We start from the raw sequence: 50,319 nt of genomic DNA, 5'->3' as shown, positions 1-50,319 counted from the left end.
AGGGAATATCTGGACTGCATGCCCCTTGCGCTTGTAGCGCTCGACAATCAGCTCGGCCATGGTCGGCGTGTCGCGACCATCAGTGATCTCATCCACGGCCACGGGCAGTTGGTTTCGCAACACATAGACGACCGCGCTCATCTTGAGCCGGTTAAAGTCCATGCCTATCAGCACCGGCTCACCCTCTTCGAGCATGGCATCGGTGTGGTTTAGTTTGCGGTCGAAATCGGGGTAAACGCTGCCTGCATTGAGGTTTGTGAATCGACCTTCGATGTAGGCATCGATCAGCGCCGCCGGGTAACTGTCTCGCAGCGAATCGACGTAATCCTCAGGGAGAAACGGATTCGTGTAGGTCGCCGCCTGGACCATCACATAGCCGGGCTTTGGATTCTTGCCCCAGGTGTCATAGACGAACTGGAAGCCTTCCGGGGTTGTGTAGGCCGAAACCCGGTTAAAAGGCTTGTCGATATCAGCCGGCTGCTGCCTGTTCCGCGCGATGATCTTGCGCCAGGCCAATTGGGCCTGTGCCTTCTTCAGCGTGTCGATCTCGTCGACGTGCGCTCGATACGACTCGTAGCCGATGATCCTGGCCGGGTTCTCCAGCGTCCGCAGTACGAAGTCGCCGCATTGGGTCGAGCTGGAGTAGATGATGTTCTCTTGCTTGTTGTACTTGTACCGAATGCCCAGCTCTTGCAGCTTCTCTTCCATGCGAGGGGCAAGGATCAGACGCACAAGGTCGTAGGTCGGCTCGTACAGGGCAATCAGGGCGCTCGACGACGACAGCGCATCACGGATAGCGCAGTTTGCCAGCGTCTCCGTCTTACCTGTGCCGAACCCACCCACGAATGCCGGATACTTGTCAGGTAGTTGGAAGAACCGCGCTTGAGGCTCCGTCATCTGGAGCTTTAGCGTTCTGCCTTCCACCGACCACCTCAATTTCGATTTTCGTTACGGGCTGCTGCGGTGCCAGTCCAGCCTTAAGGGCAACCAGTTCAATGCGGCGTTTTTCGATCTCGATGCGCTTCAGTTCGGCATCGAGGTCAACATGTCCCGGCGGGCTGAGCATCCCCAGGTGGCGCATCACCAGTTCGAGCGCGCCCTTCTTGTCGCTCAGCTTGATCTTCTTGACGAACCCTATCGCGTCATCACCTGTACCAATCTCGGTGACGTCCATGCCTGCGACAGCTGCGGCTGTGTCATCGTCAAGCTCATGCAGTGGCTTCAGAGAGCCGTCAGCGTTGTAAGCTCGGCGAATGTCCACAAAGGCAAGGCGGCCAAGCTCCTGAAGGACGCGATCTGCCGTAATACCCGTTCGGGAAGACCGCTTCTGCATGCCTTCAGCGATGGCGGCTTGAACGTTAGGTTTTGTAAGGTTCTCTGCGGCGATGACTGCTGCTGTCTTTTGGCTGTATCCCGCACGGATCGCGGCTTGCGTGCCATTTAGGTCCTTCAGGTACTCCTCGACGAAGCGCTGCTGTTTTGCTGTCAGCGCCATAGGGAATCCTTTGTGACTTGGTGCCTCATTCTAGGAGGGCTTGAATTTATGGATCGCTGCCGATATTGGTAGGCATCAATCCCCGCGCGAGGAGAGCAGCATGGCAACCAGTAATGTCGATCGCTTTGACCGTTTGACCGGCGAAATCTTCGCTAAGCTTTTCCAGTCATTCCCTATGCCCATCGATTTGGATTACTACGATTACACGGAAATTATCGCGCCAGACCCAATTCATACTCCAGAAGGAGAGGTTCAAGTGGTTGAGGGGCAAGAGTTCTTCCAGGCATCTGTGAAGTGGCTCGTCGACAGCGGCTACTTATCTCTGGGTCGTCAGGTTCTCAGCTCAACCAAGATTCAACAATGCGTTCTGACCGCGCAGGCTCTTGCGGCATTGAAGGCAGTCCCTGACAGCCTTACTGGCAAAAGTATTGGCTCTCAGCTCCAAGAGGCAGCCCGAGGTGGCATGATTGACTCTGTCAAATCTCTTACCGGCAAGGCTTTAGGCATTGGTGTGGGCATGGGCTATACAGCGTTCACCAACTGGGCAAGCTCCTAGAATTTATCCGCGCCACGAGACGGAAGCACCCGGATTTGTGGCGCTATGGATAGGGCTGAAGCGGCTCACGATCGCCGCCCCACTGTTCCGGGAGCGTGCAGCGGGTCACCTGTAACGCGTACAGACGTTCGGGCAACCCTTGGTCGACTTCATATCCAGGCGCGGCAACGTAGATCCGTACCCGGTCTGTGCGGCACTCATAGGTGCGAAACACATAGCCGAGACCATTACCCATGATGAACACGGCCAGGGCGGCGCATATCCAGCGGGTGAGTCCTTTGACTGTCTTCATTGGTCAGGCCTCCGATCTCGGCGCCTGCCTTCATGATCCTCGGTTCTCCGCTCTCTCCTGCGCCGCTCACGGCCAATCGTCATTGCTTCAATGCGACGGTAAAAGTAGGCGGCGTTGAAGATGGTGAACCCCATGAACATCGTGCTCCATGGGCTGTTGCTCATCAGCTTCCAGGGCTCGAATACCCACAAGCAGATGTACGCAATCACATAGCAGAATGAGCCGGTGAGCATGAAGCCCACTTCGGCATTGTCAGCCTGCCTGCGAGCACCGGGCTTGAGGGCGAAGATGACCCCGCGCGCGAACACGGCACCAAAGGCGATGAAGGCCAGTAACGAGATGATTAGCATTACAGCGCTCCGGGAGGCTTGTACGATTCCACCCAGGTTTTGACCTTTGCTTCAATGACTGCGAGAACCGGGTAGGCGAAGAAGCCGAGCACCATGATGTAGCCCGACTTGAAGGTGTTTTCGTTGGGTATGAACTCGCCGGCGACTTTGCCGATGAAGAACGAGATCACAAGCTTTCCGATGAAGTTGCGCCAGGTGAAACGCACATCGGTTGATGGTGGGTAGAAGTAACTCGCTAGCCCGCCAAGCGTTCCGAGCAAGCCGAACTGGCTCCACGCCAAGATGAATTCAAGCATGGTCCGTACTCACTGTTCGGGTTGCTACCTCTTGTGGGTCGCGCGCACTGGTTAGGCCCTCAGTGATGGGCATTGAATAAAAAAGGCCGATTGGAGACGGCCAAGTGTGCTGGAGGAGCAGCGATGACATCTGTTGCTAATGAGTCCCTCGCTGAACTTGGCGATCAGAGGTTCCGAGGGATTAGAAAACGCGGGTAATAAAAAACCCGCTCAGCGTGAACTGGCGGGCTTTAAGAAATTTGGTGAGCCGGACAAGCGACTCGATGTTGCTATTTGAGCATCCCCGAATTGAATCGTGGCGCTCGAACGGTCAGGGCAGGCAGGCTGTTGACGTAGTAGGCGGTTGATGCGTTTGCCATAAGGTTAACTATGGTTTTTTGCAGAACTTTCTTCATACGACTACCTCCTTCATGTCCAGGTTGTTGCGTTTCGATTGGTGTATCAGTTTGGGCTTGCAGGAACCACATTAAAGCGACCCATATTAACCCGCCAATCATCAACAACCCGCCTCCCCCGATGCCACTAATGCCGCAGCATATCGTTGGGTCGTCACTCCTACACACGCAGGAATGACAGGATGGGGATAGATTCTCTCACCCTCTCACCGATGTCAATAGGCAATCACGCAGCATTTTGAATCAACAACCCCTCCTGCTCCAGTATCGCCCGCACCTCGGTCAGAGCGTCGTTGATCATGCCGTTCAACTTCTCTTTGATGCCGTCACGCCACCGGTAGCGTGTGGACTCGGGCGTCCCATCCAAATCCCACGTGTTCATGTCATAGAAGCTGTCAGGGAGGATGATCAGCTCTGTTTGCTGCGCCTCTGCTTTTGCCCTAGCCGAACGACCAGCCGCCAAGGCTGCGTTGACCATCGCCTCACGACGTCCTGGCGGGGTGTCCAAGGGGATTTCGACGGATACAGACGCAGGCCCCTTCCGCCGCTCGCCCTTGAGCTTTGGAATGGCCCAGGCAGTTACAGCCTTGTGCACAAAAAGCTCCGGCGCCGGACTGGCGATCAGAGGAATGATGCCGGTGATTGCCTGAAGCTTGCGCGCACGGTTCGTGCTGTATTTCGCTCCAAGAGCATTCCAATGGCGAGGGATGAGCAGGTGATGAAGGCGAGCCGAAAGCCAGTAATCGACTTGGGTTCTGTCCAGCCCGCCAGCATGACCACCAAGTGATGCCAAGCACCCGGTGTCTTCCTCGTTCGAGCTGTACAGCTTCTGCCACGCTTGGCCTTTAGAAGCCCCTTTCTCGCCAGCCGCCAATGCAGCGACAACTGCGCCTGATACGCTGGAATAAATCATGCTGCCTCTCCCCGTTTCAATTCTCTGGTCTTCGCCCGGTACAGCGCGGTCAGCGCTTTCAGTTCTTCAATCGTGTATTTCTTCGGCTCATGCGGTCCCTCTAGCCAAGTGACCTTCTCTTCACCGATCCGCCGTACCAGCTCAAGCCGGTAATTCACTAGGTCGCCCGACTTGTGGGTGTTGCATGGGGCGCATTGTTTCCAGACGTTCAGCGGCTCGAAGCGGAGTGCCGGGTGTGCCGAGACCGTCCGATAGTGCCCTGCGTGCCATTGGCCGTCGTGATGGCGGCCGCAACTCACGCAAGGCAACAATGCATCCCGCGCGCGAACCCATGCGTTGAATGCGGTCTGCGTGTCTTTGAGGTGTTCCGCCCTGCTCTTCAGCTTCTCCTTGCGAACCTTGATTTCCCGGCGCTCGCGCTGGGCGATGGATTTGCGCTGCTTCTCCTGCGCCTGGCGGGCCAACACGACTGCGCAGTCTGGCGAGCACCATTTCTGAAAGCTGCGGGTCGGCGTGAAGGTCGCACCACACCCCGCCACACGGCAGCGCTTCGGCCGCATCGGTTTTTCGGATTGAGAAATCACAGACCGACTCCGAACTGAAACTCCACCTGATGGTGCGGATAACCGGCCTCGATCAGGCCGATTAAACTGGTTAAGACGCCCTTGAGGACCTGATAAGTCTTCATGCTGGCACCTCGTGGGACTTGGCTTGATCAGGGACGAAGTCCCCGCGCAGAGGCATCAGATGACGCTCCTCAACTAGCGCAACACCGCCGAGATCGACCCAGCCACCGCTGCTCAAGCTCGCAGATAACCCGCTGCCCTCTACCAGCCAACACTCAGGTCCTTTATTTTTCACATGGCGGCCATCTGGCAGGTAGAAGCCCGCCTCGGGTGCAAGCTTGATCGTGAGACTAACGGCCTTGCCGATGTTGGGAGAAATCCCCTTGTTTGAGCCGACGATGATCGCGAGATCGCCCGGCTTGAATTGATGGCTCATCAGTACCGGCCCTCCCACAGATCCTTCTGCGTCCAGCGCACCTGATGCTCGGCGCCAAACGCAGAAACCCATTCGATCAGTTCGGCGCATTTGCTCACGCTCAGCTTGCTGGTGCGCTCGTACAGGACGTCGATGCCCTTTCCATCGATGGCTGGGATCATCTGGATGGTTTCGCCGCTCTCCCGCAGCCAGGCAGCGGTGCAGAGACGTTTCCAGACCGTTACGTCCCACTTACGACCTGCGTGTTCAACCTGTCGGGAGATATCTGCAAGCATGGCGTGGAGCTTTTTGTTCTGATCGCCGTTGCGGTCAGGCTCCTTGATCACGATGAGCTTTGGCTTCGTAAAGTCGGTGGCGTAAAGGACGCCCATGAGGCGGCTCGTGTCGTCACGGCTACGCATAATGAATTCAGTCATGGTCGCCTCCACTGCTCATGGCGGCGTCGATGGCATCGCGAACGGTGGCGAAAGGCCCGTCAACAACCCATCGGTTTCCCTCATGAATATCTGTGCCGTATGCCTCACACTCCTCTTCAAGACGATCCAAGCGCTCCGCATCCTTGCGTAGCGCATCGTTCTCGGCTATCAGCTTTTTAAGCTGGTCAGCCTGCGCCTGCAGATGGGAAGCGAAGTCGTCACAGCGTTTGCGCAATACATCAGCCCGGTGCATGCCCAGTTCGGACCCGTGGGCGGTCTCCTGCACCCAATCGGTCTTGTCGCTGAACTCTTTGTAGGCGACTTCGAAATGCTGTAAACGCTCAATCTCCGCGATCAGCTCCAGCACTGCGGCAGGGTTGGCGGCCAACACCAGATCGGCGTAGTCCTTGTTCTGCGACATGAAGTCTGGGAAAGAGCGGTTCTGATGCACATCGAAGACAATGCCGTTGTCATTACGGATGTACAGGGCGCCATAGCTCTGTATGAACCTCAACGGCTGGTGACCTTTGCAGCGCTCGGCTATGGCTTTCAAATCCTGAATTTCGGTCATTTGAACAACACCCCCATATCCACCGGCCTACTGTCCTGAGCCTTCCCACCCATACCCGACATGGCGAGGAGGATGACGATTACGATTGCTGTCCAGATGGTGTTGGTCATGGGCGCGGCTCCCGCGGCTGACGCATGTAAAAGTTCGTCACGACCTCTGCTAGAAACCGGGCACCAAACTCAGAAAGCCCGCTTGAAAACTCAGAAGCTGCCGTGGCTCGCTGGCTGAACTCTTTGTCCAGACGCTCAGCTACCGCGCTGCAAAACCCGGCGATATCCTCGGCGTCCATCTCCTTCACAAGCTTGTCGACAGAAAGGAAAACCGTCGTCTGCGTGGTAACTCCAAGAACTTCGCTCATACGCATCCCCTGATAACGCGGATCTTGCTTTCCGATCGGTTGGCCTGGAGCAGGCAAATCGAGCAGGTCGCCTGCCCTTCCCCAGCAATCGCACGGCTCGATACCGTCTTCCCGCACTTGGCTACCAGATGGCCGAAATCGGCTTGGGCTTTGAGCAGGTGTTTGTGTTTAGTGACGATCATCAGAACCCCTCCTTGCCGCGCTGCGACTCCCAAGTGAACAGCACCAGCTTCCCGCCGTTCTCACGTAGACGATCGACGACGCGATCACCCATGTAGGTCGGCAGTTCGTCACGGCCACGGTTGGAAATTACGATGGTTGGCTTCATGGCCTCGTACCGGGAGTTGATCAGCTCGAACATCACCGTGCGCTCGAACTCAGTGGCGTTCTGCACGCCAACCTCATCAAGGATCAGCAGGTCAGGCGCTGCGAACAGTTGGTAGGCCTGCACTTCGTTGTGCGCGGTATCGCGGTCGAACGAAGATTTGACGTGACGGATCACCGAGCCAGCGGTGACGTACAGCGCGGCCAGGCTGAATTCGCGGATGATGTGGTTCCCAACGGCGGTGGCGAGGTGTGTCTTGCCGGTTCCGACGTTGCCCAGCAGCATCAGGCTACGACCGCGCTGGGCGTGTGCAGGGAAGTTTTCGGCGTACTCCCGGCAGATGTTCGCCGCCTGCTTCTGCTCCGCACTACTGACACGGAAATTGGCAAAGGTGCGGTCTGAGAAGCGCGGCGGGATGCAAGAGCGGCCGACGCGGGATTCGATCGAGCGACGGGTGTTCTCCCGGATGATTTTCTCTTGCTCGATCCGATCAGCTTCCGCGCGTCTTTCCTCAGCGCACTGCTGGCAGCCAGACCAGACCGCTGGGCGAGCCTTGCCCAAGCCGGTCAGAAAGTCGGTGTAGGCGCCGTGATCGGAGCACACTCGCTTCTCGCTCGAAATGGTCTTGCCGAAGTCGCCCATCATGCTCACGACGTTAGATACGGTACGAGCCATCGTCATTCCTCCCGCCGTTTCCGGCCGCGTGATTGACCTGATTTAGGTTGACGTGACGTGACTGCGTGACGGCCTGCGGGGCGCTGGCAAAGCGTTTGATGATCCAAGACGAGTCAAAACCCTGCCAGCCATTGAGAACCGCGATATCGACCGCTGCATCGGCGGCGATGCCAACGGCGGCGCATTTGGCGAGCTCGGCGTTCACGTTGGCCCAGACCTTGGCGGTAATCGGCGCTCGCTTGGTTTTGCGAAGAGCGAGGTAATCAGCGATCTGCTGTTCGCTTACACCGTGCGGATTGTCAGCGAGCAACTGAGCCTTGCCGAACGGAGCCTTGCGGTCAGGCTTTGGCCCGGACGGCTCTTGGGGCGGATTAATCTCTTCCGAAGGAAGAGTTAATAGGGGTTCTTTCTTTGTATAAGGAAGGCAAGTTGCCGTTTTGGTCTCACTCGTTTCCTGTCTCAGTGAGACGATATTGTCTGAGTGAGACGTTTTGGTCTCAGTGAGATTAGGCTGTTTTTGCTCGTAGAAAACCCATTCGGAAACCGGTGAGATACCGATATCGCCACGGCTTCCGCCGACGCGATAGATAATTCGGCGTTCGAGCAAATGGCTGATGGCCTTCGACGTCACGTCGCGGCGCATGTTGGTGTGTTTGCCGAGGTCGTCGGCGGTCAGGCGCTTCGTTTCTACCTGGTACCCGATTGTCTGCCGGGCGATTGCCATGACGACACGAAGCTCGCGCGCAGGCAGGTCGACGGTGGAAAGCGCCTCCATTACGGAATTGTCCATTCGGGTGAACCCTCGGGACTTGTCAAATGAGACGATGTTTGTCATGATTTTTCTCGCTTACTGCTTTGCTGAAGAACCGCCATGCCCGGCGGTTTTTTTGTGTCTGAAATTCAGGCGACCTTCACGGACTGCTTGAACACCTCCAGGCTGACGATCACCTCGTCGGCTTCCTTGATCAGCTCCGACTTTTCGCGCGAGCACACATGGCCGTCTGCTTGAGCGTCGTGAGCCAGTCGAGTGACATCAGCCAGATCGACATGCAGGCGCATCAGCGCGGAGTTCAGATCGGTAGGTGCTGGTTTGTCGCGCGCAACTAGGTCAAAGCCAAACTCCGACGCCAGCGCGATCAGCGGGCGCATATCGCCGGTGTGCAGCAGCACGCCGTACAGGTGCTCGATGGTCAGGTGGTGGGCGTCGTTGTCCGGGTTCGCGCGTTGCAGCAGGCTCACGTGCGGAACACCCATCTTTGCCGCCAGTGCCTTGGGCTCGTTGCCCTTCACCGCCGACTGGCACGCATCCAAAAAGTCTTCCATTCGTAAAACCTCGTTACGTTTTCCGTGGTGGCTCAGTGCCAACATCGGGATGATTCGGTTACCAACTGATGAGGGATGACCCCATGACCGACTCTTCCGAACTCCAGGGCGAGATAACCGCCCTCTGCTGCTTTGTAGGTGCCTTGGCATCCACCCTGCCCCTGTCTTCTCAGATGAGGCTCTGGCCTGCGTTCGAGCTGAAGGCCAATCATTTACGTGACCAGTTGAGCCAAGAGGCTCTGCGCGGCTTTGAGCAGGCGACTGTGTCACTCAGCTCTAAGCCGCCATCTCGGCCCATGGGAACGATGGGCAAAGGGTTTCTTTCTTGAACTCACCCTCGGTTAGCGCCTCTGCCCGCTTCGCAACAATCGGAGACATCCCGTGCTTGCCACGAACCCAGCCAGAGACGGTGCTTTGATCAACCTTGAGCTTTTCGGCGGTGGTTTCCTGCGTCCCGAAGAAGGTGACGAGGTCCTGGAAAATAGTGTTCATATCGACCCTCCATACGGGAATACCCATATCGTAGTGTATGGGAATACCGATTTGCAAGCATATGGGAGCGCCCGTAATACTCGCCACATGGAATTCAAAGACCGCTTGAAGGCCGCTCGCCGCCATGCTCAGCTAAATCAGGCAGAGCTTGCGGAGCGGGCCGGTATCACCCAAACATCGATCTCCGATTTAGAACGGGGTAAATCAAAGGCCACTGCGCACGTTGCGAAGATCGCAAGCGTCTGCGGCGTGGATGCTCTGTGGCTTTCTGAAGGTAAAGGCCAGATGGTTCCCGGCTCCAGCCCCGCAGCTGATGAACCTTCTAATGTGGCGATGGCTGTACAGCCCAATATGGCGTTTCGCTACCCGGTCATCTCTTGGGTTGTTGCGGGGGATTGGGCAGAGGCCGTTGAGCCCTACCCGCCTGGCTTCTCAGATCGCTACGAGATGTCTGATTACGACTCAAAGGGTCCGGCTTTCTGGCTTGAGGTGAAGGGAGACTCGATGACCTCTCCATCAGGCGTGAGCGTCCCGGAGGGGATGATGATCCTGGTTGATACTGAGGCCGACGTTAAGCCTGGAAAGCTGGTAATCGCTAAGCTACCCAGCAGCAACGAAGCAACCTTCAAGAAGCTCGTCGAGGATGGGGGCATCAGGTATCTAAAACCGCTGAACCCTGACTACAAGATGGTTGAATGCGACGAAAACTGCCGCATCATTGGCGTGGTAGTCAGAGCGTTGATGAAGCTGTGATCTAAATATTCAAGGGAGTGAGCCGTGCGTAATATTTCTGCTGTAGCCCTGGCGCTGTCGTTGGCCGGATGTGAAACGAGGCCACCGGAACCTCCACCTGCCATTGATCCAATGGCCGTGTGTTACTCAAAGCCCCAGTGCGATGCAATGTGGTCAGAGGCCATCGTCCAGCTCCAGAACCTTAGCGGAATGAGATTGCAGACGGCCACTGATACGTACATTCAGACGTACAACGCCTCTGACTTCAACCGGCTTTCCGCCGTAGCTCGGAAGATTCCAAAGCCCGACGGGTCAACGGTGATCGACGCTGGCTTTAGCTGCAACTACTGCGGGAATCTGTCCTACCGAGCGCTTAATCTGTTCACAGGCAGCGTTAAATTTGCAGGGCAAGGCTTCCCTGTTCCAGGCCAGGCAAGCAGCGCTCCGGTCGCCACTCCTACGCCAAGCCATAGCGCCGACGATTACAGAAAGGCTTTCAGTCAGTAAGGGTCCGTGACGCCAAGTGGCCGAGGTCGGTGCTGGCTTGAATCCTTAATCACACATCAATTCATGACACCGCTCAGTCCACGCGCTGAGCACAAGCGCGGAGCTAGGGATGGCGAAAGCCGGTAAAATTCCATACGTGGATGCGATTTCATCGATCGCCCTCCCCAAAACCTGGGCAGGCGCATCACTGATCAGATGGAAGTCCACTGGCGGCAAAGGCTCTCCGGCCGCACACAAATGCCGTATTCCGTTGTCCGTTAACAACGTTGTACAGGAAGGATTATTTGTGGATCTCTTCTACAAATACAGCGGGATTGCTGGGCTTCCTGACAAGGTATGCATGGCATTTGTTGCACACAACGCGAGGCTGATGGCGTTAGATGAAAACGGGCCCAGTCAGCATGTAAACGTGGTCGGCAAGCAGATGCCGTTTTACGGAAAAGTCGCGGATCATCCTCACCTTCATTTTCCTGTGGAGGAAGCGTCCTCCGGCTATGCTGAACCCATTGATCGGCAGGCCATTGGTCAGCTATGGCGATTGTTCCTTGAGCGTGCCAACATCAATGAAGCACCGACGTTTACCCTCCCACCCAAGGGGCCGCAGCAAGACGAGAGCGGACAGATGGATCTCCTATGAAATGTACAGACATCAGCAGGCAGTTAGGTTTCACCTGCAGCCCAATCAGCGATGGCCTGACCTACATTCAGTCTCCAATCACGCTCTCGTTCGATGGGGCGGCCATTGGCGCGTTCATTCAGGATATTGGCCGGGGCTTGTTCCGGATCAGTGACAACTCGGACATCTTGTTCACTGCAATGACGCACGGCTTGGCCACAGATCAGCGCCGGGCTAAAAAATTTGCCGAGATAGCTAAGGTCAGCGGTATAGAAATCTCTGAGAATGGCGAGCTGCACACGGTTTGCACCGAGGATCAGATAGGTTTCAAAATGGCTCGGTTCATTGAGGCTGCGTCCAGAATTGGAGACGCATGCGATGACATGCTGGTTGTGCGCGAACCCAAGTTTCAACGAAAAGTTGGGGCGATCTTGAGTAAGCGATTCAAAGACAGGCTGCGTACCGACTTTCCGTTAAGCGGCGCAAGCGGTCACCAGCTGATGTTTCCGTTCGTTTTGAGTCCGGGAACACCTCAACAAATGGTCATTCAAGCGATTCCTATTGCATCTGGCGGAAAGCCTCATTGGGCAAGCATCTACGGCGCGGTCGGAAAAATGGGTGACCTCAAGAATTCTGGAGATCGCACCAAGCGCACGGTCATATTGCAGCGCGGCGAAGAGGAAGCCACTCAGCAAGCTGTAGCCGCTTTGGCCGAAACGACTTCCATCATAGTCTACGATGGTAACAACGAGCGCCTTTACGATGCCTTGATGGCTGCAGCTTAAACTTACATTGAAGAAAAGCCCGGCCCAGCGCCGGGCTTTTCGTTTCTGCTAGACCCCCTTCGCATAGGCTAAGACGGAAGATCTCTGAAGTCCTCGATGAATAGTCGGCGTCTCTTCTTCTCCACCGTACCACTCGATCTGCACCCGGTAAGGAATGCGACCGCTCAAGTCTTTCATGAGCCGATCTGAGCATCTGAACCAGGTGCACAGCGAGTCCTCGTCGCCAGACGCGGCGATGATTTCCACTGCGATGTCCAAATCGCTTTCCGGGCTATGATCACATCGCGCCCGGCTTCCAAATACCCATGCCGCCGCTATCTCCGGGTTTGCTGCTGCCCAGGAAGCCACAGTTTCAACAATCTCTTCAAGCCCCACGCTTAGCTACTCCCGATGGGAAAGCGGTGCTTATAGCACGTCTTCCGGGCCCGTCGATCTCAATCGAAATCGCAGTATTGTTCGACAACGAAGCCAAGGAGAACATTTGTACTCCTGCCCTATTGCGAATCCGTTGGATCCTTTTTACTGTATGCATATCCAGTAACAAAAAAGGAGGTTCACAATGCTTCGGCAACCTGAATTCAGCCAGACAAAGCCTCGCTCCTATGAACAGATTGGCCATCGTGTAAGAGAAATCATCAGCGACCCAAAGGTACAGAAGATTCAGTTCGTCACCATCTCCAGGCTCCCTAACGAAAGCCCGTCCGACTGGCGCCGCCTACTGAATGAGATGGCTGGCACGGCTGGCATCAAGATCGAGGAAGTCGAGGACGGTGCCTACAGAGTGGGCTGGCGGGAATACCACGAAAACTGAATTGAGCCCGCCAAGTGCGGGCTTTTTGTCGTCTGCCTATAAATTTATGGGAATACCCATTGACATGAAATATGGGCACTCCTATATTTCACCCATCGCAGCGACAAACCGCAGCGACAGGGCCTCAAGAGACCCGCCGCTCTTTAACAACCAGCGCCATGAACGACTACCCGGCCAAACCGGTTAGGTCACTCCCGGCACCATCGGTGGGAGGTCAGTAAACCGAAGGAAACAAACCGCTGCGCTTGTGAGGCGACCGGCGCCAGATGAAAGCCATTGAGGGGCTGATTCTGGCGAGGTGATGACCGAACTGTGCGAATGACCCTGACGGGCGTAGTGAGTGACAAGACAGAATCCTGAGCGGGGTTATCCGCCTGCTGGACTCCCAAGCACAAAAAGGGATAGCCCTTCCGCACTGCGGGCTCAATGGTGATGCGGTGACAGTCGGAAAGACGGCCCGTCGGCATTCGCAAGAGTGCCCATCGGGAAACACCCTGCCGATAGTTGCCATTGCCGTGCTTGCCGGTGGATAGCCATGAATATCGGGCAAGACAGGGTGCTTCACCGATGCGGACGAAACTGCGGCCTATAAACGCCCACCTGCATCACTCGGCGAATAGCTCAACCCGCATTGCGCAGGGTCAGCGCCAACCTGGTATTGGCGAGCTATCTCGATCTGGCACGAGCGCCGTGACAGCCGGCAACAGACCGGCACCCCATTCAACAGGTAGCCACTGCCTTCCCAGTGAGCGAGCAATAGGAGATTGCGATGCGTCTTGAAGTCCAGGACGAACCAGTAACCGGCGGATATCGAATCATCGATACTGAACGGCATGAGGGCTATCAGGGTGTGGCTACCGTTACTCAGCGTGATGCTCACCCTATGGTTTATGATTGCTTGATCAGCCACGACGAAGCCCTTGAGCGTGCGAAGGTAATGGCAGCCGCGCCTGATTTGCTGGAAGCGCTGAAAATCATCGTGAATAACGCCGAGCAACGCGTTTTTGAAGATTGGCTTGTTCGGATGGCCCCCAGCGGAGATTGCGATTCCGTTCAGTCGCAATGGCTTGAAAGTTCTGACTACGACGACTTCGCATCTGAGTGGCATCTGCAGATAACTGCCATCGCAAAAGCCACCGCGTAACACCCCTCCCACACCCTCCCGAACACAAAACAACTGCTCCATCCCCGCTGCCCATCGGCGCTAACGCGTTCTCGATGTAGCAGTCGTTTGTGTTTGGTTAATCCCCGCCTACGGAGGCGATCATGAACTCATTCGCAAGAGCGCAAGCGCGCTGGGACAACATGCAGCCGGATGACGACTCCGGCTACGAGGAAGCGGCAAATCGCTGGATCGAAGACACCGCAGAGAACCTGATGCGGGGTTGTGACATGGTGATTCGCCGCCGGTTTTCATCGCCGATCGTGGTGAAGTATTCAGCCTACCTGAGCGCGGTTCAGCAGCATCTGAATCAGCGCCAGATCGACGGCCTGGATGACGAAGACTTCTTCGCTCAATTGGTCATCGTCTCAGCTGGCGGCGCGCCCGGAAGGACGCTTGCCGCTGCTCTGCTGGGTGAAGGTACAACATCCATGGGCAAGCTGTTCGATATCGCGGTAGAGCTGGTCACTCCGCACGCTGAGGCCGGGCTTGAGGCTGAGGCAGAGGACGCCGACCTATGAGCCGCGCATCCATTGAAGCAGTCATCGAGGCGATATCCACTCACCAGAACCCGGATCTTGCGTCTGGCCTGGCTGAGGGTCTGGTCATCGCCTACTTCACCTCGTCAGTCATTACCGCTGACGACTTCAAAGCCTATTGCGCTCAGATAAGGGATATCAGCCTAGAGCGCTCTGCAAGGAGAGCGGCATGACTACTCCAGTCGTTCCATCACTGATCGATGAGCAGCTTGAAGAAGTCACCACCAGGGTGCGCGGCACATTCTGCTTTCCGCCGGGCATGCGTGTTGCTGATCTGCCCTTTCCAATGAAGGCTGATTGGCTGAAGCGCCGCCCCATCGCGAGGCCGAAGCCATGCCGGTGACCCGCCAGCAGGCCCACCGCTGGGCATTCTGGCGCGGCAGCTTCTTCACTCTGTTGTTTTGCACCGCCTGGATGATCGCCAGCGCCTACGCACCGCACTGATTCAACCCCTACCCCATTCAATCGCAGCGCCCCGGCACACGGATGGCGCGGGAGACAAGCATGTCCGACAAAACCAGAATTTGGGACCAGGTCAACACGACCGACCCGAGCGCTACGAAGAACTTCACCGGCATGGGCGGCTTCAAGGGCACAGCGATCAAGCCAACCTATCTCATGCGCAAAGCGACCGAAGTGTTCGGTCCATGCGGTGAGGGCTGGGGCTGGACGGTGCTGGAGGACCGCTTCGACGAAGGCGGCCCTCTTCAGGCCCCGACCAAAGAGTGGCCTGAAGCACCGCGCATTAACGCCAAGCTGCACACCATAAAGATTGAGCTGTGGTACCTGGGCAAGGACGGTCAGAAATGCACGGTCCAGCACTACGGCCACACCCCTTTCGTGTTGCTTCAGCAAGGAAAAATCATCACCGACTGGGAGGCGGCAAAAAAATCGCTGACCGACGCGATCGGCAAGTGCCTTCAGCCGCTCGGGTTCGCTGCGGACATCCACATGGGCCTGTTCGACGACGCAGCGTACGTCGAAGCCGTGCGCGACGAGGTGGCGCTCGAGAAAGCTGAAGACAGGGTTGAGGAGGAAGAGCGTCAGAAACAGGCGCGCCTCGACTACATCCAGTCTGTTGTTGACCTCCTTAAAGGGGCTCAGTCAGCGAACGAGCTCAAGAAAATCCACGACGTGGCAGTAAAGAAACTCGCCGCCCGCAATGACAACAAGGCCGTTACCCGCATCGCTCGCGAGTACGACGAACAGAAACCACGATTCCAGCAGGAGGTCGCGTAATGACTGCACTCTATCAAATCAGCAAAGAGTTTCAGGAATTGGCCGTTTTGGCGGAGAACGCCGACGAGGATCTAGCCATCGCGCTTCACGACACCATGGGTGCGATTCAGGCCGAGTTTGATGACAAGGGCAAGGCCATTGCCATGCTCACGCTCAACATTGACGGCGACCTTGAGGCGATCCAGTCGCAGATTGACCGACTCACAGAGCGCAAGCGGATCATCACGAACCGCAAGGAATCGCTGAAGGAGTATCTGCGCACCAACATGGAGGCGTCGGGCATCACGAAGATCAGCCACCCTCTTTTCACCATCGCGCTCGGCAAAGGCCGGCCGGTTGTAGTGATCGACAACGAGAAAGCCATTCCTGAGGACTACTTCAACACCAAGGTCACCAGCACGCCCGATAAGGCGATGATTGCCAAGGCCATCAAAGACGGCTTTGAAGTGCCCGGTGCGCATTCAGAAATTGGAAAATCTTCAATATCCATCAAGTGAGGTTGCCATGGCAGTTTCCCTCGAACTTAGCAGCATCCAGCACAACCGGGTCGAGTCGGCCCGGCTCGCCCAGGCCATGGCGGAGTACGAAGCCCGCGAGGGCAAGATCACCTATGGAGAATGCTTCACTGGCAAGCCGAACCCGCCCAAGCGGCGGGACTGGGTAGACCCTGAAACGGTGCTCAAGCGCAAACCGTCGCGAATCTCGGCTGCCGAGCGCAAGCGCCTTCGGCAAATGGCGGAGACGATATGAGCAAGCGCAAACCCTGCAACCGCAAGGCCCAGATTGAGCGCAGTCTACGCGCTCTGCTAGGCACCAATCATGCCGCCGTGATCAGCATTGACCCGAGCGGCTTGCAGATCATGGTCAACTGGAAGAACGGTAAGCAGATCAGGTCGCGACAGGTCGCCGACGCGCTCTGCGATATCTCGCACCGCTGGACGATGCACATCGCCGGGATCTGCATTCAGAGCGACGGCGCCCAGTACATCAAGATGACAGTCTTCACGCCCGACGGCATTCATCGGGTGGAAAAGCTGTCGGACGTCGTCGAGCACTTCTATGACGAAGTGAAGGCTGAATGCAATGCGAACCACCTGGTGGGAATGGGCTGGCTGGCAGTGCCCGACACGGTCGAGGTGACCGAAAGACAGGTCGCTGCCCTGCTCTCTTCAATTGGAGCTTGGAACCAAGTCAGGGTCGCGGCATGAGGCGCACCAGCAGACTTGTCGCCCAGCGCCGGCGGCAAGAACACATTCACCTTCCGCCCAGCGGATTGACGGAGCCAGGCAATGGCAGTGGATCAGAAAGAGCGCAGCGCCAAGTCCGCGAAGAAGCGCGAGGAGTTCGACGAGAAGGAGTTGCGCCACCGGGTCCGGCTCGGAACCCGGCAGAAGCTTGAAGAGCTGATGCAGTGGAACGACATCGAGGAGATCAGCGAGGCGGTACAGAACCTTATTCTGAACGCTCATGCCCTCGGGCCGACGCTGTCATTCGAAGCAGTTGGCAGCCCGCGCCACAAAGTCACGGTTAGCGAAAACGTGGCGCGGATGTTTGAGCGTGAATCGCGACGGGAAATTGCGCGCGATTCGGGGGGCGAGGTTATCAACCCTCCTTTGTAACAGCTGAGCGTGACACGTTGATACGTCGACCGAACGGTGGGTAAACAGACATGCTATCGGTCACCTCATAAGTAGCTATCACTTCGCCGTCGGCATTGAGCTCATCGTACCAATAGATATCGGTGTCCTCGCCCTTGCGTGCTCCTTTTGCCTCCATCCCCTTATCGACGAGCGTATGGCCCCCGGGGATAGGCATTTTCCTGAAATGCTCTTCCACGTACATCTCCTTGACCCGGCCCCATGCCGGTCACCACGTATAGCCCACCACCAACCTATTCGCCACCGAACTTTCGGAGGATCACGCTTATGACCGACAAACCACTCAAGGCCTACCACGTCGGGGAAGATTCCGAAGGCGGGCATGTGATCACCTTTGCAACTAACAGCGCCACGGCTCGTCGAGAAGGCGGGAATGAAATGGGGCTGGAATTCAACGAGGTGAGTTTTTGCAGGCGCGCCCAATGGGCGGATCAGTTCGCCGGCCAGCCGTTTATTCCGGCAAAGGCCTATCACGAACAGGGCTGGTGGCTGTATTGCGGCCAATGCGAAACGCAGCTCTACGAAGATGCTGAGGATGATGACGGCAACCCTCTGATCATCGTGTACGACGGCAGACGCGCCTACTGCGACCAGAATTGCAAGGACAGCCATGATCGCGAGATCGCCGAGCTGAATGCTCGTGGTGAGGCATTCAAGGAAAAACTGAAAGGTCGGCCAGATCTGGAATTTTCCGATGTTCAAGCGGGATGGCCACGAATCACGATGTCCGCGAAGTTCAAGTTTGCAGGCTGCCAATACGGCGGATCAGTACGAGATCAGGAAGGTGATGGACACCTGACCTGGTACATCGCGCAGGTTGATCAACTCGCTTGGGATGAGTATGAAGCAAAGCGCGATGCAGCCTGATCACACCACCGCATCAGCCGCCACCTCAATTTCATAGATGGCGGCCGGTACGTGCTCCGAATCGTAAGCCTTGTATTGAAGCAACGCTTCGATTGCTGCTTCTGTCAGTTCGTCAACGACGAGGCCCTGCTTCCCGGCCGCAATCAGCACGGCCTTCAGCGCCAACACTAACGCCCTTTCCCTGTCTTCGCTCATGACAGTTTCCTCCCTGTGTAAAGATAGGCATAGCCAGTGATCAACAATGATGAGATCGCCAACAACGTTTCTATGACTATGAAACATTTATCCCGTGAGCCGTCGAACGAGAACAGTAAACGTGTTCAGCGGCTTGCCAGACACAATGACTGTTGTAAGTTTCGAGCATTACTAGATCGTTACGCGGATTAAATACTCTCGTTTTTTCAGCATAGCGTTTCATAGCATCAAGAGCTCTACTTGGAACAGGTACTATTTGCTGAGCCTGATAATTAATAAACATGAATGATACAAAGTTGTGTGAGTCTAGGTTAAAAAACTCCATTCGGATGTTGTTATCCACATTCCCTAATACTATGCCGCGATCACAGAGCAAGACACCGCCATCAGCCAAATCGACGTCGTAGCTGAAAACCGTGAAGTCCTTAACTAGGCTTGTGTTTTCCATCAATTCCTTGACTAAAGTTTCCAAGAAGTTCAAACCGTGATCTAAAGGCTGAAGGATCAAAAGGCACATAGCTTTGAGCCAGTCGTTATATTCTTCCTCTGTGACTTCATATTGTTCACAGATTCTCGAAGCTTGGGTGCGCTGACCTTCGTCCATTTTAAGGAACTGATTCGCTAAAGCCTGATTGCCTGGCAGAACGCCCTTCAGAGCTTGCAGACTATTTAACGTATTTCTTATCGAGTACGGATTCCTGAACGAGTTCATTAATTTGAGGAGATATAACTTTAAGAATTCTGATTTTATATCTACTTCACTCGGATTCTGCAGCTTCTGCAACAGTGACTGGGTGACCAGCCCGATGTCATTTTCATATTGGTGAAACGCCGCCTCTAAGTTTTGCTGACCACCCCCTTCTAGCATTCGCAGAGCGTACAAATCCCTCGCGGCAAGATTTTTTTCTATTTTTACGCCATTAATATCTGTCAAAGCGACTAGTTTATTTTCCGCATCCACAATCTTAAATTTATAAATACGCTGATTGTGCTGAATTACGGAACGATCAATAGCATTCAATCGCTGTTCAACTTGCGAAATATAGTGATGGTTACGCGCGTTGCTCTTTTCCATTATTTCAATCTCCCTGTTGGCAAAACATCGGACCATCAAATCACCAGACCGACATAAATACCCCAATTCCACGAATCACGCCACTGGCGAGGATCAGCGATGCCCGCCTATTACAACGAAATTGACCCATACGCCGCCCAGTGGCTGCGCAACCTGATAGACGCCGGCCACATCGCGCATGGCGTCGTAGATGAACGGAGTATTGAGGATGTCCGCCCAAGCGATCTTGCCGGATTCACGCAGTGCCATTTCTTCGCCGGCGTCGGCGTCTGGTCACTCGCTCTTCGTCGAGCCGGATGGCCAGATGACGTTCCTGTTTGGACCGGCAGTTGCCCATGCCAGCCTTTCAGCGCGGCAGGCGCTGGAGCTGGGTTTGCGGACCCAAGGCACCTTTGGCCAACTTTTGCCTGGCTCATCAAGCAGTGCCGCCCTCCAATCATCTTTGGAGAACAGGTTGCGAGCAAGACTGTCGAGCCTTGGGTCGACCTTGTACACGCTGACGTGGAAGCCATGGAATACGCCTTCGGGGCCGTCCCGTTTCCGTCTGCGGGCGTCGGTGCGCCGCATATTCGAGACCGACTCTTCTGGGTGGCCAACGCCACAGACAAGCGACAGCACAGGCGGCGGCCAAGCGGCGAGAGCAATGGGCGCAACGCGGCATGGTTCGAATCTGAACGACTTTGCGATGCTGGCAGGCTGGCCTACACCAATGGCGGGTACGCCAGCACAGAACGGCAACAATGCGGCGGGGAACAACGACAGCAGCAGGAAAACAGTTTCTGTTGTGAATTGGTCAGGGTGGGCCACCCCAACAACCAGGGACTGGAAATCGGGCGGTGCCGACCTGACCAAATCTCTAGTGCGCAAGGACGGGAAGCTGCGCAACGACCTGCTGGATTATCAAGCGTTCCTGGCTGGGCCGGCTCGGCTAACGGACTGTGGTCAGGTGCTGATTGGATCAGCTGCCGGGACGGCAAGTGGAGGCCAATTGAACCCGGCCTTGAGCCGCTGGCTCATGGGGCTACCTCCAGAGTGGGACGACTGCGCGCCTACGGAAACGCCATCAATGCTGAAGCGGCGACGCAGTTCATAGCTGCGTTTCTCGATACGCAATCTGCCTGACCAACCCCACCGTAACCTCCAGAGGTTACATCTCGAAAGTAACCCAAATGGGTTACAGGGAATCAATCCATGCGCATCTATCTCAGCGGGCCGATGACGGGCCTGCCCGATTACAACTACCCGGCATTCAACGCCGAGGCCGCTCGCCTCCGCGCGCTTGGCTACACCGTCGAGAACCCAGCAGAAAATCCGCTGCCTGCCGACTCACCCTGGCACCTGTGCATGCGTGACGCTATTCGCCAAATGCTGACCTGCGACGCCGTGGCCTTTCTGCCTGGCTGGCAGGTCTCGCGCGGCGCCAACGTCGAAATTGAACTGGCCGGGCATCTCGGTATGGAAGTCATTCAAGCGAGCGGCATTGTTTCGCCGCGGGAGGGTCAATGAATCAGGAATTGAAGCCGTGTCCGTTTTGCGGCAGCGCCGCTATGCCATGCGTACAGTGGGCTCAGTGCTCTAACTCGTTGTGTCCGGCGTTTCATATTCAAACTTGCAATTTCAAAGCGTGGAACACCCGCGCCGCCCCTTCCGAGGATGTCCGCGCAGAGGTGGATGAGCAGGACTTGTTTGAATCTGTATTCCCAATGCCATGTCATACCATGCGGTTCGATGGTGGATACGCTGCCACGGAATTCAATGCTTGGTCTGCACACGATTTCGTAAAGAAATGGGATGGCTGGAAAGCCCGCGCCCGCCTCAACCCGCAATAACCCTCCCCCACCCTATCCATTGCCTGCTGCGCCTGAGCGCGGCGAGGAGCAACTGTGCGCCTGAAGAAACATGAGCGCGAGCATGTCCGCCTGAAATATGGCGGCCATTGCGCGTACTGCGGTGTTGAGCTGGGCCCGAAGTGGCACGCCGACCATCTTCAATCGGTCCGGCGCGGCACCAGTCACCGCTGGGAAGGCAACGCCGAGCGCCCGCAGAACCACAACCTCGACAACATGATGCCCGCCTGCGCGCCCTGCAATCTGAGCAAGTCGCAAATGCCGCTGGAAGCATGGCGCGCCTTCCTAGTGGGCCACGTCAACAGCCTCAACCTCTACCACCCCATTTATCGACTGGCGAAGGCGTACGGCCTGATCGTTGAGACAGCAGCGCCGGTGGTGTTCTATTTTGAGAAGGTGGAATCGCTATGAATAGCCGAGACCAATTCGAACAGGCCTACGCCCAGCATCACAACTGCACCGTTGCTTGGTGCGAGGGGCAACGGACAGAAGAAGGCGACTACCGCGACCGATTTATGCGCTAAGCGTGGCACTGGTGGCAGCGCGGCAAGGAGGCGGCATGAACCTGATCGACTGCCACGTCACCGAAATCCTGAGCAAGCCTTACCTAAAGTTCGGCTGCTGGTGGGTCGACGTGGAATACGTCAGCGAAGGTCAACCTGGAAAGTCCAATCTCATGTTCAAGACTGAAGCCGCCGCAAAGGCTGTCGCAGTGGGTCACGTATTCCAAGCCTAACCCCTTCCCCATCTATCCACACGCCTGCCGGTATACGGCGGGCGGGAGCCACACGTGCCAGAAAACATCGAAAGCCTGAAAGAAGAAAACGCCCAGTTGCGCAAGCACATCCTCGACTACCGAATGATTGACGACGTGCCACTGCTGAAAAACTACCAGCCGTTCAAAGGCCGCAACAAACCATCCCAGCTGGAGTTTGACGTGGCTATCGACAAGCTGCGTCAGATCGGCGCCGGTATCGACGGCGACAACGCCTACAAGCGCGATTTGTGCGACTCCATCGCCGCCGCCATGGCGTTCGGTTGTCAGAACAAAAACTCACCACCGGAAGGCCATTGGGCAAAGCGGTTCTGGGATATTGGCCGGACGGAAGGTGCGGCGCGCGAGCAGATGATCGCAGCATTGAAGCTGAACCGTGAAAACCTGCGCGCCTGCCAAGCCACGATTCACCTGTGCGGCGGTTTCGACCCTGCCTACGTGAACGATGCGCAGGCCGCGATGAAGGTGGCGGACGAAGTTTTGACCAAGTATCCGCCACTCAACCCTGCTTAGACCCCGGAGGTAGCCGACATGAAGCGCGAACTGATCAAAATCAGCGAGTTCCAGCGTCGCCGCTGGGGTGAAAACGGCACACCGCCCTGCTCCCAGGCGATCCGCAACTACATTCGAGACGGCAAGCTTCCGGGCGAGCAGATCGGCAAACTCTGGTATATCGACTGGGCGGCCTTCAATAAGTCCGCCGGCAACGAGCTCGTAGCGATGGTATTGAAAGGAGCTGCATGATGGTCCCACGGCCGCGCAATAAGTCGAACAGAGGCTTGCCGCCTAACCTCTACCTGGATGACCGGCGCGGGACTTACCGGTACCGCAGGCCGACGGACGGCAAATGGTTTCCGTTCGGGCCCGACCGGGTTAAAGCGGTCGACGCGGCCAAGCAGCTCAACCTCGCGTTCATGCAGGGCGCCGACCTGGTTGGCGCGGTCATGGGGGAATCGGCGGAGCTGTTCACCACGTTCCTGACCCATTACGAGAAGAAGGTACTGCCTCCCCGCGAGCTCTCAGAGGGGACGCTTGACCTGTACGCCGTGCACTTTCGCCGCTTCAGGAAAGCGTTTGAAGGCAAGGCGATCGACCAGATCACAATTCGCATGATCGCCGAACTGCTCGACTCGGTGACTCCGCGCACCGCGAACCAGTGTCGCGCGCTGCTGATCGATATATTCAACCATGCCGCAGCGAAGGGTCTGTGCCCTGACAACCCGGCAATGAGCACAATCAGCCGGATCGAGAAGAAGGCCCGCAAACGGCACACGGTCGAAGGCCTGAAAGCTATTCGGGAAAAATCCCCATCCTGGCTGCAGAACGCAATCGACCTGGCGCTGATCACCGCGCAGCGGCGCACTGACATCCTGTCCATGAAGTTCGAAGACGTGCAGGACGGATACCTTTATGTTGTCCAGCAGAAAACGGCCAAGGCCTCAGACATGGCGTGGATCAGGTTCAGGGTCACTCCGGAGCTCCAGCGCGTTATCAGCCATTGCCGGGACAACATCGTTTCGCCGTTCCTCATTCACCGGCGACCGGACCGCAAGAAGCAAAAGCAGGCGGAAACGAAAGAGCATTGGACCAAGATCGAGGAACGGTATCTGACCAGGGCTTTCAAGGAGGCGCGCGAAGCGGCGGATTGTTATAAGGGATGGAAGGAAGAAGAGATGCCGGGCTTCCATGAGGTCAGGGCGCTATCGCTGCACCTGTACAAGAAAGCCGGAAAGGATGGGCAGAAGATCGCCGGCCACGCCAGCGAGGAGATGACCAAAAACTACCAGAAGGACCATGCGGAGGTCGTCTGGTCAGACGCTGTTCCTGACCTGGACATCAGCGAAGTCAGCGGTAGATAGCTACTTCCTGGGAATTTCTCGAAAGTCTTCGCCGTTTTTGTGTGTGACACCCACCTGCAGGATGAGGCTGAGCGCACCCAATACGTACGTTAGGCATCCTACGAACTCCAATGAAGAGGTGTTCCCCTTCCCACGCAGCCTGACAGCTTCCACGATAGCGGCCTTGTGGCTTTCAAGCTTGGAGGAGTCTGGATCAAGCGCATGGGCCATCATGTTGCGAATTCGGTTGATCTTTTCGCAAACTGACCACAATTCAGCCATGCTTCCCAGCTTTATGTCCGCTGGGTACAGGGCACGGGACAGATCAAAAACTTGCGCGAACGTAAACCGCGAGTCTTTCAGAAACTGGGGCTGGGGAACCATCTCCGTGCAAAAATCGCGAAGCATCTCCTCTAGCATCAAGTGGCATTTCAGGATGAGCGTTATGTCATCCATCTGCGCCGAAAAATGCTTTTCGAATCGCTCGTCATGCTTTTTGCTGAAATCCACGTTGACCATGCAGCCCCCCCGTAGGATCAAGTTTCACCACCTTATTTTGCGCCAGTTTTGCGCAGATTTTGCGCGGGCACAAAAAAGCCGATCTGATGATCGGCTCAAATGTCTGATTTTACTCAGTAAATATGGTCGGGACGGAGTGATTCGAACACTCGACCCCTAGCACCCCATGCTAGTGCGCTACCGGACTGCGCTACGCCCCGACTAGGCGTGAATCTATTGGGCTTCTTGCGAAAGCGTCGAGAAATATACCCTAAGCATTTGAATGATGGAAGTATTTTGAGTCATCGGCCTACTTGCGCAGAACGACCAACACGTCTTCCAACTCAGCGATCATCTGCTTGATCAATTGCTTGTACTGCAGGGAATCGTCCTTGACCTCATCGCTGGACATACGAAGGCGCGCGCCACCGATGGTGAAGCCCTGGTCGTACAGCAACGCGCGGATCTGTCGGATCATCAGCACGTCCTGTCGCTGATAATACCGACGATTCCCGCGGCGCTTGACCGGGTTGAGCTGAGGAAACTCCTGCTCCCAATAACGCAGAACGTGCGGTTTTACCGCGCAGAGCTCACTGACCTCACCAATGGTGAAGTAGCGTTTGCCGGGAATAGGCGGTAGCTCGTCGTTATGACTTGGTTCCAGCATAAGCCTCAACTCGGGCCTTCAGTTTCTGCCCTGGGCGAAAGGTGACCACACGGCGAGCTGTAATCGGAATTTCTTCCCCTGTCTTGGGATTTCGACCCGGTCGCTGGCGTTTATCTCGCAGGTCGAAATTGCCGAATCCGGACAATTTGACCTGCTCGTTATCTTCCAGAGCGTGCCTGATTTCCTCAAAGAACAGCTCAACCAGTTCCTTGGCTTCTCGTTTATTCAGGCCTAGCTCTTCGTACAGACGTTCGGCCATCTCAGCTTTCGTCAGAGCCCCCATACGCTACTTCCTTAACGTGGCGTTTAACCTTTCCTCTAGCGAGGTGAGAATTTGCTGCGTCGAAGCGTTTACCTCATCGTCAGTAAGAGTGCGCGATGGATGTTGCCAGGTCAAGCCAACTGCAAGGCTTTTTCTATGCGGATCAATGCCTTTACCCTGATAAACATCAAAGAGCCTGAGGTCTGTTAGCCATTCCCCTGCATTTTCACGAATAACGTCCATTACCGCAGTCGCTGCAATATCACGATCCGCCAGCAACGCCAGGTCACGACGGACCTCCGGGAAGCGTGATAACTCGTGGAATTTCGGCAGACGCCCCTCGACCACATCGGCCAGCACCAGCTCGAACACGAACACCGGACGATCCAGACCCAACGTCTTCACCAGCTCAGGGTGCAGTGCGCCGATGTAACCAACTTCGCGGCCTTCGCGCTCGATGCGGGCAGTTTGGCCTGGGTGCAGTGCAGGATGTTTGCCCGGTACGAAACGGAAATCATCCAGTGCGCCCGCGAAGCCCAGTACCGCCTCCACGTCAGCTTTGACGTCGAAGAAGTCCACTAGCTCACGACCCTGTGCCCACCCCTCCGGCAAGCGACTGCCGCAGATCACACCTGCCAGCATAGGCTCTTGTTTTAAACCGTCCAGCTGACCGACAAAACGCAGGCCGCTTTCGAACAGGCGTACACGGTCTTGCTGACGATTGAGGTTGTGCTGGAGCACCTTAATCAGGCCGGGCCACAGCGACGAGCGCATGGCAGCCATGTCGGCGGAAATCGGGTTGGCCAGCAACAATGGCTCAACACCCGGATTGAATAGCTCAAACCATTTCTGATCGATGAAACTGTAGGTGATCGCTTCCTGATAACCGCGCGCGACCAGCAGACGGCGTAGCGCAGGCAGATCGCCACGGGCTTCGGCGCGGGCTTGCGGGGCCAGACGCGCTTGCGGGTAACGAACCGGCAAACGGTTGTAGCCGTAAAGGCGGGCCAGCTCTTCGATCAGGTCGACTTCGAGGCTGATGTCGAAACGGTGGCTAGGCACCTCAACGCGCCACTGGCCAGCCGTTTCATTGAAGACTTTCAGGCCGAGCGCAGTGAGCAGACGCTCCACTTCGGTTGCATCCATGGTCATGCCGAGCATTTGCTCGATGCGCTCAGCGCGCAGGATGACCGGCGCAATCGATGGCAAATGTTGCTCGCTGACGGTTTCGATGACCGGACCGGCTTCGCCGCCCGTGATTTCCAGCAACAGGCCAGTGGCACGCTCCATGGCTTCGCGAGCCAGCTGCCAGTCAACGCCACGCTCGTAGCGATGCGAAGCGTCGGTGTGCAGACCGTAGGACCGAGCCTTGCCGGCGACCGCGATCTGATCGAAGAACGCGCTTTCCAGAAAGATGTCACGGGTGGTCGCGGTATTCACGCCGCTGTGCTCGCCGCCCATCACGCCAGCGATCGCCAGGGCGCGCTGATGGTCGGCGATGACCAGGGTATCGGCGCGCAGGCTGACTTCCTGACCGTCCAGCAACACCAGCTTTTCGCCTTCTTCCGCCATGCGGACGCGAATGCCGCCGTTGATCTCGGCGAGGTCGAACGCGTGCAGCGGCTGACCCAATTCGAGCATCACGTAGTTGGTGATGTCGACGGCGGCGTCGATGCTGCGCACTTCCGAACGACGCAGGCGCTCGACCATCCACAGCGGGGTCGGGCGTGACAGATCGACATTACGAATGACACGGCCCAGGTAACGCGGGCAGGCAGCCGGTGCCAGCACTTCCACCGAACGCACCTCATCGTGCACGGCAGGAACGACCGCCACTGACGGACGAGTGACCTTGGCGTCGTACAGCGCACCGACTTCGCGAGCCAGACCTGCAACGGACAGGCAGTCGCCACGGTTCGGCGTCAGGTCGACTTCGATGCTAGCGTCATCCAGCTCCAGATAAGCACGGAAATCCTTGCCAACTGGCGCATCGACCGGCAACTCCATCAAACCGTCGTTGCCCTCGCCCACTTGCAGTTCGGCCTGAGAGCACAACATGCCGTTGGACTCGACGCCGCGCAGCTTGGCTTTCTTGATCTTGAAGTCGCCCGGCAGTTCTGCGCCGATCATGGCGAACGGAATCTTCAGGCCTGGACGCACGTTGGGCGCGCCGCAGACCACCTGAAAGGTTTCCGAGCCATTGCTGACCTGACACACGCGCAACTTGTCTGCATCCGGGTGCTGTTCGGTGCTCAGCACCTCGCCCACCACGACCCCACTGAAAACACCGGCGGCCGGGGTCACGCTGTCGACCTCCAGACCTGCCATCGATAGACGGGCAACCAACTCGTCACGGGACACTTGCGGGCTTACCCAGCCGCGCAACCACTGTTCACTGAATTTCATCCTGCTCTCCTAAAAAGTTCGTTACGGGCGACCTAGCGAAATTGCGCGAGGAACCGCAAGTCGTTGTCGAAGAACAGGCGCAAGTCATTGACGCCGTAACGCAGCATGGCCAGACGCTCTGCGCCCATGCCGAAAGCAAAACCCTGGAATTCTTCCGGATCGATACCGGACATGCGCAGCACGTTCGGGTGAACCATGCCGCAGCCCATCACTTCCAGCCAGCCAGTCTGTTTGCAGACACGGCAGCCCTTACCGCTGCACATCACGCACTCCATGTCGACTTCAGCGGATGGCTCGGTGAACGGGAAATAGGAAGGACGGAAACGCACTGCCAGTTCTTTTTCAAAGAACACGCGCAGGAACTCTTCGATGGTGCCCTTGAGGTCGGCGAAGTTGATATCGCGGTCGACCAGCAGGCCTTCGACCTGGTGGAACATCGGAGAGTGAGTGATATCGGAGTCGCTGCGGTACACACGGCCTGGACAGACAATGCGGATCGGCGGCGTGTTCGCTTCCATGGTGCGGACCTGTACCGGCGAGGTATGGGTGCGCAGCAGCATGTTGGCGTTGAAATAGAAGGTGTCGTGCATCGACCGGGCCGGGTGATGGCCTGGGATGTTGAGCGCCTCGAAGTTGTGGTAATCGTCTTCGACCTCAGGGCCTTCGGCAATGCCGTAGCCGATGTGGGTGAAGAACTGTTCGATGCGTTCCAGAGTCCGGGTAACCGGGTGCAGACCGCCTGTGGTTTGGCCACGGCCCGGCAAGGTTACGTCAATGGATTCGGCAGCGAGTTTCGCGGCAAGATCCGCTTCCTCAAGCGATGCCTTTCGCGCATTGAGAACCTCTGTGACACGCTCCTTGGCAACGTTGATGAGCGCGCCAACCTGCGGACGCTCTTCAGCCGGCAAATTCCCCAGGGTCTTCATCACCTGAGTCAATTCACCCTTCTTGCCGAGGTAGTGAACCCGGATTTGCTCCAGGGCATTGATATCTTCGGCGCTTTGCACAGCCTCAAGTGCTTGAGAGACCAGCGCGTCCAGGTTTTCCATGTACAGACTCCAGATACGAAATAGGGGAAGAGCTTACAAGGCTCTTCCCCTATTTATGACGTTTAACACCGAACCCCGAAACGAGGCCCGGTGATTGCCGGGGACTTAGGCCAGAGTGGCTTTAGCTTTCTCGACAATCGCAGCAAACGCCGCTTTTTCGTTCACTGCCAGATCAGCCAGAACCTTACGGTCGATTTCGATCGACGCTTTTTTCAGGCCAGCGATGAAACGGCTGTAAGACAGACCGTTGATACGCGCACCAGCGTTGATACGAGCGATCCACAGAGCGCGGAACTGACGTTTTTTCTGACGACGGTCACGGTAGGCGTATTGGCCAGCCTTGATTACCGCTTGCTTGGCAACACGGAATACGCGTGAACGCGCGCCGTAGTAGCCTTTAGCAAGTTTCAGAATTTTTTTGTGACGCTTACGGGCAATGACGCCACGCTTTACACGAGCCATGAGTTACTTCCTCTATTCTTGATCAAAATTAACGAAGGCGCAGCATGCGCTCGACTTTTGCGACGTCAGACGGATGCAGCAGGCTGCTTCCGCGCAGTTGACGCTTACGCTTGGTCGACATTTTGGTCAGGATGTGGCTCTTGAAAGCGTGCTTGTGCTTGATGCCATTCGCGGTTTTCAGAAACCGCTTAGCTGCACCACTTTTAGTCTTCATCTTTGGCATGTTCGGATACTCCGCATTCAGTTGATAAACATAACCGCAAGGCCTGCCGTGCCCTGGTGGTTATTTCTTCTTTTTCGGGGCGATGACCATGATCAGCTGGCGTCCTTCCATCTTAGGATGCTGTTCGACGGCGCCGTATTCGAGCAGGTCAGCCTCAACCCGCTTCAACAGCTCCATACCCAGCTCCTGGTGGGCCATCTCACGACCGCGGAATCGCAACGATACCTTGGCCCTGTCCCCGTCACTCAGGAAACGTACCAGGTTGCGTAGTTTTACCTGGTAATCCCCTTCCTCCGTCCCTGGACGAAACTTGATTTCTTTAACCTGAATCTGCTTCTGGTTTTTCTTCGCCGCAGCAATCTGTTTCTTCTTCTCGAAGATCGATTTGCCGTAGTCCATCACGCGACAGACAGGTGGTACTGCGTCGGCAGAAATCTCTACCAGATCAAGCTTGGCTTCTTCAGCTATACGAAGCGCTTCATCAATCGAGACGATGCCAATCTGCTCGCCGTCAGCGCCAATTAACCGAACCTCGCGTGCCGAGATATTCTCGTTGATCGGGGCCTTCGGTGCAGCTCGTTTATCTTGTCTCATTTCACGCTTAATAATAATTACTCCGAATCTTGGCGACCACGCCGGGAAACCGCTTGTGCGAGGAACTCCGAGAATTGGGCGACCGGCATCGAGCCGAGGTCTGCGCCTTCACGGGTACGCACAGCGACAGTTTGCGTTTCAACCTCCCGATCTCCGATGACGAGGAGATAGGGAACCTTGAGCAAAGTATGCTCGCGGATTTTAAAGCCGATCTTTTCATTTCTCAAGTCGGACTTGGCACGAAACCCGCTTTCAGCCAGAGTTTTTTCCACTTCAAGGGCAAAATCTGCCTGTTTATCAGTGATATTCATGATCACTGCTTGAGTTGGAGCCAGCCACGCAGGGAATGCACCTTCGTAGTGCTCGATCAGAATTCCGATGAAACGCTCGAAGGAACCGAGAATCGCACGGTGCAACATGACCGGATGCTTGCGACCGTTGTCTTCCGAAACGTATTCGGCGCCCAAACGGATAGGCAGGTTGAAATCGAGCTGCAATGTACCGCATTGCCACACACGACCCAAGCAGTCCTTGAGAGAAAATTCGATTTTCGGACCGTAGAACGCCCCCTCGCCCGGCTGCAGATCATAGGGCAGACCGGCGCTATCGAGTGCTGCGGCGAGCGCGGATTCGGCGCGGTCCCACAGATCATCGGAGCCCACGCGCTTTTCGGGACGAGTGGAGAGCTTCATTTCGATGTCCTTGAAGCCGAAATCGGCGTAGACATCCATGGTCAGCTTGATGAAGGCTGCGGACTCGGCCTGCATCTGCTCTTCAGTACAGAAGATGTGGGCGTCGTCCTGAGTGAACGCACGCACACGCATGATGCCGTGTAGTGCACCTGATGGCTCATTACGGTGGCAGGCACCAAATTCGGCCAGGCGCATCGGCAGCTCGCGGTAACTCTTCAGGCCTTGATTGAACACCTGCACGTGGCAAGGGCAGTTCATCGGCTTGATGGCGTAGTCGCGACTTTCGGATTCAGTGGTGAACATGTTTTCGGCATAGTTCGCCCAGTGACCCGACTTTTCCCAAAGAGAGCGATCGACCACTTGCGGGGTCTTGATCTCAAGGTAGCCGTTCTCACGCTGGGTCTTGCGCATGTACTGCTCAAGCACCTGATAAAGGGTCCAGCCGTTCGGGTGCCAGAACACCATACCCGGCGCTTCTTCCTGGGTGTGGAACAGGCCAAGGCGCTTGCCGATTTTACGGTGATCGCGTTTTTCAGCTTCTTCGATACGCTGAATGTAAGCCGCCAGCTGCTTTTTATCGGCCCAGGCGGTGCCGTAAACACGCTGCAACTGTTCGTTCTTGGCATCACCGCGCCAGTAGGCACCAGAGAGTTTGGTCAGCTTGAACGACTTCAGGAAACGGGTATTCGGCACGTGCGGGCCGCGGCACATGTCCACGTATTCTTCGTGGTAGTAGAGACCCATGGCCTTTTCATTCGGCATGTCCTCGACCAGACGCAGTTTGTAATCCTCGCCACGCGCCTTGAACACTTCGATCACTTCGGCACGCGGAGTGACTTTCTTGACGACGTCGTAATCTTTTTCGATCAGCTGCTGCATGCGCTGCTCGATGGCCGCCAGGTCATCAGGGGTAAACGGGCGCTCGTAGGCGATATCGTAATAGAAGCCGTCATCGATGACGGGGCCAATCACCATTTTGGCTGTCGGATACAACTGCTTGACGGCATGACCCACCAGATGCGCGCAGGAGTGACGAATGATCTCGACGCCTTCCTGATCTTTGGGGGTGATGATTTGCAGGCTCGCGTCGGCGTCGATCAGGTCGCTGGCATCGACCAGTTGACCGTTGACCTTACCGGCGATGGTAGCTTTGGCCAGACCTGCGCCAATGGACGCGGCGACCTCGGCGACGGAGACCGGGTGATCGAAAGAACGTTGACTGCCGTCGGGAAGAGTAATAGTTGGCATGGCGCCTCCTCTCCTAGTGGTGACCCCTACCAAAGGTCACGTGGGTTGGGATAGAGCCAGTACGCGATTCGGCGGTGTACCTGCCCCACAGTGGCAGGAGCCCAAGGGCCAACCATTTGACCGAACCAGAGTGACTGGAATGTACGAAATCGACAGGTGCGCACTCGGCGAAACCTGACCCGCGAGACGCGAGCGAATCTGCAGGACGCGCATCCTAGCACAGCCTGACAGCTCTACGTCAGGCCGACCCCGGCGAGTTGTGAATAAAGATGCTGACAATTGCCGTGAGAATTGTCCGGAACTGAACTGCGACATCTCGCTGTCGTCAGATAATCCGAGATCACCGTTCCAGGCCCTTGACTCTCGGGGCCCATCGACAAGAAGGAAACCACCATGAAGCTTCTACGTGTTGCCGCCCTCCTCGCACCTTTGGCGCTGGCTCTTCCGATCAGCGCTCATGCCGCCATGGATGCGAACACCAAGACCACCTATATGAATGAATGCGCCGCCGCAGCGACTCAAAATAATCCCGGCATGGATACCAATGCAGTCAAGGCGCACTGCGAATGTGGCGCACAGCAGATCAACAAGAATTTCTCGGACAAGGAAATTGCGTCACTGAATGACAAAACGACGCCTCCGAGTACCGAAATGACCGCTCGACTGCAAAAAGCCGTGAGCGAAAACTGCCTGAAGGGCAAAAAATAAAAAATTTACATTCTGCAGTCATGGGTCAGAGGCATTGGGTAGGCAATGCTCCGCGCAACCTTCTGAAGCCCTCGCCGTTCGTGGGCTTCAGCCACTTCAAAGGCATGAGAAGGCTTCAGTTGAGCGCCGGTGACCCGGCTGATCCCACGCGAATTTTCCCTATATATTTGCGGCACTGGCGCAAAGTTCTAATCGAAAAAGTCCAGCATCGACACAATTCGACTATGATAGCCCCCGTGTGCCCAGTTGGCCTGAGCAGCACAGCACTACTGAATATTATGTTTCTGGAGATACACCATGTCTAATCGCCAAACCGGCACCGTAAAATGGTTCAACGATGAAAAAGGCTTCGGCTTTATCACTCCACAGGGTGGCGGTGACGACCTGTTCGTACACTTCAAGGCTATCGAATCCGAAGGTTTCAAAAGCCTGAAAGAAGGCCAGACTGTTTCCTTCGTGGCTGAGAAAGGCCAAAAGGGCATGCAAGCCGCTCAGGTTCGCGCGGAGTAATCCGAGCGCGCTAAAAAAAACCCGTCTCTGACGGGTTTTTTTATGCCTGCAAACAACCTGGGCGCCATCAGCCGCAATTTACGCGGGTTACCGTGGCGCCTTGGTCTGTATTGAGGTTCAGTCGGTCGGAGCGATACTCCAGAGTCACCATGTCGTCTGGCCCCAGCACCCTGGCCGTCTGGGCACCCGCTTTCGCCCGGGCCTGATCGAGCAACGCAGGTGAAGCTGGCTTGCCGACCGCGAACTGTGCCGCGGCCGCATCACAACGGGACTGGCTGGAGTCTGACGTCGCCGCGCCTTTGGCGGGGGATGAAGACTCTGATGCAGTGCTGCATCCCGCCAGCAGCGCCACTGCCAGAATCAATCCCGATGATGCATATTTCCAGGGCATACGAACTCCTTACGTTTAACGAAAACCAGAACTCCTGCGACAGCGTCATTACGTCTTGGTTTCGCAGGTCCCAGGCAGAACACGCCCTTGGACGATGTCGGGATGCGCAGGAGTCTGCCCGAGCCCGATGCTCAGCGGGCAAACAAATCGTCACAAAACGTTAGCCATTTTGTGTACTCATTGCCCACATTGAACGTCATGCCTAAGTCGCAGTGCGTAATGTTGACCGGGATGCTTTACTGCACGCCCGCCCAGGGGTAACCCGCGCGTGAGGGCAGCGCCAACACCTATTTCGCAGAGGAACGATTCACCATGGCACTCGTGTCCATCGATGCTGATATCAAGGCCAAGTGGTCGCAAGGGCAATGCGCCCATAGCCCTGGCAGTCCTGAAGAACTGGCAATCATTGCAATCGATTTGCTGGTGAAGGAACTGGGCACTGAAAGCGCCCAGAATTTCATGAACCAGGTATTTCTGCGCTACTCGACCGAGGTATTGAGCAGCGCATAATTGGCGTTATTTGAGCCGTGCCAGACGCTGCGTCAACAGGTCGAAGAACCCCTGCGCATCGCCGTTCTCGACCCAGAAAACATTTTTAGGCTGTCCCAGCGTGTCATACCAGTCGGCCACGGTCTGACCGAAGCCTGGCCCCTCCCGGCTGTCAATCGCCACGTTGATCAGCCTGCCACTAAACAATTCCGGTTTCAGCAGCCAGGCAATCACACTCGCATCGTGCACCGGTCCACCCGGCAAACCGTAATGCACCATATCGGCCTTGACGTACTCGTTGAGGATACTGCTGACCAGTTTGCCCGCTTGATTGTTCAGCCCCTCTATCCGCTGAATACGCTGATCGCTGGTGAGAACCTTGTGCGTCACGTCCAGCGGCACGTAAGTCAGCTTTACGCCACTGGCCAATACCACTTTGGCGGCATCCGGATCAGCGTAAAGATTGAATTCAGCCACTGGCGTGATGTTGCCACCGTTGAAGTGTGCCCCGCCCATGACCACCACTTCCTTGATGCCCTGCGTGATCTCCGGTGCCTGAATCAACGCCAGCGCGAGGTTGGTTTGCGGCCCGAGCATGGCGATGGTGATGCTGTGGGGCTCGGCCTTGCTCAGCGTGTCGATCAGATACTGCACCGCGTTACCGTCGGCGAGCCCCTTTTTAGGCTCATGGACGTCGACGCCCGGCAGGCCTTCCTTGCCATGGATGTTTTCGGCGTAGATCGGTGGTCGTACCAACGGCCTGCCTGCCCCTGCATAGACCGGAACCTCTTCACGCCCCGCCCACTCCCGGGCCAGACGCGCATTACGTGAGGTCTTGTCGATCCGCACGTTACCGGCGACGGTGGTGATCGCACGGATGTGCAGTTCTTCCGGTGACGCCAGCGCCAGCAGCAGCGCGACCACATCGTCTGCCCCTGGATCTGTGTCGATGATCAGGTCGCGTTTTTCGGCGGCGTGGGCAGCAGTGGAAAAGATGGCCAACAGTGCAATGCTCCTGATCAAGCGAAGGAGAAAGTGACGGCAAAGGTGCATAGGAAACTCCCTGTTTCGTGAATGTGACGCGAATCGCCAGCGATCAGAAGACCACGCCCGCGATCAACGCCACGTTGGTGTATGGCTGGCATTCGCCCGTGCGCACGACGGCCCGGGCGTTGCGACTCAGTTGTTTCAACGCATCGTGACTCATCAGCCGCTGTTGCCCCAAGTGTCCCGCGGCATTGAGCTGATCGATGACCGACAGGGCCGGGGGCTGCTTATCCCGCATTTCATCAGCGATGACGTGGCTTTCGACCTGCATTTCCGCCAGCACCGTGTTCAGCACACTGACGAAATCCGGCACGCCGTGCGTGACCGCCAGGTCGATGAGCTCTACACCGGGCGGGACAGGCATCCCCGCGTCCACGATCAACAGCACATCCCCATGCCCCAGGGACGCGACCACGCGGGACAGTGCGATATTAAGCAACGGTGTTTTCTTCATGGTTGATAACTCTGAACGTCGACGACGGTGGGTATGGAAGGCTGGGCGCCTGAACGCGTGACCGACAGTGCCGCTGCAATCTGTCCGAAACGGATGGCGTCCGACTCGGATTTCCCTTCAGCCAACGCAGCCGCGAAACCGCCGACGAATGTGTCGCCCGCCGCCGTGGTGTCGACCGGCTGGACCTTGGGCGCCGGGAAGTGCTGAGAACGGGCCTGACTGGCAAACAGCGCACCCTGCTCGCCCAATGTGACGATCACTTTCCCGACGCCCGCCTTCATCAACGCCGTGGCGGCGGCATCGGCACTGCCTACGCTGTCGACCGGCAAGCCTGTCAACGCGGTGGCTTCGCTTTCGTTCGGGATCAGGTAGTCAATCCAGCCGTACCATTCTGCGGGCAAGGGGCCACTGGCTGGAGCCGGGTTGAGGATAACCGTCTTACCCAGTTCGCGACCCCGCTTGAGCACATACCCCACCGTCGTCATCGGGACTTCCAACTGGCAGATGATGACATCGGCCTGGCTCAAGAGCGTGTCGAATCCGTCGACCACCGCCGAAGTCACGTGTCCATTGCCGCCGGCCACGATGACGATTGCATTCTGGCTGCTGTCATCGACCACGATCAAAGCCACCCCCGTGGACTCGCCCTCGATCCGGGTCACGGCCTGGCAATCGATCCCTTCGGCCAGCAGCGCTGAACGCAACTCTTCGCCATACGCATCGCTGCCCACGCAACCGATCATGGCCACGCTGGCCCCGAGGCGGGCTGCCGCCACTGCCTGATTGGCGCCCTTGCCCCCAGGCACGGTCACGAACGACTGGCCGGCAAGTGTTTCACCCGCTTTCGGCAGCCTTGGCGCTCGCGTGACGAGGTCCATATTGAGACTGCCCACTATCACTACTTTTGCTTGCATGACGTTGTACTCTTCCATCCGGACCCTTCGATCCGGCTCAGCGAAACTCATTGAATGCGTTGGTGGGCGGCGCTGTGGATTCGCGCAATACGATGCTCGGCGCCACGATCATCCGCTGCACCGGACTGTCGCCCCGTGCCGAAATTCGTCGCAGCAACACTTCAGCGGCGCGTTCCCCCAGTTGCAGAATCGATTGTCCGACCGTGGTCAGCGCAGGATAAACGTACTGGCTCATCTGGATGTCGTCGAAACCGATGACCGACAGATCCGCTGGAACGCGCACATTGCGCTCGGCCGCCGCACGCAACGCGCCGATGCCGACCATGTCGTTGGCCGCGAAAATCGCCGTGGGGCGATCACCGTCCAGCAACAGGCTCGCCGCCTGGTAACCGCTGGGACCGGTGAAGTCGCTCTCGACTACCCAGTTGTCAGGCACGTTCACGCCGGCTTCCTGCATCGCCCGGTGATAACCGGCGAGACGCATCCGCGCGACGCTGGTTTCAGCCGGACCACAGATACAAGCAATGTGGCGATGCCCCAATTCCAGCAAATGCGAAGTGGCGAGATAGGCGCCCAACTCGTGATCGATTCGCACCAGATCGGCACTGATGTTTTCCAGATCCCGGTCGACAATGACCATCGGGGTGCGCACCGACGACAAACTGTCGACAAGGCTGTCACCCCCGCCGACCGACGACACGATGAGGCCATCGACCCGCTTTTCCAGCAGCACGCGTAAATAATTGCGCTGCTTCTCCAGGTTGTCGTCGGAGTTGCAGAGGATCACGCAAAAACCGTTGCGCTCGCAGAAATCCTCAATGCCCCTGGCCAGTTCGGCAAAGTACGGGTTGATGCCGTTGGGAATCAACAAACCGATGGTCGCGGTGGACTTGGCCTTCAATGAGCGGGCGACGGCACTGGGCACATAATCCAGCTGCGCGATTGCCGCCTCGACTTTCTTGCGGACCTCGTCACTCACCGGCCGTGTCCGGTTTACGACATGGGACACCGTTGTGTAGGAAATGCCGGCAATGGCGGCCACGTCTTTGATGGTGGCCATATCAGCCGCGCCGCCGTGCGCGGTTGCTGCGGTAGGTGTCGAGCACGACGGCCACGACGATCACAGCGCCGGTGATGATGCGTTTGGTGGGCTCGGTGGCGCCAATTTGCGCAAGGCCTGCCGCCAACACCGAGATGATCAGAACACCGAAAAACGTGCTGATCACTGACCCACGCCCGCCCATCAGGCTGGTGCCGCCAATCACCACCGCCGCGATGACCTGAAGTTCGAGGCCCGATCCGGCATTGGGGTCAGCCGCTTCAAGACGGGAAATCTGGAACAAGGCAGCGACACCTGCCAGCAGTCCCATCAAGGAAAAGACCAGAATCTTGTACGGCTTCGGATTGATCCCTGCCAGACGCACGGCTTCTTCGTTCGTCCCGATGCCGATCAGGTAGCGGCCGAAGACCGTTCGGGTCAGCACGGCCTGGGCGGCAAAAATCACGATCAACGCGATGACGAACGAAGGCGAAATGCCGAACGCGAAGGGATTGGACAGCCAAGCGAAGGAATCGCCGATGTACGCCGTGCGCGAATCCGTCAATTGGTACGCGACGCCGCGCGCCATTTCCAGCACACCCAGCGACACGATGAAGGACGGAATGCGCCAGGCCACGGTGATCGAGCCGGTCACAGTGCCCGCTACTGTTGCGCACGCAATGCCGAGCAGCGCGGAAGGCAACACGCCCCAGCCCCACCCCAGCATGGCCACGCTCACGGCGGAAGCAGCCAACGCCAGCACCGAGCCGACAGACAGGTCGATACCGCCAATGATCAGGATGAAGGTCATGCCAACAGCCAGCACCATCAGATCCGGGATCTGGTTGGCCAGCGTGCTGAAGGTTTCGTAAGACAGAAAATGATCGCTGAGAAAGGAGAACAGCACGATCATCGCCAGCAAGGCGCCCGCCAGGCCGAGGTACGTGCCGAGGCCGAAATAATTGCCGGTGCGCTTGCCCGGCGAAGGCAGAGCGGCAGGAGTAGTCGAGGTTTTCATCAGTCGTTCCTGGGCGCGGCTTCAGAGAGCAGCGCATCACGTTTTTGGTAGCCAGCGAAGGCCGCGGCGAGCAGTTCGTCCTGGGTCCAGCTGTCGCGCTCGAACGTGTCGATCAACCGACCGGCCGACAACACGCCGATGCGATCACAGATCAACATCAGCTCACGCAAATCGCTGGAGACCACCACCAATGCCCTGCCCTGTCGGGTCAATTCGCCGAGCAGCGCGTAGATGTCGAACTTGGCGCCCACATCGATCCCTCGCGTCGGCTCGTCGAACAGCATCACTTGGCAGTCGCGCTCCAGCCACCGGCCGATGACGACTTTCTGCTGGTTACCACCCGACAGCTCCGAAACCAGTTGCGTTGGGCTGGAACTGCGAATGCGCATGGCTTCGACCTGACGTCGGGCCAGGGCCATTTCGGCGTTGCCGTTGACCACGCCACCATTGGAAATCGCCTCCATGTTGCCCAAGGCGATGTTGGCGCTGATGGACTGCGACAACAGCAGACCTTCGCCTTTGCGGTCCTCGGTAATGAGCGCGATCCCGTGACCGACGGCGTCCACTGGCGAGCTGACGCGCACGGTTTGCAAAGGGCTGCCCACCTGGATGCTGCCGCTGTCGGCGGTGTCCGCGCCATAGATCAGACGCAACAGTTCAGTGCGGCCTGCGCCAATCAGCCCGGAAATGCCAAAAATCTCACCGGCGCGGACATCGAAAGAAACATCCCGCACTTTGTCCGAGCGGCTGAGGCCTTTGACTGAGAGGGCCACGCCGCCAATCTTGCGCTCGCCAAGGTCGATGTGTTCGCCCAACTCGCGCCCCACCATGAGCGTGACGAGTTGTTCGCTGTTGTAATTGGCCATGGCATCGACACACACGAGCTTGCCATCGCGCAGCACGGCGATGCGCTGAGCGACACGGGCCAACTCTTCCAGGCGGTGAGAGATATACACGATGGAAACGCCGCGATCCTGCAGCCGGGTAATCTGCTCGAACAACATCTCCACTTCACGGGCCGTCAGCATCGCGGTCGGCTCGTCGAGAATCAGCACATGGCAATCGCCGATCAGGTTGCGGGCGATCTCGACCATTTGCTGATGACCAATGCCCAATTCACCGACCAGGGTGTCGGGATCAATGGCCTCGAGACCCACTTGCGCCATGGCCTTGATCGAGTCTTCGCGCAATTTTTTGCGGTTGATGAACCCGGCCCGACTGGGCAGGTTATCGAGAAACAGATTTTCAGCGACCGACAGCGTCGGCAGCAGATTGAGTTCTTGCATGACCATGCGCACGCCCAGTTTTTCCGCTTGGGTGCGGCTGGCCGGTGCATAGGGTTGCCCCTGAAACTGCATGTCACCTGTGGTCGGGGTAACCAGTCCACCGATGATTTTCGACAGGGTGCTTTTGCCCGCGCCATTTTCACCAGTCAGCGCCAACACTTCCCCGCGCAGCAGCGTCAGGTCGATGTCGCCGAGGACAGGTTGGGCGTAGGTTTTGCCGATGTTGCTGACAGACAGAACAGCGGCCTGAGCAGACGCTGACATAACGCTCTCCATGCGCCCGCTCCCGGTGAGGAGCAGGCGGTATGTACGGATGATTGACGGGTCGGGCTTATTGCGGCTTGGTGACCAGCTCGACCGGGGTCTCGATCACACCGTCCTTGATGTCGAGCTTGTCGCCCTTGATCATCTTCAACGCGGTGTCGATGCCGAATACAGCCTGACGCGCAGCAAACTGGTCAGCGGTAGCGAGCACTCGACCGTCCTTGAGCATCGGCTTGATGGCGTTGATGTTGTCATAGCCCACGACCTGCACTTTGCCCGCCTTGCCTGCGGCACGTACCGCCGACACTGCACCCAGCGCCATGCTGTCGTTACCGGCCAGCAGGGCTTTCAGGTTCGGGTATTCGTTGAGCATGGCCGAAGCGACGGCGTTGCCCTTGTCGATTTCCCAGTTACCCGATTGCGTGGAAACGATCTTCATCTGTGCAGCGTCCATCGCGTCCTTGAAGCCCGCGGTGCGTTGCTGCGCGTTGGTGGTGGTCGGCACACCTTCGATGATCCCGACCTGATCGCCCGCCGTCAGTTGCTTGGCGAGGTAGTCACCCACCAGCTTGGCGCCCTTGCGGTTGTTCGGGCCTACGAACGGCACTTCGATGCCTTTGCTTTTCAGCACGTCCGCGTCGAGCTGGTTGTCGATGTTGACGACCTTGATTCCCGCTTTCATGGCCTTGTCGATCACCGATGCCAAGGCCTTCGAGTCAGCGGGTGCGATCACCAGCGCGTCGACTTTCTTGACGATCATCTGGTTGACGATGTCGATTTGCGCGGCCGTATCAGACTCGTTCTTGATGCCGTTGGAGATCAGGTCGAAATCAGTGGAATGTTGTTTCTGGTACTGCTTCGCCCCGTCTTCCATGGTCAGGAAGAACTCGTTGGCGAGGGATTTCATCACTAGCGCGACGGTGGGCTTTTTGGCGTCGTCAGCGTAGGCAGAAGAGAGAGGCAGGGTTACCGCACTGGCGGTGAGCATGGCAACAGCAAGAAGACGTGCAGCGAATGGCAGCTTCATGGAATCACTCCGACATTATGATTATTGTATCGGCATCGTCCGCGAGGTCAGGGTACACCCGGCCAATCGCAAACGTTTGCGTGAACGAAACTATGAGAATGGTTGCATCGTTTGTCAACAGCCTGAACCCTGGCGACAGGCTTTTTCAGATTTGCCCTACAACCGCCGGATGGATTATTCCCGTTCACAGGCCACGATTTGATGGCTTAAGCGTGCGCAATTCCGCATTAAATACGCTATTTAGTCCGCTGCACCCCTCAATGCTGCGCTAATATGACGGCGATCTGACATCGCGCATCGCCAATGTCGCTGTCACTCACATAAGAACGTCGTTGGAGTGGAAATGATAGACCCGGCCGTACAGAACACCCTCGCAGAGCAAGGCAACGACCCTGCTTCGGATTTCATCCAGTCGATGATTTCCGCCTTACCCGGTGTGGGTCCTGTAGGAAAAAGCCGCGCAGCTCACCGGCAGTGGTATGAATCGCTGTCCGAAGAAGATCAAATGAAAGTCCGTGACAAGCTGCGAGAAGAAATTGCCAAGGTCAGGGAGCAATTCGGCCGTCGCTCCAACGCCGTGTCAGCGCAATCCGTCAGGCTCAGAGACCACGGCTGATCCGCGGCCCTCATCTTGGGTTTAGACCGATCGCCTAAACCCCATCAGGCCTGATCGCCCCTTTCGGTCAGGCTCTGTTCAATCCTCCTTCTTCACCGTCGCCACTTCATCGGCACGCACTCTGACCGTTTTGCCAGAGATGTCTTTGAACTCATAAAACCCGTCAACACTCTTGGTCTTGGGCACATCCTCGGTGATGTATTGCGTGCCGTTCTGCAACGTGACCACGGTGGCGGTCGAACACCCCGCCAACGCTACGCAACCTACGAGCGCCAAGGACAGCCCCAACCCTCTGATCTTCATGCCGACTCCTCTATTTTTCCAGGTCATTGCGAACCGATTCGCCAATAGGGACTCTGATCGACGCAATCGCTTTTGGTTCGCGAAAAAAAGAATTGGTCGGACAAATCAACGACTTGGGTTGCGATGAATATTCTTCTTACTGCACGGTTGCGAAACTTCCCACACTGAAATACTGTATGCACATACAGCTAAAACAAGGGATCACTCTCGTGTCTACCACCGCCGCTACAGCCCCTGCGCCGTACGAACGTATGGCCATCCGCATTCAGAAAATCATCAATGCCCCGACCGCACAGAAATCGCGCTCTGCCCTGATCTTTCGCCTGGCCGACGAACTCGAAGAGGACTGGAATCAACTGCTTGAGGAGATCGCCGAGAACGACAACGTGACCCTCGCATGGCGTGATGACGGTGGCGTGCAGATTTTCTGGACAGTGCCCAAAGAGGACTGAGCTGACCTGACACCTCTTGCAGCCACATACCCGCCCTATCGGCGAGTCACAACTGTGCCTCGCCCCGCGCTAATCAGCCCGTAGTTGGATTCAATGCTCAGACTTTTCGTGTCATGCCTCTTGCTTATCTCCTCCCTGCAAACCGCACTCGCCGACGTCAACATCGGCACCTGGAACCTGGAGCACCTGAGTGTGCGGCCCAACAAGGATTTCCAGAGCATCGCTAAAGTCGCGAAAAACGTGGACTTTCTTGCGGTGCAAGAACTCATGAACGAAGACGCACTGAACACCCTCGCCAAGGAACTGACCCGGCAGACGGGTAAACACTGGAGCGCGATGGCGTCACACGCGGTGGGTCGATCGACCTACAAGGAAATGTACGGTTTCGTCTGGCGTGATGACATCGTGGCCTACGAAGACGGCGCAGTGACTTATCTGGATCGCGGCGACACCTTCGAACGCGAGCCCTACTCCGCCCGCTTCCGATCGCTCAAGGACGACACGACCTTTGTGGTCGCCACGGTGCACATTCTCTACGGCAAGAATCAGGCTGACCGCGCTTCGGAAATCACCGCGCTGTCCAGCTACTGGGCGTGGTTGAAAGACACGTACCCTGGCAACAACCAAATCATGTTGATGGGCGACTTCAACACGCCGCCGAACGCACCGGCCTGGAGCAACCTGGACGCCAGCGCGAAGCCATTAATGCTGGAGGGTGCCTCAACGCTGTCCACCACCGACGGCAAATTCGCGAACCTTTACGACAACGTCTTCGTGAGCAGGCAATCCGCGATCAAGGCCAGCGAGATCAAAGTCTTCAAATATCCAGAGTACCTGGGGATGACCAACGCAAAAGGCCGTGACAGCGTGTCGGACCATGCCCCGATCTTCTTCCGCGCCAGCTTCACGGGGGGCCGTCAGGTGGCAGCATCTGCGGCGCCGAGCTCATCCTTGCCGAACCCGATGAAACCGGCGTCGCCGGATTCCAGCGGAAAAAACTTGACCGTGGCGATTCGCGGGAACAAAAAAACCATGATCTACCATCGCCCGGACTGCCCGTCATACAACTCGGTTTCAGAGAAGAACCGTATCGACTTCGCCAACGCCGCCGCTGCTGAAGCCCAGCATTATCATTTGGCGGGCAACTGCCGCTGATAGACACCTCGTCGTGAAGGGCGCGCCTGATATCAGGTGGCGCCCCTGGCCTGGCTTATCGACGTGCCAGATCGTGCTGGATGCAGCCGTCATAATACGTTTGCTTGACGGCTGCCGGTTTCAATCGCGATGGACTCTTATACGTCTGTTCGGTGATGCCTAGCGCCATTTTGCGCATCCAGGGTTGAGAAAACTTCTGTGCCTGAAGCTTCCGGCGCTGGCTGTATAAAGTCTTCCCGGACAGCTTCGATTGCTGCGCGACGCCAGCCATACCCGCTCCCCATTTACATACTTGTACGTCCTGCTTACTGACAGTACGCGCTTGTACAGGGAGTGCCGCCATCATCAAAACAAAGGCCGTCACGCCCAGTCCCATCTTTCGCATACGCCCTCGTCCCGGAATCACTTGAAAGAAAAGGATTTTTCCAGAAAACCCACGCCCTGCGGGCCATCAGATTGCCTTTTTTATGCGGGAAGGCTTCTGTTGGCTCTACGGTCGCTGCCCACCGGGTCACTGTCGCTCTTCGTACACCCAAAAGCGCATGGATTTGAGGCCATGCATCGCATCAAGGGCACATGGACACTCAAACAGATATGGCACATGGCCGCTTATCGGCGAGCGATTCAAAATGCCATGAAACAATGCAATTCTCTCTCGGTCGGTAGCCATTCGCAGCTGCAGAAGGCTACTCGTCTCAGGCAGAGAACACGCATTACGATCCATGGCCGGAATCCTGTTTTTTTGCAGCCTGTATCGATCTCGAAATGAAGTGACAGCACCGCTGATGCATTCCGCGGACACCCTGTCAGGTACATAAGGACGTACTCAATTTCAGACCGGCGTACTCGACGCCCAACAGGCCCATGACGATGAATGATTCCAGGGATTTTGAAATTCATTACCGTTTCCGAGGCGAACCCCGGCACTTCTGCCACCATGCCAGTCACTTGTGTGAAAGCGAGGCGTTGCACTTTGCGACCTTGCACGCGGGTGTGGGCAATCTGGATGGCGGTGTCGCTGCGGGCCCCATGCGTTTGGCCATGCTCTATGCCGAAGGGCTGGGCGTGACTCAGGTTCAGTGGAAGCGAACCTGACGCCACAAATCTCCAAACAAACCGCGAATCAAGTGGTCGGTATTTACTGCAGCGCTCATTAAATCAGCAACGCGAGGTAAATATGTCCATTGATAACGCGCTTAAACACGAGGTTCTGACTCGACTCTTGCACGCCCACCCTGCGGGTTTGGGGAAAGAAGTTCTGGACAACTATCGAGGGGAAAACGCGGTTGCGGATACCCTTGAGCATTTGCAGAAAGCCGGCTTGATTCACCACGGCTGTGTCGACAGCCCGGCAAAAGGTGAGCGAACGCTCAATTACCCGGTGAAGTTGAGTTCCGCTGGCGTAGAAGCCGCCAAGCAGCTTTGACCTGAATACCGTCGGTATCGAAAAGGGGGGAATGCTGGTGTTCTCCCCAAGTGCTGCAGACCCGATCATCCATGAGCCGGTCGGGCAGCAGCACTACAGGGGAACGAGAAGAATCCTACAAGCTGCGTCTGTTTTCAGTCACTCAGACAATTGTGACTTAATTAGTCGAACAAGCCGCATCAAACCGCTTGATAATCGCCCGTGCCGTCCGGCCAGGGCGTCAGCAACTCAAAACCCGTTTCAGTGACCGCCACCATGTGCTCCCACTGTGCGGACAGCGACTGATCACGGGTCAACACGGTCCAACCGTCGCTCAACACATGGGTGCCCGGCTTGCCGGCGTTGATCATGGGCTCGATGGTAAAGACCATGCCCGGTTTGAGCTTGAGCCCTTTGCCTGCTGCGCCATAGTGCAAGACCTGAGGCTCTTCGTGGTACTTACGGCCGATGCCATGGCCGCAATACTCCCTCACGACGCTGAATCCCTCACGGTGGGCAACGGTTTGAATGGCGTGGCCGATATCGCCCAGCGTCGCGCCCGGTTTCACCGCGTGAATACCCGCCAACGTCGCTTCGTAGGTGGTTTCGACCAGATGTTTCGCCAGCGGGCTGACTTCACCCACGTAATACATCCGGCTGGTGTCGCCGTACCAGCCATCCTTGATGACCGCCACGTCAATATTGACGATATCGCCTTCCTTGAGGATGTCGTCTGCTGATGGGATGCCGTGACAAACCACCGTGTTGGGCGAGATACAGGTGGTCTTGGTGAAACCGTGGTAACCCACATTGGCCGGGATGACTTTCAGTTCATTGACGATGAAATCGTTGCAGATGTCGTCCAGCGCTTCGGTGCTGATACCGGGTTTGACGTGCTGACCGATCATGGCGAGCACGTCTGCGGCGAGACGACCTGCAATGCGCAGTCCGACCAGATCGGCTTCGGTCTTGATACTCACGCTCATTGCGACACCACCCTGACCTGAGTCTCTGCGGCTGCATTTTCATCAGGCAAGGCACCCAATAAGGTATTTCCGGAGACCTCGGCGCGGATCAGCAATTGACAGATATCGGAGTAGTTCAGCCCCGGATTGAGCTCAGCGAGCATGCCGACCCGCATCCAGTGCTCGGCCTGGGCATTGATTGAGCGGCTTAGCGCGGCGCTGGCCGAGCGAATATTGGCGTGCATCTGTTCGGAAATCTTGACCAGTCCCATGACTTACCTCGCGTTCGATATACGAAGCATATATGTTTCATATATTTTCACGCAAGCCGCAGAACTGTTCTCGCATTACGCCGACGCTTGGGCAGCCGCATCCATCGCACATTCCGAGAGCGACGTCGCCAGCTGAGAAATGGCCTCCTGATCGTCCTCGCTCAGAGCGCGGTAGTGAGTGATGATCGCGCGCTCGGCGTCATTCAACGATTCAGCCGCCATGGGCGTACGCTTGCCGGAAAGAACGTAAAGTACGTCAACGCCCTTTTTATCCAGCGCAGCCAGGTAGTCGGACCGGGGAATGCGCTCTCCGCTCTCGTATTTCCCTTGAGCATTGGCTTCAACGCCCCCGACGGTGCCGAATTCCTGTTGCGAAAGTCCGAGGCGTTTGCGTTCTTCTTTCAGGCGTGAACCAAGATCTTTCATAAACGCGGGCCTCGTATGTGACTGTGTCTAAACCAAGACCCCATTGGTCGAGGGGAGTTGCGAATCACCCGACAATTGTTCAAGCTTCGCGCTTTTCGGCTCAAGGAAACGCTCGACGCGGCCGATAACTCGGATGGACAGCTTGTCATTGATGTGGCAACCCGATTCTTGCAGTTCGGAGTACCAGACGTGATTACATTTTTACTGGGTTGGTGTGCCGTTTCAGTCGTGGGAACGGTGATCGCAGTCGGTCTCATCAGAGCGGGCAAGAAGCGCCAGCCCGAAGTCGATGACGCGCGCGCCACCGAGCCTGTTCCTGTCGCTACGCCTGTGTCCTACGACCGCTAAGCCGTCCTTCGTTCTGCGTCACGCAGCGCTCGAGGCGAATGCTCACTCCACGGCACAATGCGCCTGTTCACCTGAGTAGGACAACGGGCCTGTCGCAAAGCCCATCTGCTCCAGGCCAATGCTGAACTGGCGGACCCCTGCCGCCAGCGCCAGAAAATCCTCACGCTGCATCTCGTTGCCCCAAACGCTGCTGAACGACGCTTCGCGCACCTGAGAGGGTTGGGCCTTGGCCGGGAAAGCCAGGGTGGTTTCGGCTTGATTCATTTGCATGGTCGATCCCTCTTCACTAAACACTGTGTGGATATACAGTATTTTCTTGGGCAACCAAACGCAAGCCTTGATTCGACGAGCGGTCGTCTTTGAAACGAACCGCGCGTTGACGCGAAACGGTCAGACCCCGGCGAGTCCCTTGAGACGCTGGAGATCTTCGGCCGCGAGAACGATGCCTTCCGCGAGCGATATTTCCCGCTGCTGATAACGGCGATCCCCCGGCATGCGCCGCTGCCCCACCCCATACATCTGTCTCACCAGCTCTTCGCTGCGTTGCGCGAAGGCCTGTCCGCTGCCCTTGTCAGGGTCGATGACGATGACGGTTTGCCCAGTCCACGGCGTCTGGGCGCCCGGCTTTGTGGACATGTCAAACTCGAAAGAAAAATTGCCCCCCGTGAGCGCCGCTGACAGCAGTTCCACCATCATGGACAGCGCCGAACCCTTGTAACCCCCAAAGGGCAGCAGCGCGCCGCCGTCGAGAATCGCCTTGGGGTCTTCGGTCGGTTCACCGGCGCGATCAACGCCCATGCCCGGTGGCAACAGGCGCCCTTCCCTTGCGGCGATCTGCACGTCACCGTGGGCAATGGCGCTGGTGGCCATGTCGAACACAATCGGCTGCCCCCCGGCACGCGGCGCCGCGAAGGCAATCGGGTTGGTGCCGAAGAGCGGCTTTTGCGCATCATGGGGCACCACGCAGGTCATGCTGTTGACCACGCTCAACGCCACCAGCCCTTCTTGGGCGAAAGGCTCGACGTCGGGCCAGAGCGCCGCAAAATGGTGGGAGTTGCGGATCGCCAGAATCGCGATCCCGGCCGTGCGCGCCTTTTCGATCAGCAGCGCCTTGGCGGCTTGCATGGCGGGCTGTGCGAAACCGCCACCGGCATCCACCCGAACGAATCCCGCGCCAACATCCTCGACGTTCGGCACTGCCTGACCATCGACCCAACCGGCTGCGAGGGATGACAAGTAGCCTTTGATGCGGAAGATGCCGTGACTGTGCGACCCGTCGCGCTCGGCGCTGGCGCAGTTTTCCGCCAGCACGCGCGCTACGTCTGCCGAAGTGCCATGGCGCAGAAATATCTGGCGCAGGAGTTCGGTCAGGTCGCTGTAGGAAATCGTCTGGGTGTCAACCGCGTCGCGGGGTGAGGACATCTGAAGCTCCGGTGTGATTATCGGAAGTGGAAGCCGAACAGAACGTAGATCAGCGCCTGAGAGTACTGTGGGCGAGCAACCGGGTAAACTGCGCACCTGCATCTTCCCCCTCGTTCGCTTCAACTGATCAAGGATCATTCCATGGAGTGTCAGACCCTCGTTCTCGGCGCCGGCATCGTCGGCGTGTGTTCCGCCCTGCACCTGCAAGCCGCAGGCCAGAGCGTCGTGTTGCTTGATCGCAATGACCCTGGCACCGGGACCAGTCACGGCAACGCAGGGCTGATCGAACGCTCCAGCATCATTCCCTACGCCTTCCCCCGCGAGTGGACGAGTCTGGTTCGCTATGGCCTCAACCGGCAATCGTCGATGCGCTTCAACCCGGTGTTTCTGCCTCGCCTGTCGCCGTGGCTGCTTGAGTACTGGCGGCAGTCCTCGCCGGAAAACCTGGCCCGTGCCAGCCAGGCCATGCAACCGCTTATCGAACGTTGCGTCACCGAGCATGACCTGTTGGCGGAGGCGTCGGGCATGACCGGCTTGATGCGCGCCAAGGGCTGGATCGAGTTTTACCGCGATCAGAAGGAGTTCGATCTGGCATCCGCTGACGCCCGATCCTACGAGCAATACGGACTGCGCTTTGAGATTCTCGACGCCAGCCAACTGCGCGACCGCGAGCCGGACCTGAACGGCGTTGTCGGCGGCATTCATTGGCACGATCCGAAGAGCGTGACCGATCCTGGTGCACTCGTGCAGGGATACGCGGCGCTGTTTGCCCAGCGCGGCGGCGTGGTGCTCAAGGGGGATGCAAGGACCTTGAAGCAACAGGGCGCTGGTTGGGAGGTCGACAGTGCGGAGGGCCGAATCAGTGCCAGCAACGTGGTGGTGGCGATGGGGCCGCAATCCGCCGAGGTCTTCTCGACGCTGGGTTACCGCATCCCCCTGGCCATCAAGCGCGGCTACCACATGCATTACGCATCGCTGCCGGGCGCCGAGCTGCGACATTCGGTGATCGATGCTCAGGCGGGTTTCGTGCTGGCGCCGATGGCGAGAGGAATCCGCCTGACAACGGGCGTCGAGTTCGACGCCAGCGATGCACCGCCCAATGAAATCCAGTTGCGTCGCTGCGAAGCCATTGCCCGTACGCTCTATCCGCTGGGTGAACGGCTGGATGCCGAACCGTGGCTGGGGCGCAGGCCTTGCCTGCCAGACATGCGCCCGGTAATCGGCCCGGCCCCTCGTCACACGGGGCTGTGGTTCAACTTCGGTCACGCCCATCACGGGCTGACGCTGGGACCGGTCACCGGACGCCTGCTGGCCGAGATGATGACCGGCGCACCGACGTTCACTGACCCGGCCCCTTACAGCCCCGCGCGCTTTCGGTAACGGTTCAGCTCAGCCGCTTCTGGAAGAACAGGCGCTGGTGCCCTGGCGGGTAATCGTCGAGCTGGCCGAACGAGGCGTAGCCGTGTTTGCGATAGAACTCGGGGGCCTGAAAGTCGAAGGTGTCCAGCCAGACGCCCACGCAGTTGCGCTCACGGGCAAAGTCTTCGGCCATTTCCATCAACCGGCTGCCCATCCGCTGCCCACGGGCCTGCTCGGGCACGA

79 protein-coding genes and 1 tRNA gene (2 of these 80 cut by a window edge) are annotated in these 50,319 nt (G+C 57.3%); 33 read left to right on the top strand and 47 right to left on the bottom strand.

The genetic code is table 11. From position 1 onward, the window contains the following. Positions 1–924, bottom strand: partial view of a terminase large subunit domain-containing protein gene (locus tag GVN17_RS19660; protein ID WP_371928581.1) — the 5' portion only. It extends 351 nt beyond the left edge of the window; the window shows 924 of its 1,275 coding nt (coding positions 1–924); the start codon lies at positions 922–924; its stop codon lies beyond the left edge, outside the window. Next, positions 860–1,495, bottom strand: a complete 636-nt coding sequence (locus GVN17_RS19655; RefSeq protein WP_166596916.1) for a terminase small subunit — start codon at positions 1,493–1,495, stop codon at positions 860–862. Before GVN17_RS19655 ends, GVN17_RS19660 begins: the two co-directional genes overlap by 65 nt. Positions 1,496–1,595: 100 nt before the next feature. Here GVN17_RS19655 and GVN17_RS19650 point away from each other — a divergent pair, with 100 nt between their 5' ends. Then, complete coding sequence (locus GVN17_RS19650; RefSeq protein WP_166596915.1) at positions 1,596–2,051, top strand: hypothetical protein; 456 nt, start codon at positions 1,596–1,598, stop codon at positions 2,049–2,051. A 43-nt stretch (positions 2,052–2,094) separates the two neighbouring features. On the opposite strand, the gene GVN17_RS19645 is transcribed toward GVN17_RS19650, so the two are convergent. The 14 genes from GVN17_RS19645 to GVN17_RS19585 form a co-directional block, all read right to left on the bottom strand. Beyond that, the gene (locus tag GVN17_RS19645) at positions 2,095–2,343 is read right to left on the bottom strand and encodes a hypothetical protein (RefSeq protein WP_166596914.1); all 249 of its coding nucleotides are present in this window, start codon (positions 2,341–2,343) and stop codon (positions 2,095–2,097) included. Continuing rightward, positions 2,340–2,693 (bottom strand): hypothetical protein, encoded by a 354-nt coding sequence (locus tag GVN17_RS19640; protein ID WP_166596913.1) that lies wholly within the window; start codon positions 2,691–2,693, stop codon positions 2,340–2,342. Before GVN17_RS19640 ends, GVN17_RS19645 begins: the two co-directional genes overlap by 4 nt. Continuing rightward, complete coding sequence (locus GVN17_RS19635; protein ID WP_166596912.1) at positions 2,693–2,989, bottom strand: hypothetical protein; 297 nt, start codon at positions 2,987–2,989, stop codon at positions 2,693–2,695. Before GVN17_RS19635 ends, GVN17_RS19640 begins: the two co-directional genes overlap by 1 nt. A 269-nt stretch (positions 2,990–3,258) precedes the next feature. After that, positions 3,259–3,384, bottom strand: a complete 126-nt coding sequence (locus GVN17_RS29735; protein WP_256665312.1) for a hypothetical protein — start codon at positions 3,382–3,384, stop codon at positions 3,259–3,261. A 226-nt stretch (positions 3,385–3,610) separates the two neighbouring features. Further along, positions 3,611–4,297, bottom strand: a complete 687-nt coding sequence (locus GVN17_RS19630; protein WP_166596911.1) for a hypothetical protein — start codon at positions 4,295–4,297, stop codon at positions 3,611–3,613. Continuing rightward, a complete protein-coding gene (locus tag GVN17_RS19625) occupies positions 4,294–4,857 on the bottom strand; it encodes a recombination protein NinG (RefSeq protein ID WP_166596910.1) in 564 nt (187 codons plus the stop codon). Before GVN17_RS19625 ends, GVN17_RS19630 begins: the two co-directional genes overlap by 4 nt. 124 nt (positions 4,858–4,981) lie before the next feature. Continuing rightward, complete coding sequence (locus GVN17_RS19620) at positions 4,982–5,299, bottom strand: hypothetical protein (RefSeq protein WP_166596909.1); 318 nt, start codon at positions 5,297–5,299, stop codon at positions 4,982–4,984. Then, positions 5,299–5,715 carry a recombination protein NinB gene (locus GVN17_RS19615; RefSeq protein ID WP_166596908.1) on the bottom strand — a complete coding sequence of 139 codons (417 nt, stop codon included), beginning with the start codon at positions 5,713–5,715 and terminating at the stop codon, positions 5,299–5,301. The genes GVN17_RS19620 and GVN17_RS19615 overlap by 1 nt, the downstream gene beginning before the upstream one ends. After that, on the bottom strand, positions 5,708–6,286 hold the full coding sequence (locus tag GVN17_RS19610) for a hypothetical protein (protein WP_166596907.1): 579 nt from the start codon (positions 6,284–6,286) through the stop codon (positions 5,708–5,710). The genes GVN17_RS19615 and GVN17_RS19610 overlap by 8 nt, the downstream gene beginning before the upstream one ends. A 106-nt stretch (positions 6,287–6,392) precedes the next feature. After that, the gene (locus GVN17_RS19605; RefSeq protein ID WP_166596906.1) at positions 6,393–6,644 is read right to left on the bottom strand and encodes a hypothetical protein; all 252 of its coding nucleotides are present in this window, start codon (positions 6,642–6,644) and stop codon (positions 6,393–6,395) included. Next, positions 6,641–6,826 (bottom strand): hypothetical protein, encoded by a 186-nt coding sequence (locus tag GVN17_RS19600; protein WP_166596905.1) that lies wholly within the window; start codon positions 6,824–6,826, stop codon positions 6,641–6,643. The genes GVN17_RS19605 and GVN17_RS19600 overlap by 4 nt, the downstream gene beginning before the upstream one ends. Next, positions 6,826–7,644 (bottom strand): ATP-binding protein, encoded by an 819-nt coding sequence (locus GVN17_RS19595; RefSeq protein WP_166596904.1) that lies wholly within the window; start codon positions 7,642–7,644, stop codon positions 6,826–6,828. Before GVN17_RS19595 ends, GVN17_RS19600 begins: the two co-directional genes overlap by 1 nt. After that, entirely contained in the window at positions 7,625–8,479 is an 855-nt protein-coding gene (locus GVN17_RS19590) for a replication protein (protein ID WP_166596903.1), read from the bottom strand. The genes GVN17_RS19595 and GVN17_RS19590 overlap by 20 nt, the downstream gene beginning before the upstream one ends. A gap of 65 nt (positions 8,480–8,544) precedes the next feature. Then, a complete protein-coding gene (locus GVN17_RS19585) occupies positions 8,545–8,967 on the bottom strand; it encodes a phage regulatory CII family protein (RefSeq protein WP_166597007.1) in 423 nt (140 codons plus the stop codon). An 83-nt stretch (positions 8,968–9,050) separates the two neighbouring features. Here GVN17_RS19585 and GVN17_RS19580 point away from each other — a divergent pair, with 83 nt between their 5' ends. The 4 genes from GVN17_RS19580 to GVN17_RS19560 all read left to right on the top strand — a co-directional run bounded on the left by GVN17_RS19580 (position 9,051) and on the right by GVN17_RS19560 (position 12,099). Continuing rightward, on the top strand, positions 9,051–9,296 hold the full coding sequence (locus GVN17_RS19580) for a hypothetical protein (protein ID WP_166596804.1): 246 nt from the start codon (positions 9,051–9,053) through the stop codon (positions 9,294–9,296). Positions 9,297–9,348: 52 nt separating this feature from the next. Continuing rightward, positions 9,349–10,212, top strand: coding sequence for a LexA family protein (locus GVN17_RS19570; RefSeq protein ID WP_371928580.1), 864 nt, complete (start codon positions 9,349–9,351; stop codon positions 10,210–10,212). Between the two features lie 595 nt (positions 10,213–10,807). After that, positions 10,808–11,335, top strand: coding sequence for a hypothetical protein (locus GVN17_RS19565; RefSeq protein WP_166596900.1), 528 nt, complete (start codon positions 10,808–10,810; stop codon positions 11,333–11,335). After that, entirely contained in the window at positions 11,332–12,099 is a 768-nt protein-coding gene (locus GVN17_RS19560) for a DUF1828 domain-containing protein (RefSeq protein WP_166596899.1), read from the top strand. The genes GVN17_RS19565 and GVN17_RS19560 overlap by 4 nt, the downstream gene beginning before the upstream one ends. A gap of 48 nt (positions 12,100–12,147) precedes the next feature. On the opposite strand, the gene GVN17_RS29995 is transcribed toward GVN17_RS19560, so the two are convergent. Further along, a complete protein-coding gene (locus GVN17_RS29995; RefSeq protein ID WP_371928586.1) occupies positions 12,148–12,447 on the bottom strand; it encodes a nucleotidyltransferase domain-containing protein in 300 nt (99 codons plus the stop codon). Positions 12,448–12,658: 211 nt separating this feature from the next. Between GVN17_RS29995 and GVN17_RS19550 the strand changes: the two genes are divergently transcribed. The 10 genes from GVN17_RS19550 (at position 12,659) to GVN17_RS19505 (ending at position 17,469) form a co-directional block, all read left to right on the top strand. Then, entirely contained in the window at positions 12,659–12,910 is a 252-nt protein-coding gene (locus GVN17_RS19550; protein WP_166596897.1) for a DUF1654 domain-containing protein, read from the top strand. Positions 12,911–13,679: 769 nt separating this feature from the next. Continuing rightward, positions 13,680–14,054 carry a hypothetical protein gene (locus GVN17_RS19545; RefSeq protein WP_166596896.1) on the top strand — a complete coding sequence of 125 codons (375 nt, stop codon included), beginning with the start codon at positions 13,680–13,682 and terminating at the stop codon, positions 14,052–14,054. A gap of 122 nt (positions 14,055–14,176) precedes the next feature. Continuing rightward, on the top strand, positions 14,177–14,593 hold the full coding sequence (locus GVN17_RS19540; RefSeq protein WP_166596895.1) for a hypothetical protein: 417 nt from the start codon (positions 14,177–14,179) through the stop codon (positions 14,591–14,593). After that, the gene (locus tag GVN17_RS19535) at positions 14,590–14,784 is read left to right on the top strand and encodes a hypothetical protein (RefSeq protein WP_166596894.1); all 195 of its coding nucleotides are present in this window, start codon (positions 14,590–14,592) and stop codon (positions 14,782–14,784) included. Before GVN17_RS19540 ends, GVN17_RS19535 begins: the two co-directional genes overlap by 4 nt. Before the next feature lie 124 nt (positions 14,785–14,908). Beyond that, positions 14,909–15,055: a hypothetical protein gene (locus tag GVN17_RS19530; RefSeq protein WP_166596803.1), complete on the top strand. Its 147-nt coding sequence runs from the start codon at positions 14,909–14,911 to the stop codon at positions 15,053–15,055. A gap of 60 nt (positions 15,056–15,115) precedes the next feature. Further along, a complete protein-coding gene (locus tag GVN17_RS19525) occupies positions 15,116–15,850 on the top strand; it encodes a hypothetical protein (RefSeq protein WP_166596893.1) in 735 nt (244 codons plus the stop codon). Further along, entirely contained in the window at positions 15,850–16,347 is a 498-nt protein-coding gene (locus GVN17_RS19520) for a siphovirus Gp157 family protein (protein WP_166596892.1), read from the top strand. Before GVN17_RS19525 ends, GVN17_RS19520 begins: the two co-directional genes overlap by 1 nt. A 7-nt stretch (positions 16,348–16,354) precedes the next feature. Then, entirely contained in the window at positions 16,355–16,600 is a 246-nt protein-coding gene (locus GVN17_RS19515; protein ID WP_166596891.1) for a hypothetical protein, read from the top strand. Then, the gene (locus GVN17_RS19510; RefSeq protein WP_166596890.1) at positions 16,597–17,058 is read left to right on the top strand and encodes a hypothetical protein; all 462 of its coding nucleotides are present in this window, start codon (positions 16,597–16,599) and stop codon (positions 17,056–17,058) included. Before GVN17_RS19515 ends, GVN17_RS19510 begins: the two co-directional genes overlap by 4 nt. Positions 17,059–17,139: 81 nt before the next feature. Next, on the top strand, positions 17,140–17,469 hold the full coding sequence (locus GVN17_RS19505) for a hypothetical protein (protein ID WP_166596889.1): 330 nt from the start codon (positions 17,140–17,142) through the stop codon (positions 17,467–17,469). On the opposite strand, the gene GVN17_RS19500 is transcribed toward GVN17_RS19505, so the two are convergent. After that, on the bottom strand, positions 17,453–17,686 hold the full coding sequence (locus GVN17_RS19500) for a hypothetical protein (RefSeq protein WP_256665311.1): 234 nt from the start codon (positions 17,684–17,686) through the stop codon (positions 17,453–17,455). The two genes, GVN17_RS19505 and GVN17_RS19500, sit on opposite strands and share 17 nt — an antisense overlap. 89 nt (positions 17,687–17,775) lie before the next feature. On the opposite strand from GVN17_RS19500, the gene GVN17_RS19495 reads away from it, so the two are divergent. Further along, complete coding sequence (locus GVN17_RS19495) at positions 17,776–18,375, top strand: hypothetical protein (protein WP_166596887.1); 600 nt, start codon at positions 17,776–17,778, stop codon at positions 18,373–18,375. On the opposite strand, the gene GVN17_RS19490 is transcribed toward GVN17_RS19495, so the two are convergent. The 3 genes from GVN17_RS19490 to GVN17_RS29730 form a co-directional block, all read right to left on the bottom strand. Continuing rightward, positions 18,376–18,570: a hypothetical protein gene (locus tag GVN17_RS19490; RefSeq protein WP_166596886.1), complete on the bottom strand. Its 195-nt coding sequence runs from the start codon at positions 18,568–18,570 to the stop codon at positions 18,376–18,378. A 76-nt stretch (positions 18,571–18,646) separates the two neighbouring features. Then, positions 18,647–19,645: a hypothetical protein gene (locus tag GVN17_RS19485; protein WP_166596885.1), complete on the bottom strand. Its 999-nt coding sequence runs from the start codon at positions 19,643–19,645 to the stop codon at positions 18,647–18,649. 93 nt (positions 19,646–19,738) lie between these two features. Then, complete coding sequence (locus GVN17_RS29730) at positions 19,739–19,894, bottom strand: hypothetical protein (protein WP_256665325.1); 156 nt, start codon at positions 19,892–19,894, stop codon at positions 19,739–19,741. On the opposite strand from GVN17_RS29730, the gene GVN17_RS19480 reads away from it, so the two are divergent. The 8 genes from GVN17_RS19480 (at position 19,847) to GVN17_RS19445 (ending at position 24,126) form a co-directional block, all read left to right on the top strand. Further along, positions 19,847–20,767 carry a DNA cytosine methyltransferase gene (locus tag GVN17_RS19480; RefSeq protein WP_371928585.1) on the top strand — a complete coding sequence of 307 codons (921 nt, stop codon included), beginning with the start codon at positions 19,847–19,849 and terminating at the stop codon, positions 20,765–20,767. The two genes, GVN17_RS29730 and GVN17_RS19480, sit on opposite strands and share 48 nt — an antisense overlap. 69 nt (positions 20,768–20,836) lie before the next feature. Beyond that, positions 20,837–21,151, top strand: a complete 315-nt coding sequence (locus tag GVN17_RS19475; RefSeq protein ID WP_166596883.1) for a DUF4406 domain-containing protein — start codon at positions 20,837–20,839, stop codon at positions 21,149–21,151. Next, positions 21,148–21,474, top strand: a complete 327-nt coding sequence (locus GVN17_RS19470) for a hypothetical protein (RefSeq protein ID WP_166596882.1) — start codon at positions 21,148–21,150, stop codon at positions 21,472–21,474. The genes GVN17_RS19475 and GVN17_RS19470 overlap by 4 nt, the downstream gene beginning before the upstream one ends. A 54-nt stretch (positions 21,475–21,528) precedes the next feature. Beyond that, the gene (locus GVN17_RS19465) at positions 21,529–21,903 is read left to right on the top strand and encodes an HNH endonuclease (RefSeq protein WP_166596881.1); all 375 of its coding nucleotides are present in this window, start codon (positions 21,529–21,531) and stop codon (positions 21,901–21,903) included. A gap of 148 nt (positions 21,904–22,051) precedes the next feature. After that, on the top strand, positions 22,052–22,228 hold the full coding sequence (locus GVN17_RS19460) for a hypothetical protein (RefSeq protein ID WP_166596880.1): 177 nt from the start codon (positions 22,052–22,054) through the stop codon (positions 22,226–22,228). Positions 22,229–22,282: 54 nt separating this feature from the next. Beyond that, the gene (locus GVN17_RS19455; protein WP_371928579.1) at positions 22,283–22,780 is read left to right on the top strand and encodes a hypothetical protein; all 498 of its coding nucleotides are present in this window, start codon (positions 22,283–22,285) and stop codon (positions 22,778–22,780) included. A gap of 18 nt (positions 22,781–22,798) precedes the next feature. Continuing rightward, positions 22,799–23,011 (top strand): hypothetical protein, encoded by a 213-nt coding sequence (locus tag GVN17_RS19450; protein ID WP_166596879.1) that lies wholly within the window; start codon positions 22,799–22,801, stop codon positions 23,009–23,011. Then, on the top strand, positions 23,011–24,126 hold the full coding sequence (locus GVN17_RS19445; RefSeq protein WP_166597006.1) for a tyrosine-type recombinase/integrase: 1,116 nt from the start codon (positions 23,011–23,013) through the stop codon (positions 24,124–24,126). Before GVN17_RS19450 ends, GVN17_RS19445 begins: the two co-directional genes overlap by 1 nt. On the opposite strand, the gene GVN17_RS19440 is transcribed toward GVN17_RS19445, so the two are convergent. From GVN17_RS19440 to thrS, 10 genes are all read right to left on the bottom strand, one after another. Continuing rightward, positions 24,127–24,624 (bottom strand): hypothetical protein, encoded by a 498-nt coding sequence (locus GVN17_RS19440; RefSeq protein ID WP_166596878.1) that lies wholly within the window; start codon positions 24,622–24,624, stop codon positions 24,127–24,129. 123 nt (positions 24,625–24,747) lie between these two features. Beyond that, positions 24,748–24,824 (bottom strand) — tRNA-Pro (locus GVN17_RS19435). Positions 24,825–24,913: 89 nt separating this feature from the next. Further along, the gene (locus GVN17_RS19430; RefSeq protein WP_081566855.1) at positions 24,914–25,270 is read right to left on the bottom strand and encodes a MerR family transcriptional regulator; all 357 of its coding nucleotides are present in this window, start codon (positions 25,268–25,270) and stop codon (positions 24,914–24,916) included. Continuing rightward, a complete protein-coding gene (gene ihfA, locus GVN17_RS19425) occupies positions 25,251–25,553 on the bottom strand; it encodes an integration host factor subunit alpha (protein ID WP_002553164.1) in 303 nt (100 codons plus the stop codon). The genes GVN17_RS19430 and ihfA overlap by 20 nt, the downstream gene beginning before the upstream one ends. 3 nt (positions 25,554–25,556) lie before the next feature. Then, on the bottom strand, positions 25,557–27,938 hold the full coding sequence (gene pheT / locus GVN17_RS19420; protein WP_166596877.1) for a phenylalanine--tRNA ligase subunit beta: 2,382 nt from the start codon (positions 27,936–27,938) through the stop codon (positions 25,557–25,559). A gap of 32 nt (positions 27,939–27,970) precedes the next feature. After that, positions 27,971–28,987 carry a phenylalanine--tRNA ligase subunit alpha gene (gene pheS / locus GVN17_RS19415; protein ID WP_166596876.1) on the bottom strand — a complete coding sequence of 339 codons (1,017 nt, stop codon included), beginning with the start codon at positions 28,985–28,987 and terminating at the stop codon, positions 27,971–27,973. A 105-nt stretch (positions 28,988–29,092) separates the two neighbouring features. Continuing rightward, complete coding sequence (gene rplT / locus GVN17_RS19410; RefSeq protein WP_007905879.1) at positions 29,093–29,449, bottom strand: 50S ribosomal protein L20; 357 nt, start codon at positions 29,447–29,449, stop codon at positions 29,093–29,095. A 28-nt stretch (positions 29,450–29,477) separates the two neighbouring features. Further along, the gene (gene rpmI, locus GVN17_RS19405; protein ID WP_002553160.1) at positions 29,478–29,672 is read right to left on the bottom strand and encodes a 50S ribosomal protein L35; all 195 of its coding nucleotides are present in this window, start codon (positions 29,670–29,672) and stop codon (positions 29,478–29,480) included. A gap of 60 nt (positions 29,673–29,732) precedes the next feature. Continuing rightward, on the bottom strand, positions 29,733–30,284 hold the full coding sequence (gene infC, locus GVN17_RS19400) for a translation initiation factor IF-3 (RefSeq protein ID WP_178115747.1): 552 nt from the start codon (positions 30,282–30,284) through the stop codon (positions 29,733–29,735). Further along, the gene (thrS, locus tag GVN17_RS19395) at positions 30,284–32,206 is read right to left on the bottom strand and encodes a threonine--tRNA ligase (protein ID WP_166597005.1); all 1,923 of its coding nucleotides are present in this window, start codon (positions 32,204–32,206) and stop codon (positions 30,284–30,286) included. The genes infC and thrS overlap by 1 nt, the downstream gene beginning before the upstream one ends. 393 nt (positions 32,207–32,599) lie before the next feature. Here thrS and GVN17_RS19390 point away from each other — a divergent pair, with 393 nt between their 5' ends. Continuing rightward, entirely contained in the window at positions 32,600–32,914 is a 315-nt protein-coding gene (locus GVN17_RS19390; protein WP_166596874.1) for a hypothetical protein, read from the top strand. Between the two features lie 297 nt (positions 32,915–33,211). Then, positions 33,212–33,424, top strand: a complete 213-nt coding sequence (locus GVN17_RS19385; RefSeq protein ID WP_166596873.1) for a cold-shock protein — start codon at positions 33,212–33,214, stop codon at positions 33,422–33,424. Positions 33,425–33,491: 67 nt separating this feature from the next. Here GVN17_RS19385 and GVN17_RS19380 read toward each other — a convergent pair whose 3' ends face one another. Beyond that, positions 33,492–33,815: an I78 family peptidase inhibitor gene (locus tag GVN17_RS19380; RefSeq protein ID WP_166596872.1), complete on the bottom strand. Its 324-nt coding sequence runs from the start codon at positions 33,813–33,815 to the stop codon at positions 33,492–33,494. 312 nt (positions 33,816–34,127) lie between these two features. Here GVN17_RS19380 and GVN17_RS19375 point away from each other — a divergent pair, with 312 nt between their 5' ends. After that, complete coding sequence (locus GVN17_RS19375) at positions 34,128–34,325, top strand: hypothetical protein (protein WP_166596871.1); 198 nt, start codon at positions 34,128–34,130, stop codon at positions 34,323–34,325. Between the two features lie 6 nt (positions 34,326–34,331). Here the strand turns inward: GVN17_RS19375 and GVN17_RS19370 are convergent, their stop codons facing one another. From GVN17_RS19370 to GVN17_RS19340, 7 genes are all read right to left on the bottom strand, one after another. Beyond that, complete coding sequence (locus GVN17_RS19370; protein ID WP_166596870.1) at positions 34,332–35,357, bottom strand: nucleoside hydrolase; 1,026 nt, start codon at positions 35,355–35,357, stop codon at positions 34,332–34,334. 43 nt (positions 35,358–35,400) lie between these two features. After that, positions 35,401–35,805, bottom strand: coding sequence for a D-ribose pyranase (gene rbsD / locus GVN17_RS19365; protein WP_166596869.1), 405 nt, complete (start codon positions 35,803–35,805; stop codon positions 35,401–35,403). Continuing rightward, positions 35,802–36,719, bottom strand: coding sequence for a ribokinase (rbsK, locus tag GVN17_RS19360; RefSeq protein ID WP_166596868.1), 918 nt, complete (start codon positions 36,717–36,719; stop codon positions 35,802–35,804). The genes rbsD and rbsK overlap by 4 nt, the downstream gene beginning before the upstream one ends. Positions 36,720–36,756: 37 nt before the next feature. Next, positions 36,757–37,779: a LacI family DNA-binding transcriptional regulator gene (locus GVN17_RS19355; protein ID WP_166596867.1), complete on the bottom strand. Its 1,023-nt coding sequence runs from the start codon at positions 37,777–37,779 to the stop codon at positions 36,757–36,759. Position 37,780: 1 nt separating this feature from the next. Further along, positions 37,781–38,776, bottom strand: a complete 996-nt coding sequence (locus GVN17_RS19350; protein ID WP_166596866.1) for an ABC transporter permease — start codon at positions 38,774–38,776, stop codon at positions 37,781–37,783. Beyond that, on the bottom strand, positions 38,776–40,326 hold the full coding sequence (locus GVN17_RS19345) for a sugar ABC transporter ATP-binding protein (protein WP_166596865.1): 1,551 nt from the start codon (positions 40,324–40,326) through the stop codon (positions 38,776–38,778). Before GVN17_RS19345 ends, GVN17_RS19350 begins: the two co-directional genes overlap by 1 nt. Before the next feature lie 67 nt (positions 40,327–40,393). Further along, on the bottom strand, positions 40,394–41,353 hold the full coding sequence (locus tag GVN17_RS19340; protein WP_166596864.1) for a sugar ABC transporter substrate-binding protein: 960 nt from the start codon (positions 41,351–41,353) through the stop codon (positions 40,394–40,396). Between the two features lie 343 nt (positions 41,354–41,696). Here GVN17_RS19340 and GVN17_RS19335 point away from each other — a divergent pair, with 343 nt between their 5' ends. Beyond that, complete coding sequence (locus tag GVN17_RS19335) at positions 41,697–41,969, top strand: hypothetical protein (RefSeq protein ID WP_166596863.1); 273 nt, start codon at positions 41,697–41,699, stop codon at positions 41,967–41,969. 78 nt (positions 41,970–42,047) lie between these two features. On the opposite strand, the gene GVN17_RS19330 is transcribed toward GVN17_RS19335, so the two are convergent. Then, positions 42,048–42,272: a YgdI/YgdR family lipoprotein gene (locus tag GVN17_RS19330; RefSeq protein ID WP_166596862.1), complete on the bottom strand. Its 225-nt coding sequence runs from the start codon at positions 42,270–42,272 to the stop codon at positions 42,048–42,050. Positions 42,273–42,448: 176 nt separating this feature from the next. On the opposite strand from GVN17_RS19330, the gene GVN17_RS19325 reads away from it, so the two are divergent. Together GVN17_RS19325 and GVN17_RS19320 are read left to right on the top strand one after the other, a co-directional pair. Further along, the gene (locus GVN17_RS19325; RefSeq protein WP_166596861.1) at positions 42,449–42,724 is read left to right on the top strand and encodes a DUF1654 domain-containing protein; all 276 of its coding nucleotides are present in this window, start codon (positions 42,449–42,451) and stop codon (positions 42,722–42,724) included. 120 nt (positions 42,725–42,844) lie between these two features. Then, entirely contained in the window at positions 42,845–43,879 is a 1,035-nt protein-coding gene (locus GVN17_RS19320; protein ID WP_166596860.1) for an endonuclease/exonuclease/phosphatase family protein, read from the top strand. A 55-nt stretch (positions 43,880–43,934) separates the two neighbouring features. Here GVN17_RS19320 and GVN17_RS19315 read toward each other — a convergent pair whose 3' ends face one another. Further along, positions 43,935–44,264 carry a hypothetical protein gene (locus GVN17_RS19315; protein WP_178115744.1) on the bottom strand — a complete coding sequence of 110 codons (330 nt, stop codon included), beginning with the start codon at positions 44,262–44,264 and terminating at the stop codon, positions 43,935–43,937. Between the two features lie 485 nt (positions 44,265–44,749). Here GVN17_RS19315 and GVN17_RS19310 point away from each other — a divergent pair, with 485 nt between their 5' ends. Together GVN17_RS19310 and GVN17_RS19305 are read left to right on the top strand one after the other, a co-directional pair. Continuing rightward, positions 44,750–44,974 carry a DUF6555 family protein gene (locus GVN17_RS19310; RefSeq protein WP_166596859.1) on the top strand — a complete coding sequence of 75 codons (225 nt, stop codon included), beginning with the start codon at positions 44,750–44,752 and terminating at the stop codon, positions 44,972–44,974. An 82-nt stretch (positions 44,975–45,056) separates the two neighbouring features. Further along, entirely contained in the window at positions 45,057–45,305 is a 249-nt protein-coding gene (locus GVN17_RS19305; RefSeq protein ID WP_166596858.1) for a hypothetical protein, read from the top strand. 179 nt (positions 45,306–45,484) lie between these two features. Here GVN17_RS19305 and map read toward each other — a convergent pair whose 3' ends face one another. The 5 genes from map to GVN17_RS19280 form a co-directional block, all read right to left on the bottom strand. Continuing rightward, positions 45,485–46,270, bottom strand: a complete 786-nt coding sequence (gene map, locus GVN17_RS19300) for a type I methionyl aminopeptidase (protein WP_166596857.1) — start codon at positions 46,268–46,270, stop codon at positions 45,485–45,487. Then, positions 46,267–46,521, bottom strand: a complete 255-nt coding sequence (locus GVN17_RS19295; RefSeq protein ID WP_166596856.1) for a ParD-like family protein — start codon at positions 46,519–46,521, stop codon at positions 46,267–46,269. Before GVN17_RS19295 ends, map begins: the two co-directional genes overlap by 4 nt. Before the next feature lie 75 nt (positions 46,522–46,596). Next, positions 46,597–46,947: a helix-turn-helix domain-containing protein gene (locus tag GVN17_RS19290; RefSeq protein ID WP_166596855.1), complete on the bottom strand. Its 351-nt coding sequence runs from the start codon at positions 46,945–46,947 to the stop codon at positions 46,597–46,599. Between the two features lie 390 nt (positions 46,948–47,337). Beyond that, positions 47,338–47,565: a hypothetical protein gene (locus GVN17_RS19285; RefSeq protein ID WP_166596802.1), complete on the bottom strand. Its 228-nt coding sequence runs from the start codon at positions 47,563–47,565 to the stop codon at positions 47,338–47,340. Positions 47,566–47,685: 120 nt separating this feature from the next. Next, positions 47,686–48,717, bottom strand: coding sequence for an Ldh family oxidoreductase (locus GVN17_RS19280; protein ID WP_166596854.1), 1,032 nt, complete (start codon positions 48,715–48,717; stop codon positions 47,686–47,688). 141 nt (positions 48,718–48,858) lie between these two features. Between GVN17_RS19280 and GVN17_RS19275 the strand changes: the two genes are divergently transcribed. Next, positions 48,859–50,097, top strand: coding sequence for an FAD-binding oxidoreductase (locus GVN17_RS19275; protein ID WP_166596853.1), 1,239 nt, complete (start codon positions 48,859–48,861; stop codon positions 50,095–50,097). Positions 50,098–50,101: 4 nt separating this feature from the next. On the opposite strand, the gene GVN17_RS19270 is transcribed toward GVN17_RS19275, so the two are convergent. Beyond that, on the bottom strand, positions 50,102–50,319 hold the 3' portion of the coding sequence (locus GVN17_RS19270; RefSeq protein ID WP_166596852.1) for an N-acetyltransferase. 208 nt of this gene lie beyond the right edge of the window; 218 of the gene's 426 nt are visible here — the last part of the coding sequence; its start codon lies off the right edge, out of view — the gene reads right to left on this strand; its stop codon occupies positions 50,102–50,104.

The organism is Pseudomonas sp. SLFW (assembly GCF_009905615.1).
Taxonomy (GTDB): Bacteria; Pseudomonadota; Gammaproteobacteria; order Pseudomonadales; family Pseudomonadaceae; genus Aquipseudomonas; species Aquipseudomonas bambusae.
The sequence above is the reverse complement of the archived record's forward strand: the minus strand, read 5'-3'. Positions and strand labels throughout refer to the sequence as shown.

What these genes read in the sequence shown, in the direction of transcription:
- GVN17_RS19655 (WP_166596916.1), bottom strand. Translation starts at nt 1,495, where the DNA reads ATGGCGCTGACAGCAAAACAGCAGCGCTTCGTCGAGGAGTACCTGAAG.
- GVN17_RS19650 (WP_166596915.1), top strand. Translation starts at nt 1,596, where the DNA reads ATGGCAACCAGTAATGTCGATCGCTTTGACCGTTTGACCGGCGAAATC.
- GVN17_RS19645 (WP_166596914.1), bottom strand. Translation starts at nt 2,343, where the DNA reads ATGAAGACAGTCAAAGGACTCACCCGCTGGATATGCGCCGCCCTGGCC.
- GVN17_RS19640 (WP_166596913.1), bottom strand. Translation starts at nt 2,693, where the DNA reads ATGCTAATCATCTCGTTACTGGCCTTCATCGCCTTTGGTGCCGTGTTC.
- GVN17_RS19635 (WP_166596912.1), bottom strand. Translation starts at nt 2,989, where the DNA reads ATGCTTGAATTCATCTTGGCGTGGAGCCAGTTCGGCTTGCTCGGAACG.
- GVN17_RS29735 (WP_256665312.1), bottom strand. Translation starts at nt 3,384, where the DNA reads ATGAAGAAAGTTCTGCAAAAAACCATAGTTAACCTTATGGCAAACGCA.
- GVN17_RS19630 (WP_166596911.1), bottom strand. Translation starts at nt 4,297, where the DNA reads ATGATTTATTCCAGCGTATCAGGCGCAGTTGTCGCTGCATTGGCGGCT.
- GVN17_RS19625 (WP_166596910.1), bottom strand. Translation starts at nt 4,857, where the DNA reads ATGCGGCCGAAGCGCTGCCGTGTGGCGGGGTGTGGTGCGACCTTCACG.
- GVN17_RS19620 (WP_166596909.1), bottom strand. Translation starts at nt 5,299, where the DNA reads ATGAGCCATCAATTCAAGCCGGGCGATCTCGCGATCATCGTCGGCTCA.
- GVN17_RS19615 (WP_166596908.1), bottom strand. Translation starts at nt 5,715, where the DNA reads ATGACTGAATTCATTATGCGTAGCCGTGACGACACGAGCCGCCTCATG.
- GVN17_RS19610 (WP_166596907.1), bottom strand. Translation starts at nt 6,286, where the DNA reads ATGACCGAAATTCAGGATTTGAAAGCCATAGCCGAGCGCTGCAAAGGT.
- GVN17_RS19605 (WP_166596906.1), bottom strand. Translation starts at nt 6,644, where the DNA reads ATGAGCGAAGTTCTTGGAGTTACCACGCAGACGACGGTTTTCCTTTCT.
- GVN17_RS19600 (WP_166596905.1), bottom strand. Translation starts at nt 6,826, where the DNA reads ATGATCGTCACTAAACACAAACACCTGCTCAAAGCCCAAGCCGATTTC.
- GVN17_RS19595 (WP_166596904.1), bottom strand. Translation starts at nt 7,644, where the DNA reads ATGGCTCGTACCGTATCTAACGTCGTGAGCATGATGGGCGACTTCGGC.
- GVN17_RS19590 (WP_166596903.1), bottom strand. Translation starts at nt 8,479, where the DNA reads ATGACAAACATCGTCTCATTTGACAAGTCCCGAGGGTTCACCCGAATG.
- GVN17_RS19585 (WP_166597007.1), bottom strand. Translation starts at nt 8,967, where the DNA reads ATGGAAGACTTTTTGGATGCGTGCCAGTCGGCGGTGAAGGGCAACGAG.
- GVN17_RS19580 (WP_166596804.1), top strand. Translation starts at nt 9,051, where the DNA reads ATGACCGACTCTTCCGAACTCCAGGGCGAGATAACCGCCCTCTGCTGC.
- GVN17_RS19565 (WP_166596900.1), top strand. Translation starts at nt 10,808, where the DNA reads ATGGCGAAAGCCGGTAAAATTCCATACGTGGATGCGATTTCATCGATC.
- GVN17_RS19560 (WP_166596899.1), top strand. Translation starts at nt 11,332, where the DNA reads ATGAAATGTACAGACATCAGCAGGCAGTTAGGTTTCACCTGCAGCCCA.
- GVN17_RS19550 (WP_166596897.1), top strand. Translation starts at nt 12,659, where the DNA reads ATGCTTCGGCAACCTGAATTCAGCCAGACAAAGCCTCGCTCCTATGAA.
- GVN17_RS19545 (WP_166596896.1), top strand. Translation starts at nt 13,680, where the DNA reads ATGCGTCTTGAAGTCCAGGACGAACCAGTAACCGGCGGATATCGAATC.
- GVN17_RS19540 (WP_166596895.1), top strand. Translation starts at nt 14,177, where the DNA reads ATGAACTCATTCGCAAGAGCGCAAGCGCGCTGGGACAACATGCAGCCG.
- GVN17_RS19535 (WP_166596894.1), top strand. Translation starts at nt 14,590, where the DNA reads ATGAGCCGCGCATCCATTGAAGCAGTCATCGAGGCGATATCCACTCAC.
- GVN17_RS19525 (WP_166596893.1), top strand. Translation starts at nt 15,116, where the DNA reads ATGTCCGACAAAACCAGAATTTGGGACCAGGTCAACACGACCGACCCG.
- GVN17_RS19520 (WP_166596892.1), top strand. Translation starts at nt 15,850, where the DNA reads ATGACTGCACTCTATCAAATCAGCAAAGAGTTTCAGGAATTGGCCGTT.
- GVN17_RS19515 (WP_166596891.1), top strand. Translation starts at nt 16,355, where the DNA reads ATGGCAGTTTCCCTCGAACTTAGCAGCATCCAGCACAACCGGGTCGAG.
- GVN17_RS19510 (WP_166596890.1), top strand. Translation starts at nt 16,597, where the DNA reads ATGAGCAAGCGCAAACCCTGCAACCGCAAGGCCCAGATTGAGCGCAGT.
- GVN17_RS19505 (WP_166596889.1), top strand. Translation starts at nt 17,140, where the DNA reads ATGGCAGTGGATCAGAAAGAGCGCAGCGCCAAGTCCGCGAAGAAGCGC.
- GVN17_RS19495 (WP_166596887.1), top strand. Translation starts at nt 17,776, where the DNA reads ATGACCGACAAACCACTCAAGGCCTACCACGTCGGGGAAGATTCCGAA.
- GVN17_RS19490 (WP_166596886.1), bottom strand. Translation starts at nt 18,570, where the DNA reads ATGAGCGAAGACAGGGAAAGGGCGTTAGTGTTGGCGCTGAAGGCCGTG.
- GVN17_RS19485 (WP_166596885.1), bottom strand. Translation starts at nt 19,645, where the DNA reads ATGGAAAAGAGCAACGCGCGTAACCATCACTATATTTCGCAAGTTGAA.
- GVN17_RS29730 (WP_256665325.1), bottom strand. Translation starts at nt 19,894, where the DNA reads ATGGCACTGCGTGAATCCGGCAAGATCGCTTGGGCGGACATCCTCAAT.
- GVN17_RS19475 (WP_166596883.1), top strand. Translation starts at nt 20,837, where the DNA reads ATGCGCATCTATCTCAGCGGGCCGATGACGGGCCTGCCCGATTACAAC.
- GVN17_RS19470 (WP_166596882.1), top strand. Translation starts at nt 21,148, where the DNA reads ATGAATCAGGAATTGAAGCCGTGTCCGTTTTGCGGCAGCGCCGCTATG.
- GVN17_RS19460 (WP_166596880.1), top strand. Translation starts at nt 22,052, where the DNA reads ATGAACCTGATCGACTGCCACGTCACCGAAATCCTGAGCAAGCCTTAC.
- GVN17_RS19450 (WP_166596879.1), top strand. Translation starts at nt 22,799, where the DNA reads ATGAAGCGCGAACTGATCAAAATCAGCGAGTTCCAGCGTCGCCGCTGG.
- GVN17_RS19445 (WP_166597006.1), top strand. Translation starts at nt 23,011, where the DNA reads ATGGTCCCACGGCCGCGCAATAAGTCGAACAGAGGCTTGCCGCCTAAC.
- GVN17_RS19440 (WP_166596878.1), bottom strand. Translation starts at nt 24,624, where the DNA reads ATGGTCAACGTGGATTTCAGCAAAAAGCATGACGAGCGATTCGAAAAG.
- GVN17_RS19430 (WP_081566855.1), bottom strand. Translation starts at nt 25,270, where the DNA reads ATGCTGGAACCAAGTCATAACGACGAGCTACCGCCTATTCCCGGCAAA.
- ihfA (WP_002553164.1), bottom strand. Translation starts at nt 25,553, where the DNA reads ATGGGGGCTCTGACGAAAGCTGAGATGGCCGAACGTCTGTACGAAGAG.
- pheT (WP_166596877.1), bottom strand. Translation starts at nt 27,938, where the DNA reads ATGAAATTCAGTGAACAGTGGTTGCGCGGCTGGGTAAGCCCGCAAGTG.
- pheS (WP_166596876.1), bottom strand. Translation starts at nt 28,987, where the DNA reads ATGGAAAACCTGGACGCGCTGGTCTCTCAAGCACTTGAGGCTGTGCAA.
- rplT (WP_007905879.1), bottom strand. Translation starts at nt 29,449, where the DNA reads ATGGCTCGTGTAAAGCGTGGCGTCATTGCCCGTAAGCGTCACAAAAAA.
- rpmI (WP_002553160.1), bottom strand. Translation starts at nt 29,672, where the DNA reads ATGCCAAAGATGAAGACTAAAAGTGGTGCAGCTAAGCGGTTTCTGAAA.
- thrS (WP_166597005.1), bottom strand. Translation starts at nt 32,206, where the DNA reads ATGCCAACTATTACTCTTCCCGACGGCAGTCAACGTTCTTTCGATCAC.
- GVN17_RS19390 (WP_166596874.1), top strand. Translation starts at nt 32,600, where the DNA reads ATGAAGCTTCTACGTGTTGCCGCCCTCCTCGCACCTTTGGCGCTGGCT.
- GVN17_RS19385 (WP_166596873.1), top strand. Translation starts at nt 33,212, where the DNA reads ATGTCTAATCGCCAAACCGGCACCGTAAAATGGTTCAACGATGAAAAA.
- GVN17_RS19380 (WP_166596872.1), bottom strand. Translation starts at nt 33,815, where the DNA reads ATGCCCTGGAAATATGCATCATCGGGATTGATTCTGGCAGTGGCGCTG.
- GVN17_RS19375 (WP_166596871.1), top strand. Translation starts at nt 34,128, where the DNA reads ATGGCACTCGTGTCCATCGATGCTGATATCAAGGCCAAGTGGTCGCAA.
- GVN17_RS19370 (WP_166596870.1), bottom strand. Translation starts at nt 35,357, where the DNA reads ATGCACCTTTGCCGTCACTTTCTCCTTCGCTTGATCAGGAGCATTGCA.
- rbsD (WP_166596869.1), bottom strand. Translation starts at nt 35,805, where the DNA reads ATGAAGAAAACACCGTTGCTTAATATCGCACTGTCCCGCGTGGTCGCG.
- rbsK (WP_166596868.1), bottom strand. Translation starts at nt 36,719, where the DNA reads ATGCAAGCAAAAGTAGTGATAGTGGGCAGTCTCAATATGGACCTCGTC.
- GVN17_RS19355 (WP_166596867.1), bottom strand. Translation starts at nt 37,779, where the DNA reads ATGGCCACCATCAAAGACGTGGCCGCCATTGCCGGCATTTCCTACACA.
- GVN17_RS19350 (WP_166596866.1), bottom strand. Translation starts at nt 38,776, where the DNA reads ATGAAAACCTCGACTACTCCTGCCGCTCTGCCTTCGCCGGGCAAGCGC.
- GVN17_RS19345 (WP_166596865.1), bottom strand. Translation starts at nt 40,326, where the DNA reads ATGTCAGCGTCTGCTCAGGCCGCTGTTCTGTCTGTCAGCAACATCGGC.
- GVN17_RS19340 (WP_166596864.1), bottom strand. Translation starts at nt 41,353, where the DNA reads ATGAAGCTGCCATTCGCTGCACGTCTTCTTGCTGTTGCCATGCTCACC.
- GVN17_RS19335 (WP_166596863.1), top strand. Translation starts at nt 41,697, where the DNA reads ATGATAGACCCGGCCGTACAGAACACCCTCGCAGAGCAAGGCAACGAC.
- GVN17_RS19330 (WP_166596862.1), bottom strand. Translation starts at nt 42,272, where the DNA reads ATGAAGATCAGAGGGTTGGGGCTGTCCTTGGCGCTCGTAGGTTGCGTA.
- GVN17_RS19325 (WP_166596861.1), top strand. Translation starts at nt 42,449, where the DNA reads ATGCACATACAGCTAAAACAAGGGATCACTCTCGTGTCTACCACCGCC.
- GVN17_RS19315 (WP_178115744.1), bottom strand. Translation starts at nt 44,264, where the DNA reads ATGCGAAAGATGGGACTGGGCGTGACGGCCTTTGTTTTGATGATGGCG.
- GVN17_RS19310 (WP_166596859.1), top strand. Translation starts at nt 44,750, where the DNA reads ATGAATGATTCCAGGGATTTTGAAATTCATTACCGTTTCCGAGGCGAA.
- GVN17_RS19305 (WP_166596858.1), top strand. Translation starts at nt 45,057, where the DNA reads ATGTCCATTGATAACGCGCTTAAACACGAGGTTCTGACTCGACTCTTG.
- map (WP_166596857.1), bottom strand. Translation starts at nt 46,270, where the DNA reads ATGAGCGTGAGTATCAAGACCGAAGCCGATCTGGTCGGACTGCGCATT.
- GVN17_RS19295 (WP_166596856.1), bottom strand. Translation starts at nt 46,521, where the DNA reads ATGGGACTGGTCAAGATTTCCGAACAGATGCACGCCAATATTCGCTCG.
- GVN17_RS19290 (WP_166596855.1), bottom strand. Translation starts at nt 46,947, where the DNA reads ATGAAAGATCTTGGTTCACGCCTGAAAGAAGAACGCAAACGCCTCGGA.
- GVN17_RS19285 (WP_166596802.1), bottom strand. Translation starts at nt 47,565, where the DNA reads ATGCAAATGAATCAAGCCGAAACCACCCTGGCTTTCCCGGCCAAGGCC.
- GVN17_RS19280 (WP_166596854.1), bottom strand. Translation starts at nt 48,717, where the DNA reads ATGTCCTCACCCCGCGACGCGGTTGACACCCAGACGATTTCCTACAGC.
- GVN17_RS19275 (WP_166596853.1), top strand. Translation starts at nt 48,859, where the DNA reads ATGGAGTGTCAGACCCTCGTTCTCGGCGCCGGCATCGTCGGCGTGTGT.